We start from the raw sequence: 45,503 nt of genomic DNA on the forward strand, positions 1-45,503 counted from the left end.
AGGCAAGGGCTGGCTCTACCTCGTCGTAGGTCGCCTCTACTAGCTCACCTGTGACTACCACGCTTCGCCAGACGGTTTTCGGTTCGGTCTCCTCGTACACCGTGAACCCGACGGTGCTGTCCGCCGTGAGATAGCGGTGTTTTTGACTGTCGTCACTCTCCGAGAGATGAAACGCCAGACTATCCGTCGCCGGGTCGTACCCGAACGCGACCGGGAACGGATACGGGGCCGCCCCCATGGGGCTGGACATCGCCAGCACACCGATTCCGTTGTCAGTAAGGACATCGACGACTGCTTCATCACTTAATTCTCGCATCTCGAATGCAATGTTAACTGGCAACTACTTGGAAAGCAGACCGTATTTTCATTCGGTGAGAATGTGAGAGTTGCTTTTCAAATAATGGGTAACAGAACAGGTATGGGCACAGATTCGACGGGGAAATTCGCCGAGTGGGATGACGAACGGTATAGCACAAATGTCGAGCGGTTCGATGAGCAGCACAAGCGCCTGTTCGGGCTGCTGAACGACCTCCATACGGCGATGAACGAGGGTCATTCCGAGGAAGAGGTCGGTGACATTCTCCGGGAACTCGAACGCTACACGGAGTACCATTTCGGTGACGAAGAAGAGTTCATGCAGAACTGTGGCTACGCTATGGACTGCAGCGATTGTTTCTACAACCACCGTGAAATGCACGAGGAGTTCGCTGGGAAAGTACAGGAACTCCGCGAAAAACACGAGAACGGGGAGTACGTCACGATGGAGGTCCTGACGGTCGCCCGGGACTGGCTCGATGCGCACATCGCCGCCGGCGACGAAGACCAGAACTACGCGGACTACTTCCAGACCGAGGTCAGCGACGACTACGAGTACGAACCTGGGCAACTCTATCAGGACCGCACGGCTTCGGACGACCCCGTCCCAGTTGACCGCCAGAGCGAAGCCGCCGGCGTGCGCCTCGACAGCGACATCTACGACGGGGGCTCGCTTTCGGTCCCGGACGGGTCAGTAGCGGCCTGGTTCGAAGACATCGTTGCGAACCACGGGGACCGGACCGCAGCGCTCGTCCGAGATGACGGCGAGTTCGTCGAACGGAGTTTCGAAGAACTGGCAGAGCGAGCGAAGGCAGTCGCGGGCGGGCTCCTCTCGACGGAACTGCGCCCCGGAGACCGACTGGCAATCAGGGCGCAGTCCCAGTACGAGTGGTCCGTCCTCGACCTGGCCTGTCACTTCGCCGGACTGGTCCCGGTCGCGCTTTACCCGTCTGCAAGCGACGACCGGGCAGCCCAGATTATCGAACGGACCGGCGCGACCGGCCTCGTGGCAGCGGGAGACGTAGCAGAAGACCTCGCGATGGCCGTCGAAATCGTGCTTGATTTCGAGGCCCTCCCGACTGCTGAGGCCAGAGTGCTCCCCGGCCTGCAAACTGACGGTGACGAGGTAGCGACAGTCGCGTTCGACGTGGCTTCCCCCGCAGAGAAGGCCGGCTGTGCACTGACACACCGAAATATGCTGGCGGCCGCAGAGAGTCTCCGGGAGGGACTTCCCACCGGCCCTGGGGCGACCGGGACGTGTTCGCTCCCGCTTGCGCATATCTATCAGCGCGTCTCGACGTACTATCTCTGGGCGACCGGGAGCGCCGTCGCCTACCTCGGAGCAGAGGAGTTTGTCGACCAACTCGCGGCTGTTAAGCCGGATGTGCTCGTCGGTGTCCCAAAGATGTACCAGCAGCTCTACGGGGAGATCCAGGACCGTCTCGGCGACATGGGCTGGATGAAACGGAAGGTTGGCGGTCGAGTGGCGTCCTACGGGGAGGGGATCGTCGAGGGACGGGGAACGCCGCTGAAATACAGAGCCGCCAATCGGCTCGTGTACAAGCCGCTGCGGCAGGAAATGGGGTTGTCAAACCTCACTTACGCGCTGTCTGGGACAGGACAGCTTGACGATCATCTGCTGTATTTCTTCCGGGGGCTGGGCGTTCCGATATGCGAGCTGTACGGCTCCGTCGGAACAACCGGTGTCGGCGCACTGAACCCGGCGGATTCCTACGTCGAGGAGTCCATCGGCGACCCGATGCCAGGTGTTGAGATCGCCGTCTCCGAAAACAGGGAACTACTGGTCCGCGGGCCGACCGTCCTTGGCGGGTTCCTCGACGACGACCGGACTGGCACACAGACGCTCCGGGACGACTGGTACCACACCGGCGAAGTCGGTGAGGTTGGCCCAGACGGCAAACTGTCGCTCGCCGAGTGAGCGCTGGCGGTAAGCAGACTCGATTGTCGCGTAATCAAACGGTATCGCGGCTAGGCCGAGTCAGACGAACCGAAACCCGAGTGCCACGAGCGGCACGAGAACGAGCAGATACGCAGCTGCCGAGATAGCCCAGTCGCGTCGGATATCCGGAATCCGGGCCGACGGCAGTCGGGATCGCGGGAGCACGACGAAGACGAAGAAACCGATCATCAGCGTGTACAGGACAACGGCAGCGAGGACCGCCGCGAGTATCGATGGCCCGCTCAGCAGCCCTTCGCTGGTGAAAAGTACCCAGACGAACAGCGGGCCAGTCAGCCAGCCGGCGATGTAGTGGACCACGCTCGCGAGCCGTCCGGGAGCGTTCTGCGGGGCACTGTCGGTCAATACACCGGAGGCAATGAACGGCGGTGTTTCGCCTTCCGGCAGTCTGGCCATCACCAGGTCCATCACAACCGTCGCGACGACACCGGCGGCGACGCCGATAACGAACCGGAGTGACACGGTAAGCGCCGTAACGAGGGGTACCAACTCCATGCAACACAGAGAGGGCGGGCTCGTATTCTGTCTGACGGTTCGAGTCAACAATGATACCGATCTGTTGGGTGAGAAAGGCTGTAAGGCCGTACTTCATAAAAAACGCATGCGCACACAGGATGCTGGACACCGAGCGGCGGCAGTTGCCGCCATTGCTGACCGTGAGTATCGGCGAGCCGGCGACGAATACACGCGGGCAGGGTGGCGTGTTCTTGCGGACCCACGAGAGGGTATCGAGCCGTTCGCGGCCGACGAGAAGGGCTGGGTCGGTGACGGGCTCCAGTACCTCGCGACGAGCGCGGTCTGTTACCGCGTCGCCGGAAAGGATACGCGCGCTACCCGTCGCGGTGTCGAGGGCGTCGCCGTGGCCAAGGATTTGACCAACGGGCTCGAACACCCAGTTCAACACGCCTGTCTCAAGGAATTCGTTGCAGACTTCCGAGCTGTCGGGGGACTCGACGGAGTCGAGTCGGCGTACCGCGAGGCGGAGGCGGCATACAACGACGCCGGTGGTGCCGTCGACAGCCCGCAGGCGTGGGGGACAACGCCGCTGTTCGAGGCTGCTGCGACGCTTCTCCAGCAGGTCGCCCGTGGCCCCGCAAACGGCGAAATCGCTATTCCCTGGGAAGACCTCCACGGCGCGGACCCGGGCGACCCCGGGAGCTTCCTCGCACAGCGGGCCGTCGTCAAACGCCAGCGGTTCCCAAGTCTCATCGAGCAGGTGATCGACGATGGCTTCCTCGCCACTCCCCGCGGGACGACGGAGTACGACACCGACCACCACCGCTGCCCGCACTGTGGCTCGGCAGATGTGAACTGGGTCGCAGAGAGCGTTGTCTGCCTGCGATGTTCTCGTCCGACAGCCGAGACGAGCTAATACGTAGCGTCTATTTTTAGAGTGTTGTAAGATACTGGGTTTATATATTCATATATCCGCCATTCACTATCATATCACCTTATGAAGATATATCCACCATATTTCTCTACCTATTCCAACATAATTGCCCCTATATTAGTCAATTACGTATTTATAAATCGGTAAGAGCTACGGATTGGAGAGAGTGGAGATCTATACGGACCAGCTGTACTGCTCACGTCGTTGGTTCGGTCGACTCTGGCAGTGAAGCCGAGTCAGTGCGTCCTTCGATTAGAAGTCGCCGATTAACAATGTGATCGACAACAGTCGTACTGTCAAGAATTTCCGTCTCACCGTCGTGAGTCTCTGGGTCACCGGCGTACCGCCGTATCTTGAATGAATCCATCGCGTTCCGGTTCTCCGAGACTGGTTCGATGACTTCGAGATACTCGTCAGTGGTGGTGTTACGATAGGTTTCGCCCGTGGCAAAGCCGACAACAGGGACATCTACAGGCCACTCCCACGAGAACTGCCGGAGATACTGGTCGAACTGCCAGACGAGATGCGCTGGGTCGAGATCGTCGTCAAGTGCTCCCACAGCAGCGTCGTCGAGTGTGCGGTCCCAGTAGTCGACGACGCATTCCTTGAGGTCGTCTTGCAGACAGTCCTCGACCAGTTTCTGCTCAATCGGATAGCCGATTTCGATAGCAACGATGGCGTGTCGGTCGAGATGGGTGAGACAGCGCTGGCATTCGATCTCGAACACGGACAGGCCGAGTGGGTTATCAGCGGTCAGGTGGGCCAGTTCGTTCCCGCAACTGGGACACCAGAGAAACAACACCCCGTTATCCGCACCGGACAGCTCGCCGAGTACAGTCAGGTCATCGAACGGGGTGTCAGGATCGTTCGTCAGGGAGTCGGATTCAGGCTCCGGTATGGCCTCTGGGGCATCGTCGGCGTATTTGGCCAGCTTTCGGTCTTTCAGTAGCGACTTGATAACCGAATCGTGCGAGGAGTGAGACTCCGTATCACGTATTTTCTCTATCTGTTCTTTCGTCCAATCACGTACGCGTATAGTTGCCATTTGTCACACATTCAAACCGGGCTACAAAAACAGTTTCCTTTTATAATGAAGGATTGTCTTCGCGCACGACCACCACGTAGAGATCGGTTAATGACTGGCAGCAGTAATACGGCGCTTTATTTCGGCGTTCGAGACACGTATCTGGGTGGCTGCCAGTCGATGGGTGACGAGGTCGAGGAGATCCAGTTCCGACAGTAGCCTCCGGGCGTGTGTCTGGTTCAAATCGAGACGCTGGGTCACCTCGTCCAGAGAAGTGGACTGGGTAACAGTCTGTGCGAGGTCGGCCACAGTCACGTCCTGAGAGATACCGAGTCCATCCGCGACGAGATTGTCGTCGCTGTCCTGCGAGTCCGCCTCAGCGAGCAGGTCAGCGACAGATCTGGCCCCCAGTCCGTCCGCTTCGTCGGGTTGGCTGTTGTCACCCGCCCTGTCGTCAGAAGAATCCGATTCGGCCGAGGAACCTGCGTCGGTGTCGGTCTCGGAATCTGTCTGCACGTCGGCAAGGCTGAGTCCGCCTGCCTGTGGCGTCGTGTCAGTCGGGTCATGGATATCGTACTCCACCATATACCGACGCACAGTTTCGGAGGTTACGTCGGCGTCAAGCGCTTCGGTCATCTCCGGGAACGTATCGCAGGCCTCGTAGGCCGCCTGAAGTGCCTCGGGGTCCTTGTATGCTGGCACGGAATCCGATTGCGAGAGGCTCTCTGCCAGTTCATTGGACGCGTCCCCCTGATCGTCTGATGGTACCGGTATGTCAGTTCCGACAGGGACGGTAACCGTCACATCAATCTCAATCCGCTTATCAGTCACATCGAACTCTTCAGCACCAACAGAGACATCATCGTGTATCGATACGCCACCGAATACCGGCGTTGCGAGCGTCAGGTCGGCACTGATTTCGTCGTTATCCGCGGTCGTCTGGCCCCTGACTGAGACCGATTTGACCTCCGTGTCGGACGAATCCAGGCATTCGAGTACCTGCGTGAACGTCTCAAAGGCGTCACTAACTACCATACCACACCCACGAACACAGACCCACTATTACATATGGGAACCAGAAATATTTGCTACAAGATACGGGATAGACAAATTTGGCCCCTCGGCTACGCTGCAGTCGTATTAGTGTGTGTACAGAATGTGTACATTACCGCCGATATCAGAATTTCAACCAATATTATACACCCTTAGGTCGTAATTTTAGATCCTGTCTGAAGAGGGTGCGGTGGGGGGTTGCCAGCAAAGAAAATTTACGCACTTAGGGTGTTATTTGTACAGCCCCATTGCCACGGATGAGGAGGAGACCTGTGGGGAACTGACCTACAACCGATCCCAAAGTTCGGTACTCGCATCGCCGACAGCGGTCATGTCCGAATCGTCAACTCCGGTGACACCCGAATTCTGGTCGTACACAGGTTGCCCATCGATAATCGTCCGGGTTACGTCCGCACGGCTTGCGGCGCTGACGACGTAGTAGGGCGCGCTCCCGTCCAACACCGGATTCGGCCCCAGATCCAGCGTGACGAAATCACCGCGTTTGCCGACCTCAATGCTGCCGACAGCGTCGTCCATCCCCAGCACCGCTGCACTGCCGATTGTCGCCCATTCGAGGGCAGTGGCCATGTCGAAGCCGCTCGGGTTGCGCTGCTTGAGTTTGTGGATACCGACGGCGGAACGCATGGTCTCGAACATATCCGGATCCCACCCGTCGTCACCGAGTCCGATCGTCATCTCGTGGGCTTGCATCGTTTCGACATCGGCGATACCGACGGCGTTATTGATGTTTGAATAGGGGTTGTGAGCGACGCTGACATCGTTATCTGCGAGGATTTTGATTTCGGACTCGGTGGAATGGACGCAGTGGGCTGCGATGACCTCGGCGTCGAAAAAGCCCATGTCTTGGAGCGCTGGAACCGGTCGTTTCCCGTAGTCGGCGATAGATTCGTGCACGTCGACCAGTCCCTCTTCGAGGTGTATCTGGATCGGGCGGTCGTCGTCGATAGCCCGGTCGACGCACTCCTCGACGATGTCTTCGGTGTTGGTAAACAGTGTGTGGAGGCAGTAGTGGCCGGATACGGTGTCGTACCGGTCTTCCGCTTCGTCGATGAATCGCTGATTCTCAGCGATTCCGTCTCTGGCCTGAGATTCGGAGTTTCTGGCTGTCGTCTCGAAAGTAATCATTCCACGGATCGGCGTCTGTGCCACCCCCTCGGCAACGGCGTCGAGTCCGCCCGGCAGCGTGTTCGGTCCGGAGTAGTTGTCACAGAAGGTGGTGACGCCACTCTGAAGCATTTCGGCGCAGGACCCCAGCGCGGACAGGCGAGCGTCGCGCTCGGTAAACGCCTCGTCGACGTTCCACCAGATGTCGACGAGCGATTCGTAGAAACTCTCGGGTGACGCAGCGAGCGGCGCGCCGCGAATCGGGAGCGCGTACATGTGGGTGTGGCAGTTTACCAGTCCCGGGATGACGACTTCGTCAGTGGCGTCGATCGCGTCAGGACCGGACGCGTAGCCGTCCTCGATAGCGACGATTTCACCGCCCTCGACCACGACGTGTACTTCCGACCGGACCGTGCGCTCATCGTCCATCGTGATGAGCGTCCCTGCATTCAGTATCACAGGTTGGGGGAAACCGTCAACCGACTAAAAGCTACTCCGCCCCAGAACGGCCTTACCAGCCACTCTATCACAACCACGGTGTGCGACGGATGTGGCGTCTCACACACCAACTGTTTTCGTCGTTCGCCCTGGCCGTACTGGTATGACAGATATTCACATCAAAGACACACAGGTGGTGACGGCATCGAGTGTCCAGCGCGGTGAAATCGCGATTTCTGGCGGGGCAATAGACGCCGTTGGTCCGGCAGCCTCGATCCCAGCCTCCAGTGACCCAGACACCGTCATCGACGCAGACGGTATGGTCGCGCTCCCGGGCGCTATCGACGTACACACCCACATGCACGACGACAAACTGTTTCCGGATGGGATCGATTTCGCGTCCCAGACCGCGAGTGCGGTCGCCGGTGGGGTGACGACGGTCATCGAGCTACCGACGCAGACGCCCGTCACAACTCCCGACGCACTGCAGGAGAAAGCAGAGACGTGCTCGGCGCTCGCACACGTCGATTTCGGCCTCGTCGCAGGTAATATTCAAGATCCCGACATCGACGTAGCTGGCATCATGGACGCCGGAACAGCGGATTTCAAGACATTTACCGCAGACCCGTACCTCGCGAGTGACGCATCGATCGCGGCGCTCATGCGGCGTGTCGGCAATGCCGGGGGGACGGTTCGCGTTCACTGCGAGACTCAGGGACTGCTTGACGACGCGCGGTCGACTATCGACGGCGACGAGCCCGAGGTGTACATGGACTCACGACCGCTCGAAGCCGAACTTGACGCGATATCCCGCGCGGGCTACTTCGCGGAATACGCCGACTGTCCGCTACACGTCGTCCACATCTCCAGCGGGAGCGGCGCACGCGAGGCTGGGCGCTTCAAGTCACGAGCCAACGTTCCGGTCACGCTCGAAACCTGTCCGCAGTATCTGGCCTTCTCGAAGGGTGACGTTGCCGACAAGGGCCCGTACCTGAAAGTCAATCCCAGCCTCAAATCGGACGCTGAACGGGAGCGGCTCTGGGATGCGGTGCAGGACGGGACGATCGACCTCATCGGCACGGATCACTTTCCGACGTACCGCGAGACGCGGGAAGCCGGCTGGGAAGATATCTGGGAGCCCTACGCCGGCCTCCCGGGCGTCGAAACGATGGTCGAGTTCCTCGTCAGCGAGGGCGTCCACGAGGATCGGATATCCTGGCCGCGGCTCCGCGAACTCGTGTGTACAGCTCCGGCACGGAACGCCGGAATCTATCCACGGAAAGGGTCGCTGCAGGTCGGAACGGATGCGGACGTGATGCTCGTCCAGACCGAGGAGTACGAGGTCACCGCCGACGACCACACGTTCATCGGTGGCTGGACGCCATACGAAGGACAGGACTGGAGCGCGCGCGTGAACACGGTCATTGCCGGCGGGGAGATTGTCGCAAAGGACCACGAGGTCCAATCGGCGGCGGGCCGTGGCCAGTTCCTAGATCGCCCGCTGTAGCGGTTTTCGCAGCCGTTGATCTGATAGTTAAACCACAAATAGATGTGTGGCGTGTGCTGTCTGTGTGTGAAGGTGTGGCAGCCACGACAGAGGAGGGTCACCTCACAATCGAGCTAAAGCCGCAGTACGGTTTTATACCCGGTTGTACTCAGAATGTAGTATGGGCATGACGCAAGTGACGACCCTCGAGTGCACACTCTGTGGAGCGGAGTACGTCCCGAGCCAGATAATCTACACCTGTCCCGAACACGAGGGCGTGAAGGGAATTCTCGAAGTAACGTACGACTACGACGCTATCGACGACGCGTTCGACGGCGACCTCGGCGGGCCGATAGCGAGCCAGTGGAAATACGAGGCGTTCTTGCCAGTCGCAACGGACGCTGATGTCGTGACGCTCAACGAGGGCGGAACGGACCTCTTCGACGCCCCGAACCTCAGCGACGCGCTGGGCGTCGAGACGCTCGTCAAAGACGACGGGCGGAACCCGACAGGGTGTTTCAAGGACCGCGCCAGCGCTATCGCTGTCACGAAAGCCAGACACGCCGGTCGCGACATCATCACCTGCGCCTCGACCGGGAACGCCGCCGCGTCGCTGTCAGGGTATGCCGCCCGCGGGGGGATGGACTGCCGTATTTTCGTCCCCGGCGACGCCCCGACGGGGAAGCTCGCACAGCCGCTCGTCTACGGTGCGGACGTTCTGGCTGTCAACGGCAGCTACGACGAAGCCTACGACCTCAGCGTCGAAGTCACCGAAAAGTACGGCTGGTACAACCGCAACGCGGCCATCAATCCGTTCCAAGTGGAGGGCAAGCGCACCGTCGGCCACGAACTCGCCGACCAGTCTATCGCTCGCGGACACGTCCCGGACTGGGTCGTGTTCTCGATGGGTGATGGCTGTACTATCGCCGGGGCCTGGAAAGGGTTCAAGGAGTTTTACGATCTCGGCTACGTCGACGACCACCCGAAGATGCTCGGCGTGCAGGCCGAGGGGGCGTCGGCCATCCACGACGCGTTCCACGGCCACGAAGACATCGACGATATCGCCGAAACGCTGGCTGACTCAATCGCAGTCGGGCGGCCGCGGAACACGATCAAAGCCTCCCGCGCGCTGGAACAGAGCGGCGGGACGAGCGTGCTGGTCTCCGACGACGATATTCTGGAGGCCGAGAAGCTGCTTGGCGGCACCGAGGGCATCTATTCCGAGCCGGCTGGAGCAGCACCTATTGCCGGCGTTCAGACCGCGCTCGATCAGGGGATCATCGAGCAGGACGAAACCGTCGTCGTAGTGTCTACCGGCTTCGGCCTGAAGGACACGAAAAGCGCCGAGAGGGCGACCGGTGGAGTGGATCGAATCGACCCCGAAATCACGGAGGTCGAAGGTCTGTACGGCACGGCCGAGGAAGCCGCAGCCGACGACTGACGCTATCGGACATTTGCGCGACACGGGCCAGCACACTGTCTTTTTGCGATCAGTTTCGACACACTGTCGAGTCAGGCTGTTGCAGTTTGAAACCATAGCCGGTCGCACATCCAACGAGTATCAGATTTTAATGAGACATACGGATAGGTATCTCGGACAGAGTTAAACACATATATTGGTATAAGGACTCTAGTAGGTGGATTGAAAAGATAGGGGACTGGATGGCCTCCCATGAGCGGTCCAGAGGCAGAACAGCAGTCAGTCGTACTGTACGACATCGAAGACAAACCGCCGCTGGGGAAAGCGATCCCACTCGGCATCCAGCACGTCCTCGCGATGTTTCTGGGCAACGTCGCGCCCCCGCTCATCCTCGCTGGGGCTATCGGTTCGGTCACTGGAGAGACGACGTTTCTCGTCCAGATGGCACTCATCGTCGCCGGCGTCGCGACCATCGTTCAGGCGTACCCGGTCGGCCCCGTCGGCGCGCGGCTCCCGGTCGTCATGGGGACCAGTTTCGCGTTTCTCGGCCCACTCATCGGCATCGGCAATCAGTTCGGTATCGCCGCCGTCTTCGGCGCGTCACTGCTCGCTGCGCCGGTCGAAATCGTCATGGGGATTTCGTTCGACCGGTTCCGGCGGTTCTTCCCACCACTGGTCACCGGCATCGTCGTGATGCTCATCGGACTGACGCTCATCCCCACGGGAATGAACTACGCCGCAGGGGCCTCGGCCGGCCCGTCAGCGGAGGGATACGGCTCCTTCGTCAACCTCGGCCTCGCCGGGCTCGTTCTAGTCGTCACTGTCGGATTGAACCAGTTCTTCGAGGGGTTTCTCCGCGTCATCAGCGTGTTCGTGGGCATCATCGTCGGCTACCTCGCCGCACTCGCGCTGGGTGTTGTCGACCTCTCGGCTGTTGCCTCCGCCGGGTGGGTGACGGTCCCAGTCCCGCTCAAATACGGCCTCGCCTTCGAGCCAAGCGCCGTCGTCACCGTGGCTTTCCTCTACATCATCACTGGCATGGAGACTATCGGGGATATCTCGGGGACGGTATCCGCAACCGGTCGGGACGCTACCCGCGAAGAAGTCCGCGGCGGTCTCGTCGCCGACGGCGTGATGAGCGTCTTCGGCGCGGTGTTCAACGCGCTCCCGAACACATCGTTCTCGCAGAACGTCGGCCTGGTGAACTTCACTGGCGTCGCAAGCCGCTACGTCGCCGGCATCGGCGGCGTTGTCCTGCTCGCACTCGGGTTCGTCCCGAAAGTCGGCGCAGTCGTCTCGGCAATGCCCGACGCCGTGCTGGGCGGCGGCGCGCTCATCCTGTTCGCGATGATATTCTCCTCCGGTGCACGCCTCATCACGCAGAACGTCGAACTAGACCACCGCAATTCGACCATCCTCGCGATGTCGATGGCGCTCGGCCTCGGCGTCGCGTTCCGCCCCGAAATCCTCCAGAACTTCCCGTCCGAGGTACAGACGCTGTTCGGGTCCGCACTCGTCACCGGCGGGATGGCTGCCCTCGTTCTCAACGTCGTGTTCCCCGGCGGGAGCGTCGGAACGGGACCGACCGAGTACACCGCCGGGCTAGAACCGAGTCCGACCGAATCCGGAGCAGGCGCGCCACCGGTCGACGACGATTGAGAGTCGAGCCGACAGACTACAGGTAGCCGTCCGCGAACTCGTCGATCATCAGCCGCCGGTCGTCGCCAAGCGGATAGAGGATCGGACACTGACAGCCCGTCTCTGCGTACTCCCGGACCTTCTCGCGGCACTGTTCGGGCGTGCCGCTGGCGGTGAGTTTGTGAACCACGTCGTCCGGGATGAGATGCATCCCCTCCTTGATGTCGTCCTTGTCGGCCGGCCACCCGCCGATGGTCTCGCCCACCTCGTCGATGAGGTCCTGACTGACGCCGCTGGCTTTCATGATGTGGGGCTGTTGCCCGAGGTACTGTGTGATGAGTTCGCGGGCGTTGTCCAGAGCTTTCTCTTCGTCGTGGTCCATCGAGCAGACGACCAGTTGTGGCCGGTCGATGTCGTCCAGCGAGCGACCACCGCGCTCCGCCCCGGTTGCCAGTGCGTCGACGGCCTTCTCGTTGTACTCCGGGCTGACGAGGTAGTTCAGCAGTGCGCCGTCGGCGAAATGGCCAGTGAGTTCCAGCATCTTGAACCCGGTCCCACCGACGTAGACGGGAACGGTTCGCGGCCCGTCGTCGCCGTGGACAACGTCCAGTTCTACGTCCCGCATCTGGACGAACTCCCCGTCGTACGTGACGTTCTCCATGTCCAGCAGGTCCTGAGTTACCTCGACGCATTCGCGCATCGCCCGCAGTGCGCCGCTACGGTCGATTCCGACTTTCTCGGCCAGTGGGTCCCACCACGCGCCGATGCCGCACATGATGCGGTCCGGACCGGCGAGTTCCTCCAGCGTGCTCATCGACTGTGCTATCAACGCCGCGTTGCGCGTCCAGTTGTTGATGACGCCGGTACCGAGTTTGATGTCATCGGTGACTGCGGCGTACGCACCGAGCGGGGAAACGGCGTCGCGTGCGAGGCGCGATTCGGCCTGCCAGATCTCATCGATACCCTGCTCCTCCGCGTACTGCACGAGGTCCACGTTCGCTTCCAGCGAGTGTTTGTCCTGTAAGTAGATACCGACACGGTCGCCTCTCTCGAAGACCTGATTGACGCTCATGAGACATGCAAAGTTCTCCGAATACGGATAAATAGATTTGGCCACACACACGGTCTGTGGAAGGTGTGGCCCCGGTATTGCTCGCGTCGCGGACCGCTTAGTCCGTCTCGCGGCTGTAGGACTGCAACAGCGCCGAGGGGACCGCGAGCTGGTCGCTCTTGGTCCGGATGACGGCGTAGACCAGCACGATAATCGTCGCCAGGTACGGGTACGTCCCCATGATCTGTGGTGTCATGAGGAACTCGACGATAGGGTTGATGACGCCAGCGAGGGGCGCATCGGGGCCCAGCGTCAGTGAGATGGACTGGGAGCGAATGCGCAGCGCGTCGAGCAGTCCGAACAGGTAGGCACCGACCAGCATCCGGCGGGGCCGCCACTGTGCGAAGATGACCAGCGCGACGGCGATCCAGCCCCGACCCGCGGTCATACCGGGGACCCAGAGCTGCGAGAAGGCCAGCGAGAGGTGTGCGCCGGCCGCGCCGGCGAACCCGCCGCCGATGAGCACCGCAAGATACCGCAGTCTGAACACGGACACGCCCATCGTGTCCGCCATCTCAGGGTCCTCACCGACGGCTATCATCTCCAGACCGAGGTTCGAGTGGTACAGGAAGTACCAGACCACGACCAGCAAGCCGAGCGCGAGGTAGTCCGTCGCCGTGCTCCGGAAGAGGGCCTCGCCGATGACCGGGATCCCGACGAGGTACTGGCCGACGAGCGGGAACGTTATCTGCGGGAAGCCGCTGATCGACTCTTCGACCCAGCCCGAGCCGAAAAAGGTCGTCAGCCCGGTCCCAAGCAGCGTCAGCATGACGCCGCTGATGACCTGGTTCGACTTCAGCGTGATACAGAGGAAGGCGTGGACCAGCGCCAGCACCATTCCGAGGAGGATGCCGACGCCGAATCCAAGCCAGTGGCTCCCCGTGAGGACGGTCGTAATGAATCCGCCGAGTGCGCCGACGAGCATCATCCCCTCGACGCCGAGGTTGAGGACGCCCGCCCGCTCGCTGATTAGTTCGCCCATCCCAGCGAGGAGTAGCACCGTCGCCGCCTGAACAGTCGCATCGAGCAGGCCGGCGATGAAGCTCACCATCAGTCGTCACCTCGCTGTGGATGGGCTGGTGTCTCCGCTGGCCCGCGTTTTAGATCGATACCGACACGGTAGCTCTTGAAGAACTCCGCCGTAATCAGGAAGAGAATGACCAGCGCCTGAATGATCTCGACCAACGCCGCGGGCACGCCGAATGCCACTTCCATACTCGATCCGCCGACGAACAGGACGGCGAAAAACAGGCCGGCGAGCATCACTTTGAACGCGCTGTTGCGACCAAGTAATGCGATCGGAATGGCCGTGAAGCCGTATCCGGGTTCGAACCCGGCGCGGTATCGACCTTGCGCGCCAGCGATCTCGCTGATGCCGCCCATGGCCGCGAACGCGCCCCCGACCACGAACACGAGGAGGTACACGTAGAACTTGCTCATGCCCGCCTGCTGGGCGGCCTCGTCGTTCGAGCCGACGAACGTGATTTCGAACCCGAGCCGGGTTTTCGTCATCAGGACGTACGTCGCTATCACCATGCAGAGGGCAGCGAGCAGCCCAGCGTGGACGCCGCCGAACAGTTCCGGAATCGTCGCGGCCTCGGAGAACCGGTCCGACTGCGGGAAGTTTCCGGCCCCGCCCTGCATCGGTCCGCGGAGCAAGTAGCTCTGGATTTCGAGCGCGACGAACGTCAGCAGGAGCGACGTGATGATCTCGTTGACGTCCCACTTCGCACGCAGGTACGCCGGGATACCAGCCCAAATACCGCCGGCCACGGCTGCGGCGACGAACATCAGCGGGACCAGTGCGAGCCCCGGCAGCGAGACGTTCAGCCCGATCCACGTCCCCGCGAGCGCGCCGGCAACGAGTTGCCCCTCGGCACCGATGTTGAACAGGCCCGCTTTCAGTGGGAGATACACTGCCAGGCCCGTAAGAATCAGCGGGATCGCCTTCGTCAGCGTCTCGCTGAGACCGAACTCGGTCACGAGCGTCTCGACGAACATCGTCCTGTACGCCGCGACAGGGTTCACGTCGAGGACGACCAGTGCGATGGCACTCACTGCCAGCGCAGCGAGAACCGTGAACACGGGCGTCCCGTAGGCCAGCCAGGCCGGACTGTCCTCACGTGCGTCGACGGTTACTGCGACGTTCATCAGCTCTCACTCCCCTGGGTGGCCCCAGACTTGACCGGCGATGCAGCCGTCTCGCCACCACCAGTCATCTCCAGCCCGATCCGTTCCCGGTCGGCTTCGGCCGGTGTCGTCTCGTAAACGAACTCGCCCTCGTACACGACGAGAATCCTGTCGCTCAGGTCGAATATCTCGTCGAGGTCTTCCGAGAGGAGGATTATGCCGGTTCCCGCTTTCCGCTGTTCGAGCAGCGTCTCCCTGATGAACTCGATCGCTCCGACATCGACACCGCGGGTCGGTTGATTCGCGATGAGCAGGTCCGGGTTGCGGTAGATTTCCCGCGCCAGAATGAGCTTCTGGAGGTTCCCTCCGGAGAGGTCGCCGGCCTTGGTCTCGGTCACGTCGCTGACACCGCGGACATCGAACTCCTCGACCAGCGTCTCTGCATATTCACGGAGTTCCCCGTAGTCAAGGAACGGTCGGTCGCCGAACCGGCCGTCCCTGAAATCCTTCATCGTGGCGTTGTGCATCACCGAGAGGTCCTCGGCACAGCCGTACTGAAGCCGGTCCTCGGGGACGAACGAGACGCCGCTATCGACGAACGTCTTCGGTTTCGCGCCGGTGATGTCCTCGCCGTTGACGACGAGCTCGCCGGCAGTCACGTCTCGGATGCCGGCCATGACCTCGGCGAGTTCCTTCTGGCCGTTGCCGCTTACGCCCGCGATACCGACGATTTCGCCTTGCCGAACCGTCAGGTCGATGCCCGAAAGGGCTTCGATATTTCGGTTGTCTGTGGCCTCGACTTCGCGTGCGCGCAGGACTGGCTCACCAAGGTCGACCGCTTCTCTGTCGATGTCGAACAGCACCTCACGGCCGACCATCATCTCCGCGAGGTCCGCCCGGGAGACTGACGACACCTCGGCGGTGCCGACGTTTTGCCCCTCCCGGAGTACCGTTACCCGGTCGACGATAGCGTCGACCTCGGTGAGCTTGTGCGTAATGAAAATTATCGAAAGCCCCTCGTCTGTCAGCCGTTCGAGCGAGTCGAAGAGCCGCTCGGCTTCCGTCGGTGTGAGGACCGCCGTCGGTTCGTCGAGAATCAGGAGGTCGACATCCCGGTACAGCGCTTTGAGTATCTCGACGCGCTGTTGCTGGCCGACATCGAGCTCCCAGATCTTCGCGCTCACATCGATGTCGAACCCGTACTGGTCCGCTAGATCCTGAATCCGCTGTTCAGGCACATCGAGACCGAGCGAGAACTGGCCGGCGAGCGACTGGACGAGGCTGTTGTTCCGGACCGCCGCCGGAAGCCAGCTATCCGCCGCATCGCTGCGAAACGCTGGTGCCGGTTCACGTTCACCGAGTACAACGTTCTCGGCGACGGTCAGGCGCGGTATCAGCATGAAGTGCTGGTGAACCATCCCGATACCGGCGTCGATGGCGTCCTGTGGCGACCCGAGGTCAAGTCGCTCGCCGTCGAGATAGATCTCGCCGTCGTCCTGCGAGTAGAGCCCGTACAGAATCTTCATCAGCGTACTTTTTCCCGCACCGTTTTCACCGAGGAGGCCGTGTATTTCCCCGCGCTCGACGGAGAGGTCGACGTGGTCGTTGGCGACGACCCCGGGGAACTCCTTCAGAATCCCCTCCATCCTGAGCGTGGTGTCTTCGGACATGCTCTCTGATCTTGAGCGGGTATCAACAATGTAGTGGCATAATTGTTTTCAAAGGTAGCTATATTCGCCGTCCAGAACGGGAAATGGCGGACATTTGCCAAGTACCAGTTGTCGTGTGCTAGCGTCCGTTGGCGATCTGGGTTCCGTCTGTCTACACCGACAATAGTATGGACATATGATCCAAGTAGTTGCCATAAGTTATGATATTGACCCACATCTATAGCATATATTTGGACAATAGTATAGAGAAGGCTGCGTGAACAGAACTATTTAAGTTATTGTTTCTGCAATGACTACCCGGTTAGTTAATGGTTGACAAGAAACATACCAAATCGAGACGGGAGCTACTGACAGCACTTGGGGCAGCAGGAATTACCGGGCTCGCGGGTTGTAGTGGTGGTGACGGGAGTGGTGGCGAGGCGGCCACCGACACCGCCGATGGCGGGGCTGCCGACGGTACTGCGACCGGCAGTGATGGCGGGTCCGGAACGGATTCCGTCACCGCTGCCTGGGTGTACAATTCGGAGGTCGGCGACCTCGGTTGGTCCTGGGCCCACAACGAAGGGCGGAAGGCGGTCGCAGTGGAGTACGACTGGCTGGAGACGGAGTACACAGAGGCTGTCGCCCCCGCTGATTCCGAGCGGGTATTCGAACAGTACGCGCAGGGAGACGCCGATATCATCTTCGGCTGTACGTTCGAGTATCAGGACCCAATGGCGTCGGTGGCGGAGCAGTACCCCGATACGTACTTCGAACACAACACCGGCTACCTGACGATGGAGAACATGGGGCGATACATGGGGCGGATCTATCAGCCCCGGTACCTCGCCGGGCAAGCAGCCGGGACCGTAACGGAGACAGACACGCTAGGATACGTAGCGGCCTTCCCGATCCCGGAAGTCATCCGTGGCATCAACGCCTACGCGCTCGGGGCCGCGTCTGTCAACGACAGCGCGACGCTGAAAGTCAGATGGACGAACTCCTGGTTCGACCCGCCGACCGAGAGCGAGGCGGCGAACGCCCTGCTGGACGAGGATGTCGACGTGATGGCCCAGCATCAGGACTCCCCCGCCGCACTCCGTGCAGCCGCCGATGCGGGTATCTGGGCGACCGGCTACGACGCGCCGATGGGCGACATTGCCGGCGAGAACTATCTCACGTCGCCGATCTGGCACTGGGAGGAGTTCTATGGGCCGACTATCGAATCTGTCAGGGACGGCACCTGGGAATCCGACGCGTACTGGGGAGGCATCGAGTCGGGCATCTGTAGTCTGGACGACTGGGGGCCTGAAGTCCCCCAGGAAGCAAAAGACACCGTTTCGGAGGCGCGGTCGGCGATGCTCGACGGCGACCTCGATGTCTGGACCGGTTCGGCGTTTGAGGGCGAGGGCGACGAGTTCCTCTTCCAGGAGATGAGTAGCTACGTCGACGCCGTCGAGGGCGAGGTCCCGAGCTGACCCCGCCACCGGTCTTCGACTACAGTAATCGCCTGTGTGTTGCTGTGGCTCCCGGGAGAATATAACAACGTTCGTAGTATTATTGAGGTATGAATGGGAATTCCGACTAATTTTGTTCCAATGTATTCCTTCGCTGCAAGGTCAAGAATGGTATCGCTTAAGTAGGAGTTTCCGCTACCTCTACCCAGTTCAGTAATGGTGAATACCAACCGAACGATATCGCGGCGGGAGATGCTGGGTGCGCTTGGGGCGACAGGAGTAACCGCACTAGCCGGCTGTAGTGGCGGGAGCGACGACACAAACACGGCTGACGGCACGGCGACCGGCGAGAGTGGCTCCGGGTCCGACTCCGTCACCGCTGCCTGGGTGTACATCTCAGAGGTGGGCGACCTCGGGTGGTCCCACGCCCACGACGAGGGGCGAAAGGCGGTCGACAAAAAGTACGACTGGCTGGAAACCGAGTACACGGAAGCTGTCGCGCCGGAGGACTCGGAACGCGTGTTCGAGCAGTACGCACAGGGTGACGCCGACATCGTCTTCGGGACGACGTTCAACTACCAGGACCCGATGTTCAACATTGCGGAACAGTACCCAGACACGTACTTCGAGCACGCGACCGGCTATCGGACCCGAGAGAACATGGGCCGGTACATGGGTCGGATCTACCAGCCCCGGTATCTCGCCGGCCAGGCAGCTGGGATGGTGACCGAGAACAACACGATTGGCTACGTCGCCGCTTTCCCAATCCCCGAAGTTATCCGCTCGATCAACGCCATGGCACTCGGCGCGCGGTCGGTGAACCCGGACGCGACGTTCAAAATCCGGTGGGTCAACGCGTGGTTCGACCCACAGACCTCGAAGCAGGCAGCCAACTCACTCATCGATGATGGCTGTGACGTTATCTCACAGGAGCAGGACTCCCCTGCACCGGTCAAGGCTGCAAACGAGGCAGACGTGTGGGCCTCCGGCTACAACGCGCCGATGGGCGAGTTCGGCGGCGACAACTACCTCATCTCCCCGGTGTGGAACTGGGAAGAGGTGTACGACCCGACCATTTCGGCGGTTCGGGACGGGACCTGGGAATCCGATGCCTTCTGGGGCGGCATGGAGACGAACCTCCCAACGCTCGACGAGTGGGGGCCGGAGGTCCCGCAGGAGGTCAAAGACACCGTCGCCGAGACAGAAGAGAAAATCGTCAACGGCGAACTCGACGTCTGGGCCGGTTCGACGCTCGAGGACAAGAGCGACGAGTTCCTGTTCCAAGAGATGAACAGTTTCGTCAACGCCGTCGACGCCGAAGTATCGGAGTAGAACGGCCCAGGTTCACCGTTCGTTTCCGCCCCGATACTGTCCCGCCGGTAGCGAGCAGTCGGATAGGCGAGTCCCCGGATAGTTGGTCAGAGCGGGCAAGCCAACTAATCAACCGTTCGCAGCGCGGTCCAGTTCGGGACGGGTCGCACCGCCCCACTCCTCGTACGAGCGAAGCACGTCGCCGTTTCGCTCGCCGGTCAGTTCGCCGTCCCGAACAGCTATCTCGCCGCCGACGAGGACGTACTCCATCCCGTCGGAGAACTGGAACGGGTTCTCGTAGGTCGCGTTCGCCGACACCGAATCGAGGTCGAAGACCACGAGGTCCGCGATGTATCCCTCGTGGACGTAGCCGCGGTCCCTGAGGCCGAGGATATCAGCCGGGTTGCCTGCGGCTTTGTACGCCAGCAGTTCCGGCGAGAGCACGTTCCGTTCTCGGACGTAGCGTTCGAGAATGCGACTGAACGCGCCGATAGCCCGCGGATGAGGCTTTCCGCCGAAGATGCCGTCCGTACAGAACGTGCCGCGGTCGTCCGCGAGAAACCGCTCGATGTCTTCCTCGGCCATCACGAAGTCGGCCATCGTCACGTCCAGTTCCTCCGCGACGAGCAGTTCACACATCGCGTCGACCGGCTCGCGGCCCATCTCGGCGGCGATGTCCGCGATGGTGTCGCCCTGATAGCGGCCACTCCCAGTCCGCGTGATGAGGATATTGTCCCACGACCCGGCGGCGTAGGCGAGGTTCTCCCACTCACCCGGCTGAGAGATGTCAGTGGCGATACGGTCGCGAACTGCCGCGGAGTTCAGACGGTGACGGATGTCCTCTGAGTCGCCCTGCCGTGCCCACGGCGGCAACAGCGCGGTGAGCATCGTCGACCCGGCTGTGTATGGATACTGGTCGAAGGTGACCCGTTGCCTCCTGTCGCCGGCGTCGTCGAACAGGTCGAGCACGGCCTCGGAATCTCCCCAGTTCTGTTGACCGCCAACTTTGAGATGGGAGACGTGGGCGTGACAGCCGCCACGCTGACAGATGTCGAGGTACCGGTCGATGGATTCGACCACGCGATCCGTCTCGTTCCAGACGTGAGAGATCATGAACGAGTCGCGCTTGGCGAGGGTGTCCGCAAGCGCCACCAGTTCATCGTCGCGAGCGTACGAACTCGGCGGATATATCATTCCCTTCGACATACCGAACGCGCCTTCTTCCAGCGCTACTTCGAGTTCCTGTCGGATTGCATCTAATTCACCGGGCGCTGTGTCGTGGTCGGACGTTGGTCTGTCCAGTCGTTGACCGGTGACTGGCCCGGCGGCGACGACGTGTTCGCCGCTGAGTGGGCGGTCCTCGAACCCGGCCAGCATCGACCTGATGTTGCCGTGTGGGGCGTAGTACGCGCAGTTGACAGCTGGGTCAGCGGATTCAAGCGCCTCGAGATAGCCGGAAACGGTGTGCCACGGCCACGTTTCGCCGAGCGTGCCATCGAGTGATTTGACCCGTTCCGCCCACTCGTCAGTGAGGTTCGGCGGCACCGGGGCGACGCTGACCCCGTCCTGGCCGAGGACTTCCGTCGTGATTCCCTGCGTCAGTTTCTCCTTGGCACTGGGATTCTCGAAAAGCCGCAGCTCCGAATGCGCATGCATATCGATGAATCCCGGCGCGAGATACGACCCGTCGAGATCGATAACGCGGTCGGCGTCGAGCGGGGCCTCGCTGATGGCATCGATTCGACCGTCGGCGACACGCACGCTCGCAGTGAACGGAGGGCGACCGCTCCCGTCCAGCACCCGCGCGTCTCTGAACGCGATGGACGCGGCACTCGGCTCAGTCATGTCTGCCGACTCGCGGAACGGTCGTTTGGCTCTTTCGGTGGTCTCAACCGTGTGTGACAGCGGGCGAGCGCGTGCCACACATGTCTGTCAGCCTGTGTGGCGCTACCCCGACGCAATCTTCAAGACGACACCGCGGAACAGCTACCCAATGCCATCCGTCAGTCTTGATAGCGAGCGGTTCAGACGGCGTTTCGATACGTTCAACAAGATCGGCGCGACGGAACGGGGCGGCGTCAACAGGCCGAGCCTGTCCGACGAGAACAAGGCAGCCCGCGACACACTGGTCGAGTGGTTCCGCGAGGCCGGGCTGGAGGTCCGTATCGACGCGATGGGCAATATCTTCGGTCGCCGAGACGGGACAGAGGGCGACGCCACGCCGGTGCTGTTCGGGTCACACATCGACAGCCAGTACAACGGCGGTCGGTACGACGGCGTTATCGGCGTCCTCGGGGGGCTGGAGGTCATCGAGGCATTCAATGACGCCGGCGTGACGACCGAGCGCCCGCTAGAAGTCGTCGCCTGGAGCAACGAGGAGGGCGTCCGTTTTCAGCCGGATATGCTCGGCAGCGGTGTCTACTGTGATATTTTCGACCTCAACTACGCGTACGAGCGCGAGGACAAGGAGGGCAGGCGGTTCGGCGACGAACTCGAACGCATCGGCTACAAGGGGGATGTTCCCTGCGAAACCGACGACATCCACTGCTACTTCGAGATGCACGTCGAGCAGGGGCCGTTTCTCGAACAGCAGGACATCCCAGTCGCCGCTGTCGAAGGCGTGTTCGGCTTTTCCTGGCTGAACGTCACCTTCGAGGGCCAAGCGAACCATGCCGGGCCGACGCCGATGGATATGCGTCACGACGCCTTCGTGGCGACGGCGGACGTAACGCGCGCGGTCCGTCGGATCACAGCGACCGAAGGAACGGACCTCGTTGGGACGGTCGGCAGCGTCGACGTGTGGCCGAACGCTATCAACGTCATCCCCGAGACGGTGGAGTTCACGCTCGATTTCCGCTCGTACGACGACGCCGTGGTCGATGCAGCCGTCGAACAGATCAGGGAAGGGGTCGCCCACGCCGCTGAACGCGAAGGGCTCGAATACGAGATCGAGGAGATAATGCGAGTCGACGCGGACCCGTTCGATCAGGACTGCATAGACACGGTTGTCGAAGCCGCCGAGACGGTCGGCTGTGAGTACACGCGGCTGGTCAGCGGCGCGGGCCACGACGCCAACTACCTCAACAAGATAGCCCCGACGAGCATGATTTTCGTCCCGAGCGTCGACGGGATCAGCCATCGCGAGAGCGAGTTCACTGAATGGGACGACATCGTCACCGGGACTGAGGTACTGCTGAACGCGGTGCAGGAGAAGGCTGCCGAGTAACCAGGCTCGTTCGCAGGGAGTATCTGTCACAGATTTGGCACACGCCACACATCGACTGGTACGTCTGTCGTGGCTGTGTCAGCCGGTTGTCGTGTGGTGGGACGTGCCCGTGACTTTCGCTGGCAACATTGCGATCAGACACCTGTGAAGCATACATATATCAGAGAGTGCTGTACAGTTGTTCACTAAGAGGCGTGTGTGCGTATCGCATGCCGAAAACTGGAGGGAACGCTGTGGATATCGAACTCACGATCAACGGCGAGCGGACGACAGTCGAAGCCGGGTCGGCGGATGACCTGGCGACGGTATTGAGACAGCACGGCTACATCGGCGTGAAATGTGGCTGCGACGGCGGAACCTGCGGTGCATCGAAGGTATTCATCGACGGTGAAGTTCGGATGGCTTGCGGGATGGCGGCGACAGACGCCGACGGGAGTGAGATACGGACCGTTGCGGCGCTCGGGACACAGGCCGACCTGCACCCGGTCCAGCAAGCGTTCGTGGACAACTTCGCAGTCCAGTGCGGGTTCTGTATCCCGGGGATGGTGATCCAGGCAGTGGCACTGCTGGATTCGAACCCCGACCCGACAGAACAGGAGGTCCGGGAGGCGCTAGACGACAACGTCTGTCGCTGCACCGGGTACCAGAAGCCGGTCGAAGCCGTTCTGGACGCGGCGGGTCGGATGCAGGGCGAGCAGTCGGTCGCCGCGGACGGCGGCCGCCCGGTCACTGTGCCGCCGCACGGGGACGAGTCGACCAGTTGCTGTGGAGGTGGCTGCGATGAGTAACGATGACGAGACACCCAAGGCCGATGGGGGTACGGCCTCGCAGTCAGAGACTGTCGAAGACGGACGCTCCGAGGAACACCCGCTCGAATGGGACGAGCCAGAGAACAACGACAAGGCCCCCGACGAACGCGACAGCGTCTCCCACCGGACGGAGAAGTACGACGACCGAAAGCTCGTCACCGGGCAAGCGAAGTACACCGCCGACTACGAGGAACGGTATCCCGACCTCGCGTACGCGGCAGTTGTCCGGAGCGACATCCCACACGGCCACGTGACCGATATCGACACGAGCGCGGCCGAGGCGATGGACGGCGTTGACGCGGTCCTGACACCCGAATCCGACGCAGTGCCGGACACGAAATACACCAGCGCCGGACAGTCTTACCCCGAGCCAAGCCCGTGGGACATGCACGTGCTGAACAAGCACGTCCGCTACATCGGCGACCCGATTGCCGCCGTCGCAGCCGAAGACCGGGCGACCGCGACCGCCGCTGTCGAGGCCATCGAGGTGTCGTACGAGGAGTACGACTACGTCACCGACCCGGAGGACGCCTTCGACGAAGACGCGCCGCAGTTGTTCGAGGGCAGCGAGGTCGAGAACGAGATCGTCGGCCACGACTACGACTGCAACCGGATGGCCCATATCGGGGGCGAACTTGGCGATGTAGATGCAGCACTCGATGGCCACACGCACGTCCATGAGACCGAGTGGGAGACGATCCGGCAGTCCCACGCCAACGTCGAGAAACACACCTCGCTGGCCTACACGAACGAGGACGACCGCCACGTCCTCATTACCAGCACGCAGGTGCCCAACCACACCCGGAGACAGCTTGCCCACCTGTTCGATATCCCGATCCGCGACATCCGTGTGACCAAGCCCCGCGTTGGCGGCGGTTTCGGCGGGAAACAGGCGATGGTCGTCGAGCCGATTCCGCTCGCGCTCTCGCTCGCCACCGACCGCCCGGTCCTGTACGAGGCCAGCCGCGAGGAGGAATTCTACGCGATGCGCTCGCGCCATCCGATGAAGGTCAAAGCGAGGACAGCCGTCACCGACGACGGCGACATCGAGGCCATCGACATCTACGCGCTGTCGAACACCGGCGCGTACGGCAGCCACGGCATGACTGTCGCGGGCAACGTCGGGAGCAAGCCGATGCCGCTGTACTCGAAGGTTCCCAACGCCCGCTTCGAGGCCGATATCGTCCATACGAACACGCCACAGACCGGTGCGATGCGGGGGTACGGCGCACCACAGGGTACGCTCGCACTGGAGGGACATCTCGATGAGGTCGCTCGCGACCTTGGTCTCGATCCCATCGAATTCCGGCGGCGACACCACATGGAAGTCGGCGACCTCGACGAGATCGCGGGGATGATGGGCGGGGAGGGGGCGAACCGCCGTATCCGCTCGTGTGGCCTCGACGAGTGCATCGAGCGCGGAAAGGACGCCATCGGCTACGACGACCTCGAACAGCCCGACGAGGACCACCTGCACCGCGGCATCGGGATGGCGCTGTCAGCACAGGGGACCGGCGTCGCCGGCGACGAACTCGGGGCCGCCCAGATAATGATGAACGAGGACGGGAGCTTCCACCTGCAGGTCGGCGGCGTCGACATTGGGACAGGCGCTGACACGGCGTTCCTCCAGATCGCCGCCGAAGTACTGGGCTGTGACGAGGACGACATAATCGTCAAATCCTCCGATACGGATGTAACGCCCTTCGACTACGGCGCGTACGCCTCCTCGACGACGTACATCAGCGGCATGGCGGTCAAGAAGGCTGCAGAAGACGCAAAGGCGCGGATTCTCGACTGGGGAGCAAAGCTATTAGACGAGCCGGTCGGTGATCTGGAAACCGGCGACGGAACGGTGTACAGCGAGACCAGCGGCGATTCGGTCACGCTCGAAGACATCGGCTATGAGGCCGCGTACGGCGACGACGAGCGCGAACACATCCTGGGGAAGGGGACCCACTGCACCGAGGAGAGCCCCCCGCCGTTCGCTGCCCAGTTCGCTGACGTAACGGTCGACGAGACAACCGGCGAGTTCGAGGTCCACAAACTGGTCGTCGCAGTCGACTGCGGCGTCGCCATCAACCCCGGCATGGCCGAGGGGCAGATCGAGGGCGCGAATCATATGAGCTACGAGATGGCCGTCAGTGACGGTATCACACTCGACGAGAAGGGCCGGGCGGAAGTAGCTGACTTCGACGAGTACGGACTGCCGTCGGCGACCGAGACGCCGCCCATCGAGTCGATTCTGGTCGAGACACACGAACCGACCGGTCCGTTTGGCGCAAAATCGGTCGCCGAAGTCCCGACGAACACAGTCCCGCCGGCACTGTCAAACGCCGTCCGGGATGCCGTCGGCGTCCGCATCCGGGAGATGCCCATCACCGCCGAGAAAATCAAGACAAAACTGGACGAGCGTGAAACCTGAATCGGATCGCGTGGACAGCCATGGCTACAGTGCCGGTGTGTCGGCGTGCCATATCACAAATCCGCGATAGCTATTTACCGTTCTGTTCGTCATGTACCTGACATAGCCAGCGAGCTGATGAGCCATATGGAAATCGAACTGGAAATTAACGATGTGGAACGGACGGTCGAAGCGTCGAAGTCCGATTCGCTTCTCGATGTCCTTCGACGGAACGGGTACACCGGCGCGAAGCGGGGATGCGACACTGGCGCGTGCGGCTTCTGTACGGTGCACGTCGACGGCGAGCCAGTGAAGTCCTGCGTCGAACCGGTGACGAAAGTACGGGACGCATCCGTCAGGACAATCGAAGGCCTGGGCGAACAGGACGACCTGCATCCGGTGCAACAGGCATTCGTCGACAACACTGCGCTGCAGTGTGGGTTTTGTATTCCGGGGATGATCATGCGCTCGACGGCGCTACTGGAGACGAATCCGAACCCAACCGAACAGGAGGTCCGGGAAGCCCTGTCGGACAACCTCTGTCGGTGTACTGGCTATAAGAAAATCGTTGAAGCAGTGCTAGACGCCGCCGAACGGATGAACAGCGACACAGCCGTCGCCGCCGACGGTGGGCAGGCAGTCGATGGCGACGGCGGGGCCGGTGCTGGGACCGAGTGTTCACTCGGCGGATGCGATTGCATGGAGGGCGACCAGTGAGCGATTCCGACCGGGTGCGGAAGACGAGCAAGCAACCAGAGGGGACGGAGAGGAAAGAACCGGACCCAACCGAAGCCGACAGAGAGTCAGCGACGGGCGCGGCACGCGAACCCGACCGCAAGCCCGAATCGGAGCGCGACGCCATCTCAGTGGACGAGGAGAAAGACGACGCACGGAAAATCGTCACCGGGCAAGCCCGCTACACAGCGGACTACCGTGACCGGTTTCCGGACCTCGCCCACGGGAGGGTCGTTCGAAGCGACATCGCCCACGGATACGTCGAGTCGGTCGACACGAGCGCCGCCGAGGCGATGGACGGCGTCGACGCCGTCATCACGCCGTTCGACGACGTGGTTCCGGACAAGCTGTACTCCAGTTCGGGCCAGTCCTATCCCGAGCCGAGCCCGTGGGATCTGAAGGTGTTGCGCGAACACGTTCGTTTCGTCGGCGACCCGGTCGCCGCCGTGGCGGCTGACGACCCGGAAACAGCTGACCGTGCCGCACGCAAAATCGAAGTCGAGTACCGGGAACTGGACGCCGTCTTCGACCCCGAGGAAGCCTTCGGCGAGGACGCGCCACAACTGTTCGAGGCTGATGACGTAGAAAACAAGCAGTCAGGCGCGGACTACAGCCAAAACCTCGAATCACACTTCGAGGGGGAACTCGGTGACGTGGACGCGGAATTTGAACAGGCGAGCGACGACGAGGAGCGATACGTCATTGAGACGGAGTGGGAAACGCCGTACCAGTCCCACTGCGTCCCGGAACCGCACACGACCATCGCCTACACGGACGAGGACGACCGGCACACGTTCATCACGGCGACACAGGTCCCCTTCCACACCCGCCGCCAGATAGCGCACCTGTTCGACGTGCCCATCCGCAACGTGCGGGTGAAGAAACCCCGCATCGGCGCAGGGTTCGGGTCGAAACAGGAGATGGCAATCGAGCCGATAACATTCGCACTGCATCTAGCGGCTGACCGGCCAGTCAAACTGGAGATGAGCCGTCAGGAGGAGTTCACCGCGCTTCGCTTTCGACACCCGATGCAGATGCAGATGCGGACCGCAGTGACGGACGACGGCGATATCGAGGCGATGGACCTCTACACGCTGTCGAACTCGGGGGCCTACGGTACCCACGGCATGACCGTCGCGAACAACGTCGGAACGAAGCCGCTTCCACTCTATCCCCGCGTCCCGAACGTCCGTTTTTCGGGGGATGTGGTCCACACGAACCTCCCGATGGGGGCGGCTATGCGGGGCTACGGCGCGCCACAGGGACATTTCGCCGTCGAAGCGCACATGGATGAGGTAGCCCGCCACCTCGGCTTCGACCCGATCGAGTTCCGCCTGCAGAACGCGGTCCGCGAGGGTGACCTCGACCGGAGCGTCGCGATTCTGAAAGACGGTGACCGGTTCACCCGGGAGATTCGCTCGTGTGGCATCCGCGAATGTGTCGATCGTGGGAAGGAAGCCATCGGCTACGACGGCATCGAACAACCCGACGAAGACCATCGCAAGCGCGGGGTCGGAATGGCGCTCATCGCCCAGGGAAGCGGCGTCGCCGGGAAGGAACTCGGCGCGGCACAGGTGCAGATGAACGAGGACGGGAGCTTCCACCTGCAGGTCGGCGGCGTCGACACCGGGACGGGCGCGGACACGATGTTCTCTCAGATTGCCGCCGAGGTGCTGGGCTGCACTCCCGAAGATGTCGTCGTCATCGCCGCCGACACAGACCTGACGCCGTTCGACTACGGCGCGTATGCCTCTTCGACGACGTACATCAGCGGTCGCGCGGTCAAGAACGCCGCCGAAGACGCGAAAGAGCGGTTGCTGGAGTGGGGGTCGAAACTGATCGATGAGCCGCCGGAAGCGCTCGACACCGGCGACGGCGGCGTGTATAGCGAGCGGACCGATGACAGTGTATCACTGGAGGAAATCGGCTACGAGGCGACCTACGGCGACGACGAGCGCGAACACATCCTCGGAGACGGCAACCACTCGACCGACGAGAGCCCACCTCCCTACGGCGCGCAGTTCGTCGACGTGACTGTCGATACGGAGACTGGCGAGTACGAACTCAACAAGCTGGTGTTTGCGGCGGACTGCGGGGTCGCGATCAATCCTGCGTTGGTCGAAGGCCAGATAGAGGGCGGCGAGCACATGAGCCTCGAATACGCCACGAGCGGCGACCTGACCTTCGACGAGGAGGGGAACCCGGAGGTACTGGGCTTTCGCCAGTACGGGATGCCGCGGACGACGGACCACCCCGAAATGGAGACGGTTCTCGTTGAGACGCACGAACCAACGGGTCCGTTCGGCGCAAAGTCTATCGCGGAACTCCCGACGAACGGCGTGCCGCCGGCGCTCTCGAACGCGATTCGCGACGCCGTCGGTGTTCGGCTGACCGAGTTGCCGTTCACCGCAGAGGATCTGAAGGCGGCACTTGATGAACGGTCTGCTGACGATGGATAGGTTGGTTTCGGGCAGTTTTGTCCTGGTTAATATCAGACACGGAGTGTTTTACGTTGTGTCGAGCAAACTATTAAGAGCTGTTCGGGAAAATTTCGACAGTATGGCGTACATCGGATTTCTGCTGACAGGGGGTCCCTTCGACAGTGAGCGGTGGCGCACCGCCTACGAGTTGGGGCGGGCGGCGCTGGATCAGGGCCACGAGGTGAGCTACTTCCACTACCTCGACGGCGCGCTCGTCCCCGTCGCGGACCAGACCCTGCCCGGCTGTTCGGACAACGGGCTGTACGACGAGATGCCGACCGCGAAGTTCCAGGAACTCATCGCGGACGGCGCGGAAGTCATCTGCTGTGGGCTCTGTGTCGACGCACGCGGAATCGACGCACCAGCCGACTACCCTGAGGGCGTCGAAGTCGGGCTGCTCCCGGACCTAGCCGACATCATCGGCGAGGCCGACCGGGTGGTTTCGCTATGAAGCGAGATGTCGTCGTCCTGCTCACCCGCGCGCCGTACGGCCGAGTCCACATCCCGGAGGGCCTGCGAGCGGCCCGTGGGGTTGCAGCCGGATTCGATATGCACACCGTGACCGTGATATTCACGCAGGACGGCGTGTACGGCGCTCGGGATGCTGTCGACCGCGACGCACTCAACATGAGCGGACACGTCGCCGACTTGGCAGAACAGGGCGGACAGATGGTTGCGGACGGCGCGGCGATGGCCGAGCGCGGCGTCGACGAGGGCGAAATCGCCGACGACGTGACGGTCTGGTCGGACGACCGTGTCACCGCCCGTATTCGCGACGCCGACCGAACACTGGATTTCTGACAATGCTGTATCTCATCGACAAACCGATGGCCGAAGTCGGACTGCGTACCGCCGCCGGGGATCCCGAAGCACACGTCGTTCTGATTCAGGACGGCGTCTACCTCACACCGGATATCGACGCACCCGTCTCAGCAGTTGCGAGGGACGTGGACGTGCGTGGCGTCTCGCTACCGCCGGATATCGACAAGATATCCTACGATGCCGTCGTCGAGCGGCTCGTCGAACGAGAGGTGAAGAGCTTCGTATGAGCCTGTTCGAACGACTCGACGAGCTGGCTGCCCAAGGAGAGCCGGCGGCGCTCCTGACTATCGTCCGCAAGGACGGCAGCGCACCGCGGGACGTGGGGGACAAGATGGTCGTCACGGCTGACGACGAGTACGGGACTATCGGCGGCGGCACGGTCGAGCATCTCGCCGTCCAGGACGCCCGGTCAGTACTCGGTGGGGACGACGACCCCGGCGTCCGGACGTATGAACTCGAACGCGGCGGCAACACGGGCATGGTCTGTGGCGGCGAGATGGGCGTATTCATCGACCGCGTGCGCGGACAGGCACAGCTCTACATCGCCGGCGGCGGCCACATCAGCGTCGAGCTGGCCCCGCTGGCGGATCGACTGGGCTACGCCGTCACTGTGGTCGACGACCGCGAGGCGTACGCCGACCCGGCACAGTTCCCCGACGAGACAGACGTGATTCACGGCGAATACGGCGACGCGCTCGGTGATCTGCCGATGGGAACTGAGACAGCGGTGGCCGTCGCGACGCGGAGCGGGACGTTCGACCAAGACGCTGTCGCTGCAGCGCTGGACGGTGCGGCTGGCTACATTGGACTCGTCGCCAGCGAAACGAAGGCCAATCACGTCCTCGACTCACTCGCCGAGTCGGGCTACGCCCGTCGGGACCTCAGCCGTGTTCGGACGCCGGTAGGACTCGACCTCGGCGGGAGCGGGCCGGCCGCCGTCGCGCTCTCGATTCTGTCCGAGGTCACCATGGACCGACACGACGCAACCGGTGAGCGGGCGACACGGCTGAACCTCGACGACGTGGTCGTCGTTCGCGGCGGCGGCGACCTCGGTAGCGGCGTCGTCTATCGTCTGCAGCAGGCCGGCTTCCCGGTCATCGTCACAGAGGTCGATCAGCCAACGGTGGTCCGGCGGGCAGTCGCCTTCGGTTCTGCATTGTACAGAAACGAGGTGACGGTTGAGGGAGTCACTGGCCGGGCAGCGGCGGACATCGACGAGGCGCTCGGACTGCTCGCCGACGATGTCGTGCCGGTACTCGTCGACCCCGAGGCGACCGTCACCGACGAACTCGACGCCGCAGTCCTCGTCGACGCCATCATGGCGAAAGGGGCGTTCGACACCGGCACGCGTCGGGGAGATGCCGACGTGGTGGTCGGGATGGGGCCCGGTTTCGAGGCCGGCGACGACGTGGACGCGGTCGTCGAGACCGACCGCGGGCACGAGCTCGGCCGGGTGTTCTACGAGGGGACAGCGAGCGAGTACGACGGCGAGCCCGGCGAACGGCGCGGCTACACCCACGAGCGGGTGCTTCGCGCCCCGACCGATGGCGAGTGGACCCCGGCGGTCGCCATCGGCGATAGTGTCACAGCCGGCGACGTGGTCGGCACTGTCGGTGACAGGCCGGTCGAAACCGAGATAGACGGACTGGTTCGCGGCCTAGTTCACGGCGGCCTCGGCGTCAGTGAGAGCACCAAACTCGGCGATGTCGACCCTCGTAGCGAGTCTGTCGACCCAACGAAAATCTCCGACAAAGCGTTGTGTCTCGGCGGTGGCGTGCTAGAGGCAGTGCTCCGGTTGCGGTAGAAAGCACCTAACCGACGTTAGTGACGAACTTCTTCGATGGCCGGGTCGTCAATCGTGACACCGCGTCCGGCCGTAACACGGCCGACAGCCCGATAGAACACGCCGGCGTTGTCGAATGCCGATTCGACGGCGTCAGCCGAAGCCGGCGGGACGGAGACGAACAGGCCGCCGCTGGTCTCTGCGCTCTCACCCTCAGTCAGTCCGTATCCGAAAAGCGTCGAGAGGGCGGGTGTTCCCGCGATGACCGGGAGGTACGTCAGTTCGATACCGACATTGGAGCGGGCGGCCACCACGCGGCTCTGGCCGGCGAGGCCGAAGCCGGTAATATCGGTGGCGGCTGTCGCGTGTTCGCGGCACGCGAGCGCCGCGTCCCGGTTCGGTGTCGTCATCCACGCGATGGCCTCCGACTCGATTTGGTCGAGCGGGCGCTCAGTGGCGTCGGTGACCGTCTCGACGAACTGGTTGTCGGTCACGCGGGTCGCCCCCATCGCCGGCTGTGTCCCAAGCGGTTTGGTCAGGTAGAGTCGGTCGCCGGCGCTAGCCCCTTGCGAAGTGAGCAAAGCGTCGGGACGCGATGTCGCCGAGATAGCGCCGCCGGCGAAGGGCCACGGACTCATGATGGTGTGGCCACCGGCAATGACGCCGTCCATCGCGTCCAGCGCGTCGGCCATACCGGCGAGGATCGGCGCTGCGCTCTCAGTTAGCTCTCGCGGAAGCCCGAGGACGACCAGGCAATCGACGTTCTCGACCGCACCCGTGGCGAAAGCATCGCTAGCCGCGTTACAGGCGGCGATACGGCCGAAGTCGTACGGGTCGTCGAGGATAGGTGTGAAGAAATCCACCGTCGAGACCAGCGCGAGGTCGTCGGTAAGTTTCCGCGCAGCGGCGTCCTCGCCAATGCCGAACAGCAACGCGTCGCTCTCACCGGAGAGGCCGGCATCGGCGAGCAGCGAATCGAGCTCGCTCTGGCCGACTTTACAGGAACAGCCATGGAGTTCAGTGTACTCCGTCAGGCGAGTCGTCTCGTCGTCATCGTCAGTCGCCGCGTCGGTTCCCACACTCAAGCCTCCGATAGCGACGCCATCTCGGTCACCCGGAGTTCGAGTTCGAACTCGTCAGACTCGCCAGCGGTCTCCGCGGTCGTCACGTCGATGCCGTGCGTCGTACACATCCGCCGAAGGTTTTCTTCAGCCGGCGGGTAATCGCCTCGAACGACGAGTGTCTCGCCGGTATCGAGGTCCGAAAGCGCCTGCCGGACGATGAGCGCCGGCCGGGGGCAGATTTCACCACGAACGTCTACACGGGCCATACCGATACGTGTGTTACTAGGTCACAAAAACGCTATCGCCGCCACACGTCGTTGCCCCGGGAAGCTATTTGTGTGTCTTGGGCGGAGCGATCATATGGATCTGGCTGCTGCGCTGGGCCTGGGTTCCAGCGCCGCTGTCGCCTTTGTCGGGGCCGGCGGGAAGAAAACCGCGATGGGACAGTTGACGGTCGAGGGAACTGACAAGGGGTACGACGTGGGTTACACGACAACGACAGCGATGCCACCGCCGCCTGACCTGCCGCTGACGCTCACGGGTCCGGACGAGTGGCGGGCCGACCTCGAAGCCCACGACCCGCCAGTTGCCGTTGCTCGCGAGGGGGTAGCCGATCCGGCGCGAGTCGACCGGAAAGTTCGCGGGTTCGAGACGAGTGTGGTGGAAGAGCTATCCGATGCCGGACTGTTCGACTGGCTCCTTATCAAGGCTGACGGCGCACGTAAGCGGGAGTTCAAAGCGCCTAGCGATGGGGAACCAGTCGTTCCGAGTACAGCCAGCCACGTCGTCCCGGTTGCCTCGGTTGCCGCCGTTGGTGAAGCGCTGACGACGGACGTGGTCCATCGACCGAAGCTGGTCGCGGATATCACCGGCCTTCGTGTGGGCGACACGATCACTGCGACAGCTGTCGGGACAGTGCTCACACATCCCGACGGCGGCCTCCGAAACGCACCAGCCGAGGCATCTGTGATACCGCTAGTCAACAAAGCGGATGCCGAAACACAGCAGCATACCGCCAGAGACGTTCTCACACACGCACTTTCACAGACAGAGCGGTGTTCTCGGGGCGTCATCACGTCGTTCAAATCAGAGGTCTGTGAAGTAGTCTCAGCGGCAGACGTGCAGGAGGGGGCCACCGATGACTGAATCCGGGGAAACGGCCGGTATTGTTGCGAGACGAGGAGAAGCATGAGCAGCCAGCGCCGGACTAAAGTCGGCGGCGTTATCCTCGCCGCTGGGCAGAGTTCGCGGTACGAGTCGGGTAACAAACTGCTAGCGACTGTCGGCGGGACGGCAGTCGTTCGACACGTAGCCGAAACCGCCTGTGAGTCATCGCTATCGGACGTTGTCGCCGTCCTCGGATACGAGGGCGTGGCCGTCGCTGAGGCGCTGGAGGGTCTCTCGCTCTCGGTTCAGCATAACGACGAGTACGCAACCGGCCAGAGTGCGTCGGTTCGACATGGAGTCGACTATGCACAGGAATCCGACTGGGACGCCGCCCTGTTCCTGCTGGGCGATATGCCGTTCGTACGCGTCGAAACTATCGAGGCGCTTATCGAAACGTACCGTACAGAATCGGCAACAATTGTCGTTCCCGAACACGAGGGGACGCGGGGTAATCCGGTGCTTTTCGACGACTGCCATTTCGATGCGCTCGCCTCAGTCTCCGGCGACCGCGGCGGTCGAGATATCATCGAGACCACCGAGCAGACAGCGTTCATCGAGGTTGAGGACCCCGGTGTCCACTGGGATATCGACACCGACTCTGATCTCGCCGAGTTCACGGACCGCCGCGACAGCCTGTAAATTTAAGACACTGATGGTGGAACACTCGGCTGATGAAACGGACCATCAGCACGGCCGATGCACCCGATGCGGTTGGCGCGTACAGCCAGGCGACGACAAACGGCTCGCTCGTGTTCACCGCGGGCCAGATTCCGATGACGCCCGACGGCGACCTGCTGGACGACGAACCGATAGCGACGCAGGCAGAACAGGCGCTATCGAACGTCGAAGCGGTGCTGGCAGCCGAGGGACTGGAGATGAGTGACGTATTGAAGGTGACCGTCTATCTGGACGACATCGACGATTTCGAGTCGATGAACGACACCTATGCCGGCTTTTTCGACGAAGAGCCGCCGGCCCGGAGCGCAGTCGAGGTCGCAAACCTGCCAAAGGGCGTGGGAGTCGAAATCGAAGCAATCGCAACGAGCGACTGAGGCCGACAGACACGCATTGCTGTCGTGGGCCACACAGCCGGGATGTGGCGCACACAACTTTCAAGCCCGGCGACTCGCATCACAGCGTAATGCGACCTACGAGGCGTGAATTCCTGGGTACAGCGGCAGCGCTCTCGCTGTCGGGCTGTCTCGGAAGGACGGCGACGCCGACGCTGACGGTCGGTGTCGTGCCCGACGTGGACCCGGATACCGCCATTGAACAGAACACCGAACTCGCGACGTATCTGGCGACAGAACTCGACGTCGAGACTGAGCTACGCACAGCGGCTGACTATGCCGGTATGGTACAGGCGATGGTCGCGGGGCAAGTCGATATTGCCTACTACGGCGGTGTGTCGTACATTCTGGCGCATCATCGAGCAGGCGCAAAGCCAGTCGCCGTCGGGTCACGGAACGGACAGACGGAGTGGCACTCTGCGTTCATCGCCCCGTCAGGCAATGACCTGACAGAGATGGCAGATGTAGTCGAGGCCGCAAGCGAGACCGAACTGGTGTTTGGCGACCCACTCTCGACCAGTGGGACCGTGATGCCGACGTACCACCTTCAGACGGAATACAGCCTACACACCGACGCGTTCGCACAGGTCACACACGTCGGTGCCCACGACGCAACGGCAGAAACAGTCGGCCGGACGAGCGGTGTCGTCGGGGCGCTGAACGCCCGCATCTACGACAGACTACGCGCAGAGGACGCTGTTGATGGGGTACAAGAGCTCTGGCGGACCCCCGGTTTCCCTGATTACCCGTGGGCTGTTGCCCCGTCGCTAGAGGCAACGACAGCGGACGCTGTGCAAACGGCGTTCACGACCCTCGATTCGAAAGGGCGAACGGACATTCTCGACCAGCAGGCTGTCGACCAGTACGTCGGGGTGAGCCACGACGCGTTCACCTCGCTGGAAACGGCCGTCGAGATGGCTGGCATCGAACGGGGAGGCGACGGGTGAGGAACAAGCACACGGCGCAGCCAGAGAGCAAACAATCGGGACAGGGACTTGTGTTCGACAGTGTCACCAAGCGATTCGGCGGGAAAGTCGCGGTACGAGATGTCTCACTCAGTCTGGCTGCTGGTGAACGGGTCGCCGTCATCGGTCCGTCGGGCGCCGGCAAGACCACGCTTCTCAGGCTGGCAGCTGGCGCGTTACAGCCTGATGTCGGGACAGTGCGCTTCGACGGGAGCAGCATTACGGGTTCGACCGCGACGCTTGCGTATCAGGGGGAGACGCTCGTGGACCGGCGGACCGCACTGTCGAACGTCCTCACTGGGCGCCTTGGAGCCCTGTCCTGGCTCCATGGCTTCATCGAGCCACTGCTGCCCCAGCATCCAGAGCCAGCCCTCGAACGACTCGATACCGTCGGGTTGGCCGACCGGGCCGATGTCCCCGTGAAATCGTTGAGTGCCGGCGAACGCCAGCGGGTCGCCTTCGCACGGGCCCTCATGCAGGATGCCGAGGTCGTGTTGGCCGACGAGCCGACAGCGAACCTCGACCCCAGCTCCCGCCGGAACGTTATCGACGTGCTCAACGCTGCTCTCGACGGGGAACTGCTGGTCACCGTTCTCCACGAGGTCGACCTGGCGCTGGAGCACTTCGACCGGATTGTCGGCATGGCGGATGGCCGAGTCAGATTCGATACGCCCGCACCGGCGGTGACCGACGACCAACTGGATGCCCTCTTTGCGGCGGGGGCATCCACGCCGGATACCGATGCCGAACGAACGGGAACGGAGAAAGAGAGCGATGTCCCGGTTCCACGGTATGTCTGAGAAATATAGCGGACCAGACCCCGCCCAGCATGCTTCGACCGGACTCTCGAAACGCCAGCTCACGACACTCCTCGGCGGCTGTGTCATCCTGGCGGCCGCGGCGTGGATCGCCGAAGTGGACCCGGTGGCCCTGTTCGCCGCCGGTGCTCGTGAGCAGATGGCCGCGTTCGTCGCCGAGGGCATCCCACCGGAGACTAGCCGTGAATACCTGCTGGGACGAAGCCTTCGAGACGGCCTGCTGTGGGCTGTCGTCGAAACCCTGGCTATCAGCGTCGTCGGAACCACGCTTGCCGTCGCGCTCGCCGTCCCACTCGGTCTGACCAGTGCCGCCACTGTCACCCATCGTGGCCCGCTGTACAGAAACGCTTCAGCCGGCCGTATCGCCGTCGGACGCGGTCTCTATCACGCCAGCCGAACCGTGCTCAGCTTTCTGCGCTCCGTCCCCGGCATCGTCTGGGGGTTCCTGTTCGTTACCGCTATCGGCCTCGGCCCGTTTGCGGGTGTGCTCGCGCTTGCAGTTCACAACGCCGGTGTCCTAGGAAAACTGTACGCCGATTTCCTTGAAGACACGGACCCGATGACGACCGAGGCAGTTGCCGGAAGTGGCGCAACACGCCTGCAGGCGGTCTGTCACGGGATGGTCCCGCAGGTGACGCCTACAATCGCCTCGTACACACTGTACCGCTGGGAGTGTACCATCCGGTCGGCAGCCATCCTCGGGTTCGTGGGTGCAGGCGGGGTCGGGTACTATCTCGTCATCACCATTCAACGGTTGCAGTACGGGAAACTCTCGACCGCCATCCTCGCCGTGTTTGCGCTGGTCGTCACGAGCGACTGGCTCGGATCTCGGTTGCGGACGCGGCTCGGCTGACGGTCAGGCGAGAGACAACAGGTTCGCGTCAGGGCTTCTGTTCCTGTGCGGACTTGCGTGCGTCTTCGAGGTCCATCTCAAGGCCCATCGTCGAGGCCTGAGAGCGGACGGCGTCGGCGTCGATGGTGGTTACCTCCCCGTGTTCCATGAGGACGTTCCCGTCGACCATCGTGAAGCGAACGTCGTCGCCGTGGGCCGCAAACACCAGATGCGAGAGCACGTCGTGCAGTGGCGTCGCCCGCGTGAGGTCCGTATCGAGGCCGACAATGTCAGCGCGCCATCCCTCCCGTATCGCACCGAGTTCCTCGAAGCCAGCGGCTTTCGCACCGTTTCGCGTCGCCATCTCGAAGATTTCGGCTGCCGGCGTCACCGTCGGGTCTAGCTGGTCGACCTTCTGCAAGAGGCTCGCCTGCCGCATCTCGGTAAAGGCGTCGAGCGTGTTGTTACAGGGCGGTCCGTCGTTGCCGATTGCGACGTTGATGCCGCGGTCACGGTAGTCCCAGATCGGTGCGATACCGCTGGCGAGTTTCATGTTCGAGGACGGGCAGTGGGTGACGTGGGTCCCCGTCTCTGCGAGGACTTCGCGCTCGCTCTCGTCGGTCCAGACACAGTGCGCGAGGACGACATCCTCCCCAGTGAGACCCACCTCGTCAAGCCAGTGGATGTTGCGCATCCCAGTATCCTCTTTGACCGTCTCGATCTCGCTCTGGTTCTCACTGGCGTGGGTGTGGATGCGGACACCGTCGTACTTGTCCGCAAGGTCGCGCACTCCCCGGAGACAGGCCTCGCTACAGGAGACAGCAAAACGGGGTGTGACAGCATACCGGATCCGGTCGTTGTAGGCACCGTGATACTGCTGAATCAGCCGCTCAGATTCGTCCAGTGCGGCCTGTGTGTCCTCTAGCAGGCCGTCGGGCGAGCGCTGGTCCATCAGCACCTTCCCGAGCACGCCCCGTATGCCGATTTCGCCTGCCGCCTCAAAGGCACGGTCCGCGTGAGCGACCGAGAGGTGGTCGATACAGGTCGTGGTCCCGCTTTCGATCATCTCCAGATAGCCCAGTTTCGCCGCGACTTCCATCTCCTCGGCGGTCAGGGAGGCCTCCATCGGCAGAATATAGTCGAATAGCCAATCGAGTAGTTCCGTATCGTCGGCGATGCCACGGCCGAGGCTCTGCACAGAGTGGATATGGCCGCCGACGAGTCCCGGCAACAGTACGTCGTAGGACTGGTGTTCGTGGTCGGCGTACTGCGATTCGAGTTCGGCACGTGGGCCCACAGCCTCGATACGGTCCCCGGAGACGACGACCGCCCCGTCCTGCAGGACGGTCTCGGAATCCGCAACGACAGTCCCAGTGAGTAGCATACGTCCTGCAAGACGGTCTCTACATAAAGAAGGTCCTCATATCGGGACGGCCGCCGAGCGCAGGCAATACCGCCACAGACGTGTGGCACTCCGTGTGGCGCGTGTGCTTCGCAGTAGCCTCATCTTTGCGATCCGTTCCGTGTCCGTTTTTCGCGGGTGATGTATCTGGTGAGTCGCGTTTGGGTACGAAACGAATCCACGCTGGCAAGTCGCTGAACGAGACGGGTGTTTGTCTCGTACTGCTCGGTAAACAGTTCGGGGTACTCCGACAGTAGCCTGTCGCCGATGTCGATTATGTCCTGAGGGTCGGCCTGCATGGATGTGAGAATCGCGGAGTCTGGCTGTTAACTGCTTTGCTCACAGAAACACCACGGCTTGTCTCATACCGTTGGCCATACCCGTTGCGAGAGATTTGCGCCGCCGGGGTGGCGAATACCCCACAGACGAACAGCCGAAAGTGTCAGTTATCCATCGATGGCTTTGGTGGCGTGTGTCGCTTGTGGCGCGTACTGGCACACCACTGAATCGTTCGCTCAACCACAGATTCGCCAACACCGACTTTGTCGGCCACTGTCGACGCGGAACAGCCCCTATCAATCGCGAAGTGGAGGATGCTGTCGAGGTCCCGCTGGTCGATGCCCAGCTCCGCCGCATCAGTTGCACCAGTGTGCTCCATTGGGTGTGATGACTGGTCGAGGAGATCCGATGGAACTGCAAGTGCATCAGCTAGAGCCTCGATCTCAGTTCTATAGAGGTCGCCAAACAGCGACAGGTCAACGCCGTTCTCGCCGTGTTTCGCAACGGAGCCCAGCAGTCGATCAGTCCGGGAAACGGTCCCGACGACGAGTTCGTTTCTGGTGTTTGCGACGTAGTACTTACACGCCATCCGGAAGCGTTCGCCGGCGTTTTGCATCGCCACGAGGTCGTCGGTCGGCCCACCGGTCTCACCGACGACTCGCTGGAACGCCGTCAGTACTGGCTGCAGATTGAGCCGGTGGCAGTCGATGTCGAGTAGCGACGCAACGGTTTCAGCCGTCCGAGCAGGCCCCTCGTCGCTTAGCTGCACCGGCATCACCAATCCAGTCACGTAGTCGGCCCCGATGCCGTCGACGGCCAGCGCCGCTGCAACTGTCGATTCGATGCTACCGTCGAGTGGAACGACCAGTCCGTTGGCCTCCGCCTCCGTGATCTTGTTCTCCAGAAACACCGGAAGGAGTCCCTGTATCCGTCTGGTTGCTGCCGTCGACGTCGCCAATCCGTGTTCCTCACGCGGGAGTTTGAGCGTGTGAGGGTGCGTCGCTTTACTCACAGCTTCTCTCCTCCCCCGCTACCCACGGCACGCTCGGAGATGCGACTAACCAAACGCGTGCATACAACCGGCCTAATCATACTGTTACGTAGGTCACTGGTGCGGTATAACTGTTGTCGACAAACGTCATGGGTGTCTTCGGTAGCCTCGATACACCTTATATATTACCAATAATTATTTAAGATTATACCAAGTATTCTAACCAATAGTAAATCCATCTGGATATGTAATCTGAGATGCGCTTTATTATACGCACAACGTGTCATAGAACGGTTCCCAGCTGGTCCGTAGCGCTGAGTAGTCACCACGAACACTCCGTTATTTTCTCTACCTGAGTAGCCAATCTGCTGTTGGTGCGTTCTTGCTTAGGCCACGAGACGGGCAGCGAAGAAGGGCGGTTTGGGGTCATCTCCATCGTCTCTGTCTGGTGCATCCCACTCGTTTACCACCGTGAACCCTGCGTTCTGTAACTGCGTGCGAGTCGCTTGTGCTCCTGCCATGCTCCAACGCATCTCAACATTGCTATCGAGCCAATTTGAGTTTGTGCGTTCGAACTCTTCGGGAGCTTCAGAGAGAAGCACCCTTCCACCCGGACATAGAACACGGGAAAACTCTTCGATAGCTGTTTGATAATCGGAAAGCGGGAGGTGTATCAGTGAATCATACGCAGTTATAGCGTCGAAAACGTCGTCTCGAAACGGAAGGGTCATCATATCACCGTGTACGAGTCGGGCAGTAGGGACGGTGTCAGCGGCAATTCGGAGTTGCTCCTGCGAGAAATCGAGTCCGATTGCAGTTGCCTCCTTACACAACCGAGAAAGCACTGGCGTTCCCTGGCCGCAGCCAGCATCAAGAATACGGTGTGGCTCCAAAAGTGAGTTGAGAAACGTCGTCAGTATCCGTAGCTCACGCTCATCGACCGATCGTCGGGAGGCGTAGGTTTCCGCGAGTTCATCGTAGCCCTGTCGAATCGTCTGCTTCTCACTCATTATCCCTGAATTCTTCCGACCACCTGTTCAATCTTCGGCCTGTACTGACCGCTGTCCAATGCTCGTGAAACTCTTTCTATGACACACTCATACGCAAGGAATTGTACATACTTTAGAATCGGAATCACAGTCAAAGAGGCGCTTTCAGAAAGGAATGAACCTCGCTGCTCATCTCGGCTCCCGGCAAACCGTGTCCTGAAAGGCAGACCGGGTCCACTAGCATTAAGCCAGGACAGTTGGCATCGCGATTCGTTATGTCGCGAGTTTGGTGGTTTCCATGGACTGCTCAGTGACGACCAGTTCACGGTTGACAATCCAGTCGACGATCGTACTGCTGTCAAGCTGGTCCGAGATGACATCGCCGTCTGCAGTGTGGCGTCTGATTTTGTAGGAATCCACCGTATTCCGGTTCTCTGAGACAGCTTCGACAGCTTCGATTCGCTCGTCAGTCACCGTGTTGCAATACGTGACGCCGGGGACGAAGCTGACAGTCGGGACATCAGTCGGCCAGTCCCAGTCGAACTGCTTGTGGTACTGGTCGAACTGCCACACGAGACGGGCGGCAGAAGGCTCTGTTTCGACCGACTCAGTAGCTGCCGCCTCCAGTGTTCGATCCCAGTAGTCCATCACGCAGGATTTGAGGTCCGCCTGGAGCTGTCCCTCGATCATCTTCTGTTCGATTGGATACCGCAGTTCGATAGCGACGATGGCCTGGCTGTCAAGATGGGTAAGACACCGCTGGCACTCCATCTCAAACACGGAGATGCCAAGCGGCTGATCGACTGTGAGATGGACGAGTTCGTTCCCGCAGTTTGGACACCACAGGAACAACACGTCGTCGTGGCTCCCAGTCAGTTCCGCCAGCACAGTCAGATCGTCGAACGCCTTGTCGATGTCGGGATCCTGTGACTGGACGGACTCATCTATCGAGGTATTGGACGCGTCGTCCGCGTACTTCGCAATTTTACGGTCTTTCAGTAGTGTTTTGACGACCGAATCGTACGACGAATGTGACTCCGCATTCCGTATCTTTCTCAGTTTTTCTTTCGTCCAGTCTTTGACCCGTATGCTCGCCATCTGATTGGTAACAAGCCAGGTTACTAATAATATCTTCGTATAATTGTCCTAAAATTGGAATTATACCTATGAAATTCTGTTCAGCACTCAGACAACAGAGATCTGCAGTCGTACGAAGGACTCGCCGTCAATACTGGGAGTACGGTTTGAGAGGAGGTCAGTCAGCCGAGGCCGCTTTCTCGTTTGCAACAGTCCACTGGGCCGGGTCGATCTCGCGTCCGTCGAACGCAGTGTATTCCGGGTACGCAGTAAATACCAGATACTCAGTTCCCTGCTGTAAGTACTCGATAAGGGTGTGCAGATTGTCGTCATCGAGGCCGCCTAACCCGTCGACGAGCATGAGCGGGACAGTGTCGCCAACGTCGAACGACTGGCGGCCGGCCAGCGCTGCCACAAAGCCGATGAGTTCGAGTTCACCCTCGCTGAGGGCATCTAAGCTCGCTTCCCGGCCGTCGCGGGCGACCACGATATCAAAGTCAGCGGTGAGTCGAGCCGTTTCGAACCCCGTCCCGAATCGGGCGAGAATGTCCTGCATCGCCGTGTCGAACGCATCCCGTGCCTCACGCTTGATCCGGTCTTTCCGGTTCCGAAGTTCGGCGAGATCGTCACGGAGGGATTCGAGGTCGGTTTCGAGCGTGTCAACACGGGCCGCTCTCGTTTCGAGTTGCGCCAGTTCGTCGGCGGTGTCTTCGAGTTCGGCCTCGCGATACTTGATTTCACTTTCGACGTCCGAAAGTTCCGCCACGGTCGCATCAACGCGGTCGGAAAGCCGCTCCACGTCGGCCTGCGCTTGTTCGAGCCTGTTACTGGCTGCGTCGAGGCTCTGTCTCCGGTCGGCCAGCGTCGCCTCCAACTCAGCGATGTCTTCCTCTAAATCGGTCTTGCGCCGGCGAGCCTGACTGATTTCCTCGCGCTGTGTTTCAAGTTCCTCGACGGTATCTCGGTAGGTCTCCTTCTGGGCACGAAGTGTCGTGAGTTCGCTGCCGAGTGCGTCCAGTTGGTCGGCCAAATCTGCTCGTGTGGTCTCACTGCCGCAGGTCCAGCAGGTGACAGTGTCCTCGTCGATATCGCGCTTCACCTCGGTAAGCAGGTCAATCCGGTCCTCGCTGAGTACCATCTCGGTGGCGGAGTAGACGGACTGCAGTACTTCGGCGTCTCGCTCTACTTGTGAGAGTCTCTCCCGTGCCTCAGAGAGCTTGTCTTCAACAGCATCGTACTCCGGAATTTCGAGAGCATCGAGAGCGTCCTGACGTTCCGAGAGGCGCTGTTCCGTCCGCTCGATGCTCTGCTCAAGTCGTTCGACGCGGTTTTTGGCCTGGTTCTGTTCAGTTCGTGCTTGGCTGAGTTGACGGCGAACCGACTCCGAGTCGTCATTGCTTCCTGCCCCACTGTCGATCGTCTCGCGTTTGGCCCGCAGGTCTTCGATCTCGTCTTCCAGCCGTGTCACTTTCTCTTGCACGCTGGGAATCCGCTTTTTCGCCTCACGCGCCTGCGTGAGTTCCGTTTCGATCTGTTCGCGCTCCCGCTGTAACGTCTCGATCTGTGAGTCGATGTTCTGGAAGTCGAGCGGCCGCAACAGCACGTCCTCGAGGTTCTCTCCCGTCCGGACAGCACGGCGGACTTCGTTACGCTCGTCCAAACACGCGAACAGTTCAGCGCGGATCACGTCGTACTCGTCGCTGAGGTACGGTTCGCCATGCCGGACTACGGTACCGTTCTCACGGGTGAGTGTTACGTCGTAGGCACCAGTTGGCGTTTCGAGATGCACCGCACCGCTGTCTTCCCCTTCAGTCAGTTCAGTAGAGGTGCCAAGGGCCGTCTTGATGGATTCGATAAAGCTCGATTTCCCTTGCCAGTTCGAGCCACGGACGACGTTCAATCCTGGCTCTATCGTCGCTGACCCGTCAATTATACCCGCGATTCGTTCGATGTCGATGTTCCAGCTCATGTGTTGTGTGCTGACAGATCCGCGCTCCGGTGTTGCTTGCAGACGTACCCACGCTCGAGTGCGACATCGAACGGAACGCGAGTCGGACAGTCTGGACATCCGAGTTGTATTTGAGCCTCTATCTCCGCGGTGTCACCGCCGTCGATATCACCCTTCTTTGCGAGCGAGGACAGTGCCGTTTCGGCCTTCCGTTCGACGACCGTTTTGGCCGTTGCCACGCTCTCCTGCTCCCAGTTAGTTGTCGCCTTTCTGGCCTCTTTTTGACCGTCTAAACAGTCGTTGAGGTGCGTTCGCATCGTTCCCCACGACACCATATCGTCGTGAAGCGACGCTCCCGGGATACCCGTAGCTTGCAGTCGCTCGATGAGTTCGTCCCGTTGTAAGTCGTCGTCGCCCCGCAACGTCTCGTAGTCACTGTTTATACGGGTATCAAGCGATTCACGACCGTGTTCGGTGTAAACCTGTTTGAGGAGTCGTTTGTTGAACCACGCTGTCAGCGACCGATACCCCATTTCGGTTCGGTCATCAGCGCCCGTCCAGCGTGCGAGTAGGCCATCGTCAAGAGATTCGTAGACTGGGTCTGCCGATGCCAACCCGTACTTGTCGATAACCGCGTCTACTTTGCAACCGGAGTCAGCAGCCATTGTTCGATTTCTTCGGCCTTCTCAGTAATAGTTTTTGACGGCCAGTGTACACGCAGTGTAGGTATGTCCTGCAAAAAATATACACCCTTAGCGTGTACTTTTAAAATAGACTACCACGGTTGAAGAGAGGGCGTATTTGTAAAATTATTATACTATCATATTTATGTTGGTTAATGAATCGTTATCTAAATTTGACATTTCAAAGGCATTATTATACTATAATCATACGTAGAACTAAATCCGTTTTTCAGCCAATCCCTCTATAATATGCATTTCAGCACGAATGTGTCTTCGAGATAATATAAGTGCAAAATAATATTTCAAGATATACAAATATCCCATACATATAACTTTCTATATAAATGAGGATAAAAGGCACTGTCTAGTTCTGAATCTCCTCAGCTGGCGTTCGTCCGTCGAGTGCTTGGTTCGGTCGTTCGTGGTTGTAGTGGTGT

At 61.2% G+C, this 45,503-nt stretch carries 40 protein-coding genes and 2 pseudogenes (1 of these 42 cut by a window edge); 22 read left to right on the plus strand and 20 right to left on the minus strand.

Features of this window, described 5'->3' with window-relative positions:
* A protein-coding gene (locus tag IEY38_RS13950; RefSeq protein WP_188978738.1) for a pyridoxamine 5'-phosphate oxidase family protein crosses the window boundary here: on the minus strand, nucleotides 1–316 show its 5' portion. The gene continues 119 nt to the left of window position 1, outside the view; 316 of the gene's 435 nt are visible here — the first part of the coding sequence; its start codon is at nucleotides 314–316; its stop codon lies beyond the left edge, outside the window.
* 102 nt (nucleotides 317–418) lie between these two features.
* Here IEY38_RS13950 and IEY38_RS13955 point away from each other — a divergent pair, with 102 nt between their 5' ends.
* On the plus strand, nucleotides 419–2,254 hold the full coding sequence (locus IEY38_RS13955; RefSeq protein WP_188978740.1) for a bacteriohemerythrin: 1,836 nt from the start codon (nucleotides 419–421) through the stop codon (nucleotides 2,252–2,254).
* Between the two features lie 60 nt (nucleotides 2,255–2,314).
* Here the strand turns inward: IEY38_RS13955 and IEY38_RS13960 are convergent, their stop codons facing one another.
* The gene (locus IEY38_RS13960; protein ID WP_188978741.1) at nucleotides 2,315–2,788 is read right to left on the minus strand and encodes a hypothetical protein; all 474 of its coding nucleotides are present in this window, start codon (nucleotides 2,786–2,788) and stop codon (nucleotides 2,315–2,317) included.
* 106 nt (nucleotides 2,789–2,894) lie between these two features.
* Here IEY38_RS13960 and IEY38_RS13965 point away from each other — a divergent pair, with 106 nt between their 5' ends.
* A complete protein-coding gene (locus IEY38_RS13965) occupies nucleotides 2,895–3,665 on the plus strand; it encodes a hypothetical protein (RefSeq protein ID WP_188978743.1) in 771 nt (256 codons plus the stop codon).
* A 214-nt stretch (nucleotides 3,666–3,879) separates the two neighbouring features.
* Here IEY38_RS13965 and IEY38_RS13970 read toward each other — a convergent pair whose 3' ends face one another.
* The 3 genes from IEY38_RS13970 to IEY38_RS13980 form a co-directional block, all read right to left on the minus strand.
* A complete protein-coding gene (locus tag IEY38_RS13970) occupies nucleotides 3,880–4,728 on the minus strand; it encodes a hypothetical protein (protein WP_188978745.1) in 849 nt (282 codons plus the stop codon).
* 87 nt (nucleotides 4,729–4,815) lie between these two features.
* Nucleotides 4,816–5,742, minus strand: coding sequence for a hypothetical protein (locus tag IEY38_RS13975; protein ID WP_188978746.1), 927 nt, complete (start codon nucleotides 5,740–5,742; stop codon nucleotides 4,816–4,818).
* A gap of 303 nt (nucleotides 5,743–6,045) precedes the next feature.
* Nucleotides 6,046–7,344: an amidohydrolase family protein gene (locus tag IEY38_RS13980; RefSeq protein ID WP_188978748.1), complete on the minus strand. Its 1,299-nt coding sequence runs from the start codon at nucleotides 7,342–7,344 to the stop codon at nucleotides 6,046–6,048.
* A gap of 142 nt (nucleotides 7,345–7,486) precedes the next feature.
* Between IEY38_RS13980 and IEY38_RS13985 the strand changes: the two genes are divergently transcribed.
* The 3 genes from IEY38_RS13985 (at nucleotide 7,487) to IEY38_RS13995 (ending at nucleotide 11,888) form a co-directional block, all read left to right on the plus strand.
* A complete protein-coding gene (locus IEY38_RS13985) occupies nucleotides 7,487–8,830 on the plus strand; it encodes a dihydroorotase (protein ID WP_188978755.1) in 1,344 nt (447 codons plus the stop codon).
* Between the two features lie 160 nt (nucleotides 8,831–8,990).
* Nucleotides 8,991–10,250, plus strand: coding sequence for a threonine synthase (gene thrC, locus IEY38_RS13990; RefSeq protein WP_188978757.1), 1,260 nt, complete (start codon nucleotides 8,991–8,993; stop codon nucleotides 10,248–10,250).
* Between the two features lie 231 nt (nucleotides 10,251–10,481).
* Nucleotides 10,482–11,888 carry a uracil-xanthine permease family protein gene (locus IEY38_RS13995; protein WP_188978759.1) on the plus strand — a complete coding sequence of 469 codons (1,407 nt, stop codon included), beginning with the start codon at nucleotides 10,482–10,484 and terminating at the stop codon, nucleotides 11,886–11,888.
* Nucleotides 11,889–11,904: 16 nt separating this feature from the next.
* Here the strand turns inward: IEY38_RS13995 and IEY38_RS14000 are convergent, their stop codons facing one another.
* The 4 genes from IEY38_RS14000 to IEY38_RS14015 form a co-directional block, all read right to left on the minus strand.
* The gene (locus tag IEY38_RS14000) at nucleotides 11,905–12,939 is read right to left on the minus strand and encodes an LLM class flavin-dependent oxidoreductase (RefSeq protein WP_188978761.1); all 1,035 of its coding nucleotides are present in this window, start codon (nucleotides 12,937–12,939) and stop codon (nucleotides 11,905–11,907) included.
* 97 nt (nucleotides 12,940–13,036) lie between these two features.
* The gene (locus IEY38_RS14005; RefSeq protein WP_188978763.1) at nucleotides 13,037–14,029 is read right to left on the minus strand and encodes an ABC transporter permease; all 993 of its coding nucleotides are present in this window, start codon (nucleotides 14,027–14,029) and stop codon (nucleotides 13,037–13,039) included.
* Complete coding sequence (locus IEY38_RS14010) at nucleotides 14,029–15,129, minus strand: ABC transporter permease (protein WP_188978765.1); 1,101 nt, start codon at nucleotides 15,127–15,129, stop codon at nucleotides 14,029–14,031. The genes IEY38_RS14005 and IEY38_RS14010 overlap by 1 nt, the downstream gene beginning before the upstream one ends.
* Nucleotides 15,129–16,778, minus strand: a complete 1,650-nt coding sequence (locus IEY38_RS14015; RefSeq protein WP_188978767.1) for an ABC transporter ATP-binding protein — start codon at nucleotides 16,776–16,778, stop codon at nucleotides 15,129–15,131. The genes IEY38_RS14010 and IEY38_RS14015 overlap by 1 nt, the downstream gene beginning before the upstream one ends.
* Nucleotides 16,779–17,086: 308 nt before the next feature.
* Between IEY38_RS14015 and IEY38_RS14020 the strand changes: the two are divergent.
* Nucleotides 17,087–18,058: pseudogene (locus IEY38_RS14020) on the plus strand (BMP family ABC transporter substrate-binding protein); the annotation flags it as partial.
* 372 nt (nucleotides 18,059–18,430) lie between these two features.
* Entirely contained in the window at nucleotides 18,431–19,546 is a 1,116-nt protein-coding gene (locus tag IEY38_RS14025) for a BMP family ABC transporter substrate-binding protein (protein ID WP_188978771.1), read from the plus strand.
* Nucleotides 19,547–19,654: 108 nt separating this feature from the next.
* Here the strand turns inward: IEY38_RS14025 and IEY38_RS14030 are convergent, their stop codons facing one another.
* The gene (locus IEY38_RS14030; RefSeq protein ID WP_188978773.1) at nucleotides 19,655–21,370 is read right to left on the minus strand and encodes an N-acyl-D-amino-acid deacylase family protein; all 1,716 of its coding nucleotides are present in this window, start codon (nucleotides 21,368–21,370) and stop codon (nucleotides 19,655–19,657) included.
* 148 nt (nucleotides 21,371–21,518) lie between these two features.
* Between IEY38_RS14030 and IEY38_RS14035 the strand changes: the two genes are divergently transcribed.
* The 9 genes from IEY38_RS14035 (at nucleotide 21,519) to yqeB (ending at nucleotide 31,802) form a co-directional block, all read left to right on the plus strand.
* Nucleotides 21,519–22,751: a Zn-dependent hydrolase gene (locus tag IEY38_RS14035; RefSeq protein WP_188978775.1), complete on the plus strand. Its 1,233-nt coding sequence runs from the start codon at nucleotides 21,519–21,521 to the stop codon at nucleotides 22,749–22,751.
* Nucleotides 22,752–22,960: 209 nt separating this feature from the next.
* The gene (locus tag IEY38_RS14040; RefSeq protein ID WP_188978778.1) at nucleotides 22,961–23,539 is read left to right on the plus strand and encodes a (2Fe-2S)-binding protein; all 579 of its coding nucleotides are present in this window, start codon (nucleotides 22,961–22,963) and stop codon (nucleotides 23,537–23,539) included.
* Nucleotides 23,532–25,982 carry a xanthine dehydrogenase family protein molybdopterin-binding subunit gene (locus tag IEY38_RS14045; RefSeq protein WP_188978780.1) on the plus strand — a complete coding sequence of 817 codons (2,451 nt, stop codon included), beginning with the start codon at nucleotides 23,532–23,534 and terminating at the stop codon, nucleotides 25,980–25,982. Before IEY38_RS14040 ends, IEY38_RS14045 begins: the two co-directional genes overlap by 8 nt.
* Before the next feature lie 126 nt (nucleotides 25,983–26,108).
* Complete coding sequence (locus IEY38_RS14050) at nucleotides 26,109–26,678, plus strand: (2Fe-2S)-binding protein (RefSeq protein WP_188978781.1); 570 nt, start codon at nucleotides 26,109–26,111, stop codon at nucleotides 26,676–26,678.
* A complete protein-coding gene (locus IEY38_RS14055) occupies nucleotides 26,675–29,155 on the plus strand; it encodes a xanthine dehydrogenase family protein molybdopterin-binding subunit (RefSeq protein ID WP_188978783.1) in 2,481 nt (826 codons plus the stop codon). The genes IEY38_RS14050 and IEY38_RS14055 overlap by 4 nt, the downstream gene beginning before the upstream one ends.
* Before the next feature lie 100 nt (nucleotides 29,156–29,255).
* Complete coding sequence (locus IEY38_RS14060) at nucleotides 29,256–29,627, plus strand: DsrE/DsrF/TusD sulfur relay family protein (protein WP_188978785.1); 372 nt, start codon at nucleotides 29,256–29,258, stop codon at nucleotides 29,625–29,627.
* The gene (locus IEY38_RS14065) at nucleotides 29,624–29,977 is read left to right on the plus strand and encodes a DsrE family protein (protein WP_188978787.1); all 354 of its coding nucleotides are present in this window, start codon (nucleotides 29,624–29,626) and stop codon (nucleotides 29,975–29,977) included. Before IEY38_RS14060 ends, IEY38_RS14065 begins: the two co-directional genes overlap by 4 nt.
* Nucleotides 29,978–29,979: 2 nt before the next feature.
* A complete protein-coding gene (locus tag IEY38_RS14070) occupies nucleotides 29,980–30,225 on the plus strand; it encodes a hypothetical protein (protein WP_188978789.1) in 246 nt (81 codons plus the stop codon).
* The gene (gene yqeB / locus IEY38_RS14075) at nucleotides 30,222–31,802 is read left to right on the plus strand and encodes a selenium-dependent molybdenum cofactor biosynthesis protein YqeB (protein ID WP_188978791.1); all 1,581 of its coding nucleotides are present in this window, start codon (nucleotides 30,222–30,224) and stop codon (nucleotides 31,800–31,802) included. The genes IEY38_RS14070 and yqeB overlap by 4 nt, the downstream gene beginning before the upstream one ends.
* A gap of 17 nt (nucleotides 31,803–31,819) precedes the next feature.
* On the opposite strand, the gene selD is transcribed toward yqeB, so the two are convergent.
* Nucleotides 31,820–32,860: a selenide, water dikinase SelD gene (gene selD / locus IEY38_RS14080; protein WP_188978793.1), complete on the minus strand. Its 1,041-nt coding sequence runs from the start codon at nucleotides 32,858–32,860 to the stop codon at nucleotides 31,820–31,822.
* A 2-nt stretch (nucleotides 32,861–32,862) separates the two neighbouring features.
* Entirely contained in the window at nucleotides 32,863–33,111 is a 249-nt protein-coding gene (locus IEY38_RS14085) for a sulfurtransferase TusA family protein (RefSeq protein WP_011222658.1), read from the minus strand.
* 94 nt (nucleotides 33,112–33,205) lie between these two features.
* Between IEY38_RS14085 and yqeC the strand changes: the two genes are divergently transcribed.
* The 6 genes from yqeC to phnE all read left to right on the plus strand — a co-directional run bounded on the left by yqeC (nucleotide 33,206) and on the right by phnE (nucleotide 37,718).
* A complete protein-coding gene (yqeC, locus tag IEY38_RS14090) occupies nucleotides 33,206–33,991 on the plus strand; it encodes a selenium cofactor biosynthesis protein YqeC (RefSeq protein ID WP_188978795.1) in 786 nt (261 codons plus the stop codon).
* A gap of 42 nt (nucleotides 33,992–34,033) precedes the next feature.
* Complete coding sequence (locus tag IEY38_RS14095) at nucleotides 34,034–34,651, plus strand: nucleotidyltransferase family protein (RefSeq protein ID WP_188978797.1); 618 nt, start codon at nucleotides 34,034–34,036, stop codon at nucleotides 34,649–34,651.
* Nucleotides 34,652–34,683: 32 nt separating this feature from the next.
* On the plus strand, nucleotides 34,684–35,064 hold the full coding sequence (locus tag IEY38_RS14100) for a Rid family detoxifying hydrolase (protein WP_005533442.1): 381 nt from the start codon (nucleotides 34,684–34,686) through the stop codon (nucleotides 35,062–35,064).
* An 89-nt stretch (nucleotides 35,065–35,153) separates the two neighbouring features.
* Nucleotides 35,154–36,029, plus strand: coding sequence for a phosphate/phosphite/phosphonate ABC transporter substrate-binding protein (gene phnD, locus IEY38_RS14105; protein WP_188978798.1), 876 nt, complete (start codon nucleotides 35,154–35,156; stop codon nucleotides 36,027–36,029).
* On the plus strand, nucleotides 36,026–36,847 hold the full coding sequence (locus IEY38_RS14110) for a phosphonate ABC transporter ATP-binding protein (RefSeq protein ID WP_188978799.1): 822 nt from the start codon (nucleotides 36,026–36,028) through the stop codon (nucleotides 36,845–36,847). Before phnD ends, IEY38_RS14110 begins: the two co-directional genes overlap by 4 nt.
* Entirely contained in the window at nucleotides 36,840–37,718 is an 879-nt protein-coding gene (phnE, locus tag IEY38_RS14115) for a phosphonate ABC transporter, permease protein PhnE (protein ID WP_188978800.1), read from the plus strand. The genes IEY38_RS14110 and phnE overlap by 8 nt, the downstream gene beginning before the upstream one ends.
* A 28-nt stretch (nucleotides 37,719–37,746) precedes the next feature.
* Here phnE and IEY38_RS14120 read toward each other — a convergent pair whose 3' ends face one another.
* From IEY38_RS14120 to IEY38_RS14155, 8 genes and pseudogenes are all read right to left on the minus strand, one after another.
* A complete protein-coding gene (locus IEY38_RS14120) occupies nucleotides 37,747–39,081 on the minus strand; it encodes a 5'-deoxyadenosine deaminase (RefSeq protein WP_188978801.1) in 1,335 nt (444 codons plus the stop codon).
* Nucleotides 39,082–39,200: 119 nt separating this feature from the next.
* Nucleotides 39,201–39,398: a 30S ribosomal protein S17 gene (locus IEY38_RS14125; RefSeq protein ID WP_188978802.1), complete on the minus strand. Its 198-nt coding sequence runs from the start codon at nucleotides 39,396–39,398 to the stop codon at nucleotides 39,201–39,203.
* Nucleotides 39,399–39,541: 143 nt separating this feature from the next.
* A complete protein-coding gene (gene nadE, locus IEY38_RS14130) occupies nucleotides 39,542–40,390 on the minus strand; it encodes an NAD(+) synthase (RefSeq protein ID WP_188978803.1) in 849 nt (282 codons plus the stop codon).
* A 365-nt stretch (nucleotides 40,391–40,755) separates the two neighbouring features.
* The gene (locus tag IEY38_RS14135; RefSeq protein ID WP_188978805.1) at nucleotides 40,756–41,379 is read right to left on the minus strand and encodes a class I SAM-dependent methyltransferase; all 624 of its coding nucleotides are present in this window, start codon (nucleotides 41,377–41,379) and stop codon (nucleotides 40,756–40,758) included.
* Between the two features lie 252 nt (nucleotides 41,380–41,631).
* Nucleotides 41,632–42,456 (minus strand): hypothetical protein, encoded by an 825-nt coding sequence (locus tag IEY38_RS14140; RefSeq protein WP_188978807.1) that lies wholly within the window; start codon nucleotides 42,454–42,456, stop codon nucleotides 41,632–41,634.
* A gap of 157 nt (nucleotides 42,457–42,613) precedes the next feature.
* Nucleotides 42,614–44,404, minus strand: coding sequence for an archaea-specific SMC-related protein (locus IEY38_RS14145; RefSeq protein WP_188978809.1), 1,791 nt, complete (start codon nucleotides 44,402–44,404; stop codon nucleotides 42,614–42,616).
* Nucleotides 44,401–45,048 (minus strand): rod-determining factor RdfA, encoded by a 648-nt coding sequence (gene rdfA, locus IEY38_RS14150; protein WP_170098817.1) that lies wholly within the window; start codon nucleotides 45,046–45,048, stop codon nucleotides 44,401–44,403. The genes IEY38_RS14145 and rdfA overlap by 4 nt, the downstream gene beginning before the upstream one ends.
* A gap of 382 nt (nucleotides 45,049–45,430) precedes the next feature.
* Nucleotides 45,431–45,503: pseudogene (locus IEY38_RS14155) on the minus strand (IS6 family transposase); the annotation flags it as partial.

The organism is Haloarcula sebkhae (assembly GCF_014647415.1).
In the GTDB taxonomy this organism is placed as follows: domain Archaea; phylum Halobacteriota; class Halobacteria; order Halobacteriales; family Haloarculaceae; genus Haloarcula; species Haloarcula sebkhae.

Coding starts and splice junctions, on each gene's coding strand:
- rdfA (WP_170098817.1), bottom strand. CDS start 45,048: ATGGCTGCTGACTCCGGTTGCAAAGTAGACGCGGTTATCGACAAGTAC.
- phnD (WP_188978798.1), top strand. CDS start 35,154: ATGCGACCTACGAGGCGTGAATTCCTGGGTACAGCGGCAGCGCTCTCG.
- IEY38_RS13955 (WP_188978740.1), top strand. CDS start 419: ATGGGCACAGATTCGACGGGGAAATTCGCCGAGTGGGATGACGAACGG.
- IEY38_RS13970 (WP_188978745.1), bottom strand. CDS start 4,728: ATGGCAACTATACGCGTACGTGATTGGACGAAAGAACAGATAGAGAAA.
- IEY38_RS14125 (WP_188978802.1), bottom strand. CDS start 39,398: ATGCAGGCCGACCCTCAGGACATAATCGACATCGGCGACAGGCTACTG.
- IEY38_RS13965 (WP_188978743.1), top strand. CDS start 2,895: ATGCGCACACAGGATGCTGGACACCGAGCGGCGGCAGTTGCCGCCATT.
- thrC (WP_188978757.1), top strand. CDS start 8,991: ATGGGCATGACGCAAGTGACGACCCTCGAGTGCACACTCTGTGGAGCG.
- IEY38_RS14050 (WP_188978781.1), top strand. CDS start 26,109: ATGGAAATCGAACTGGAAATTAACGATGTGGAACGGACGGTCGAAGCG.
- IEY38_RS14025 (WP_188978771.1), top strand. CDS start 18,431: ATGGTGAATACCAACCGAACGATATCGCGGCGGGAGATGCTGGGTGCG.
- IEY38_RS14120 (WP_188978801.1), bottom strand. CDS start 39,081: ATGCTACTCACTGGGACTGTCGTTGCGGATTCCGAGACCGTCCTGCAG.
- IEY38_RS14030 (WP_188978773.1), bottom strand. CDS start 21,370: ATGACTGAGCCGAGTGCCGCGTCCATCGCGTTCAGAGACGCGCGGGTG.
- IEY38_RS14135 (WP_188978805.1), bottom strand. CDS start 41,379: ATGAGTGAGAAGCAGACGATTCGACAGGGCTACGATGAACTCGCGGAA.
- IEY38_RS14095 (WP_188978797.1), top strand. CDS start 34,034: ATGAGCAGCCAGCGCCGGACTAAAGTCGGCGGCGTTATCCTCGCCGCT.
- IEY38_RS14060 (WP_188978785.1), top strand. CDS start 29,256: ATGGCGTACATCGGATTTCTGCTGACAGGGGGTCCCTTCGACAGTGAG.
- IEY38_RS14005 (WP_188978763.1), bottom strand. CDS start 14,029: ATGGTGAGCTTCATCGCCGGCCTGCTCGATGCGACTGTTCAGGCGGCG.
- IEY38_RS14035 (WP_188978775.1), top strand. CDS start 21,519: ATGCCATCCGTCAGTCTTGATAGCGAGCGGTTCAGACGGCGTTTCGAT.
- IEY38_RS14140 (WP_188978807.1), bottom strand. CDS start 42,456: ATGGCGAGCATACGGGTCAAAGACTGGACGAAAGAAAAACTGAGAAAG.
- IEY38_RS13985 (WP_188978755.1), top strand. CDS start 7,487: ATGACAGATATTCACATCAAAGACACACAGGTGGTGACGGCATCGAGT.
- IEY38_RS14100 (WP_005533442.1), top strand. CDS start 34,684: ATGAAACGGACCATCAGCACGGCCGATGCACCCGATGCGGTTGGCGCG.
- IEY38_RS14010 (WP_188978765.1), bottom strand. CDS start 15,129: ATGAACGTCGCAGTAACCGTCGACGCACGTGAGGACAGTCCGGCCTGG.
- yqeC (WP_188978795.1), top strand. CDS start 33,206: ATGGATCTGGCTGCTGCGCTGGGCCTGGGTTCCAGCGCCGCTGTCGCC.
- IEY38_RS14040 (WP_188978778.1), top strand. CDS start 22,961: ATGCCGAAAACTGGAGGGAACGCTGTGGATATCGAACTCACGATCAAC.
- IEY38_RS14145 (WP_188978809.1), bottom strand. CDS start 44,404: ATGAGCTGGAACATCGACATCGAACGAATCGCGGGTATAATTGACGGG.
- IEY38_RS14000 (WP_188978761.1), bottom strand. CDS start 12,939: ATGAGCGTCAATCAGGTCTTCGAGAGAGGCGACCGTGTCGGTATCTAC.
- IEY38_RS14015 (WP_188978767.1), bottom strand. CDS start 16,778: ATGTCCGAAGACACCACGCTCAGGATGGAGGGGATTCTGAAGGAGTTC.
- IEY38_RS13960 (WP_188978741.1), bottom strand. CDS start 2,788: ATGGAGTTGGTACCCCTCGTTACGGCGCTTACCGTGTCACTCCGGTTC.
- IEY38_RS13975 (WP_188978746.1), bottom strand. CDS start 5,742: ATGGTAGTTAGTGACGCCTTTGAGACGTTCACGCAGGTACTCGAATGC.
- IEY38_RS13995 (WP_188978759.1), top strand. CDS start 10,482: ATGAGCGGTCCAGAGGCAGAACAGCAGTCAGTCGTACTGTACGACATC.
- IEY38_RS14045 (WP_188978780.1), top strand. CDS start 23,532: ATGAGTAACGATGACGAGACACCCAAGGCCGATGGGGGTACGGCCTCG.
- IEY38_RS14085 (WP_011222658.1), bottom strand. CDS start 33,111: ATGGCCCGTGTAGACGTTCGTGGTGAAATCTGCCCCCGGCCGGCGCTC.
- phnE (WP_188978800.1), top strand. CDS start 36,840: ATGTCTGAGAAATATAGCGGACCAGACCCCGCCCAGCATGCTTCGACC.
- IEY38_RS14070 (WP_188978789.1), top strand. CDS start 29,980: ATGCTGTATCTCATCGACAAACCGATGGCCGAAGTCGGACTGCGTACC.
- yqeB (WP_188978791.1), top strand. CDS start 30,222: ATGAGCCTGTTCGAACGACTCGACGAGCTGGCTGCCCAAGGAGAGCCG.
- IEY38_RS14065 (WP_188978787.1), top strand. CDS start 29,624: ATGAAGCGAGATGTCGTCGTCCTGCTCACCCGCGCGCCGTACGGCCGA.